48 protein-coding genes and 1 pseudogene (1 of these 49 only partly in view) are annotated in these 56,283 nt (G+C 61.2%); 26 read left to right on the top strand and 23 right to left on the bottom strand.

What is annotated here, in order from left to right; translation table 11 throughout:
* Nucleotides 1-343: 4'-phosphopantetheinyl transferase superfamily protein (locus tag BHE81_RS28815; protein WP_228268721.1), on the top strand; the 343-nt coding region annotated here is incomplete at its 5' end.
* A 34-nt stretch (nucleotides 344-377) separates the two neighbouring features.
* On the opposite strand, the gene BHE81_RS18935 is transcribed toward BHE81_RS28815, so the two are convergent.
* Both BHE81_RS18935 and BHE81_RS18930 read right to left on the bottom strand, forming a co-directional pair.
* Complete coding sequence (locus BHE81_RS18935) at nucleotides 378-1,313, bottom strand: transketolase family protein (protein ID WP_023302193.1); 936 nt, start codon at nucleotides 1,311-1,313, stop codon at nucleotides 378-380.
* Nucleotides 1,306-2,136: a transketolase gene (locus tag BHE81_RS18930; protein WP_023302194.1), complete on the bottom strand. Its 831-nt coding sequence runs from the start codon at nucleotides 2,134-2,136 to the stop codon at nucleotides 1,306-1,308. Before BHE81_RS18930 ends, BHE81_RS18935 begins: the two co-directional genes overlap by 8 nt.
* A gap of 375 nt (nucleotides 2,137-2,511) precedes the next feature.
* Between BHE81_RS18930 and BHE81_RS18925 the strand changes: the two genes are divergently transcribed.
* The 8 genes from BHE81_RS18925 (at nucleotide 2,512) to BHE81_RS18890 (ending at nucleotide 11,566) form a co-directional block, all read left to right on the top strand.
* Nucleotides 2,512-3,462 (top strand): sugar-binding transcriptional regulator, encoded by a 951-nt coding sequence (locus BHE81_RS18925; protein WP_002893602.1) that lies wholly within the window; start codon nucleotides 2,512-2,514, stop codon nucleotides 3,460-3,462.
* Between the two features lie 349 nt (nucleotides 3,463-3,811).
* Nucleotides 3,812-5,332 carry an FGGY family carbohydrate kinase gene (locus tag BHE81_RS18920; RefSeq protein ID WP_023302195.1) on the top strand — a complete coding sequence of 507 codons (1,521 nt, stop codon included), beginning with the start codon at nucleotides 3,812-3,814 and terminating at the stop codon, nucleotides 5,330-5,332.
* Between the two features lie 159 nt (nucleotides 5,333-5,491).
* Entirely contained in the window at nucleotides 5,492-6,427 is a 936-nt protein-coding gene (locus BHE81_RS18915; RefSeq protein WP_002893597.1) for a D-ribose ABC transporter substrate-binding protein, read from the top strand.
* A 43-nt stretch (nucleotides 6,428-6,470) separates the two neighbouring features.
* On the top strand, nucleotides 6,471-7,091 hold the full coding sequence (locus BHE81_RS18910) for a DUF2291 family protein (protein WP_004223554.1): 621 nt from the start codon (nucleotides 6,471-6,473) through the stop codon (nucleotides 7,089-7,091).
* Nucleotide 7,092: 1 nt separating this feature from the next.
* Entirely contained in the window at nucleotides 7,093-8,637 is a 1,545-nt protein-coding gene (locus tag BHE81_RS18905) for a sugar ABC transporter ATP-binding protein (RefSeq protein ID WP_004176928.1), read from the top strand.
* Between the two features lie 17 nt (nucleotides 8,638-8,654).
* Nucleotides 8,655-9,722 carry an ABC transporter permease gene (locus tag BHE81_RS18900; protein WP_002893591.1) on the top strand — a complete coding sequence of 356 codons (1,068 nt, stop codon included), beginning with the start codon at nucleotides 8,655-8,657 and terminating at the stop codon, nucleotides 9,720-9,722.
* Nucleotides 9,723-9,782: 60 nt separating this feature from the next.
* On the top strand, nucleotides 9,783-10,580 hold the full coding sequence (locus tag BHE81_RS18895; RefSeq protein WP_002893589.1) for an SDR family oxidoreductase: 798 nt from the start codon (nucleotides 9,783-9,785) through the stop codon (nucleotides 10,578-10,580).
* A gap of 200 nt (nucleotides 10,581-10,780) precedes the next feature.
* A complete protein-coding gene (locus BHE81_RS18890) occupies nucleotides 10,781-11,566 on the top strand; it encodes an SDR family oxidoreductase (RefSeq protein WP_023342937.1) in 786 nt (261 codons plus the stop codon).
* 52 nt (nucleotides 11,567-11,618) lie between these two features.
* Here the strand turns inward: BHE81_RS18890 and BHE81_RS18885 are convergent, their stop codons facing one another.
* Nucleotides 11,619-12,224 carry a glutathione S-transferase gene (locus BHE81_RS18885; RefSeq protein WP_012068413.1) on the bottom strand — a complete coding sequence of 202 codons (606 nt, stop codon included), beginning with the start codon at nucleotides 12,222-12,224 and terminating at the stop codon, nucleotides 11,619-11,621.
* 254 nt (nucleotides 12,225-12,478) lie between these two features.
* Between BHE81_RS18885 and BHE81_RS18880 the strand changes: the two genes are divergently transcribed.
* Nucleotides 12,479-13,372: a LysR substrate-binding domain-containing protein gene (locus tag BHE81_RS18880; RefSeq protein WP_004142467.1), complete on the top strand. Its 894-nt coding sequence runs from the start codon at nucleotides 12,479-12,481 to the stop codon at nucleotides 13,370-13,372.
* Here BHE81_RS18880 and BHE81_RS29140 read toward each other — a convergent pair.
* The gene (locus BHE81_RS29140; RefSeq protein ID WP_002893489.1) at nucleotides 13,369-14,625 is read right to left on the bottom strand and encodes a mechanosensitive ion channel family protein; all 1,257 of its coding nucleotides are present in this window, start codon (nucleotides 14,623-14,625) and stop codon (nucleotides 13,369-13,371) included. The two genes, BHE81_RS18880 and BHE81_RS29140, sit on opposite strands and share 4 nt — an antisense overlap.
* Before the next feature lie 224 nt (nucleotides 14,626-14,849).
* Here BHE81_RS29140 and ivy point away from each other — a divergent pair, with 224 nt between their 5' ends.
* Nucleotides 14,850-15,296 (top strand): Ivy family C-type lysozyme inhibitor, encoded by a 447-nt coding sequence (gene ivy, locus BHE81_RS18870; RefSeq protein WP_023342938.1) that lies wholly within the window; start codon nucleotides 14,850-14,852, stop codon nucleotides 15,294-15,296.
* A 45-nt stretch (nucleotides 15,297-15,341) separates the two neighbouring features.
* On the opposite strand, the gene betT is transcribed toward ivy, so the two are convergent.
* Nucleotides 15,342-17,375, bottom strand: a complete 2,034-nt coding sequence (gene betT / locus BHE81_RS18865) for a choline BCCT transporter BetT (RefSeq protein ID WP_004142478.1) — start codon at nucleotides 17,373-17,375, stop codon at nucleotides 15,342-15,344.
* Between the two features lie 128 nt (nucleotides 17,376-17,503).
* On the opposite strand from betT, the gene betI reads away from it, so the two are divergent.
* Genes betI through betA form a run of 3 tightly spaced genes read left to right on the top strand, consistent with a single transcriptional unit; the run spans nucleotide 17,504 to nucleotide 21,255 of the window.
* The gene (gene betI / locus BHE81_RS18860) at nucleotides 17,504-18,091 is read left to right on the top strand and encodes a transcriptional regulator BetI (RefSeq protein ID WP_004151671.1); all 588 of its coding nucleotides are present in this window, start codon (nucleotides 17,504-17,506) and stop codon (nucleotides 18,089-18,091) included.
* 13 nt (nucleotides 18,092-18,104) lie between these two features.
* Entirely contained in the window at nucleotides 18,105-19,577 is a 1,473-nt protein-coding gene (betB, locus tag BHE81_RS18855; RefSeq protein ID WP_023279733.1) for a betaine-aldehyde dehydrogenase, read from the top strand.
* A 13-nt stretch (nucleotides 19,578-19,590) separates the two neighbouring features.
* Entirely contained in the window at nucleotides 19,591-21,255 is a 1,665-nt protein-coding gene (betA, locus tag BHE81_RS18850) for a choline dehydrogenase (RefSeq protein ID WP_004142489.1), read from the top strand.
* Nucleotides 21,256-21,375: 120 nt separating this feature from the next.
* On the opposite strand, the gene BHE81_RS18845 is transcribed toward betA, so the two are convergent.
* Complete coding sequence (locus BHE81_RS18845) at nucleotides 21,376-22,071, bottom strand: GNAT family N-acetyltransferase (protein ID WP_002893466.1); 696 nt, start codon at nucleotides 22,069-22,071, stop codon at nucleotides 21,376-21,378.
* Nucleotides 22,072-22,276: 205 nt separating this feature from the next.
* On the opposite strand from BHE81_RS18845, the gene BHE81_RS18840 reads away from it, so the two are divergent.
* The 5 genes from BHE81_RS18840 (at nucleotide 22,277) to BHE81_RS18820 (ending at nucleotide 27,340) form a co-directional block, all read left to right on the top strand.
* Nucleotides 22,277-23,845 (top strand): ABC transporter substrate-binding protein, encoded by a 1,569-nt coding sequence (locus BHE81_RS18840; protein ID WP_110246408.1) that lies wholly within the window; start codon nucleotides 22,277-22,279, stop codon nucleotides 23,843-23,845.
* A gap of 119 nt (nucleotides 23,846-23,964) precedes the next feature.
* Complete coding sequence (locus tag BHE81_RS18835; protein ID WP_004176937.1) at nucleotides 23,965-24,987, top strand: ABC transporter permease; 1,023 nt, start codon at nucleotides 23,965-23,967, stop codon at nucleotides 24,985-24,987.
* The gene (locus tag BHE81_RS18830; RefSeq protein ID WP_004142505.1) at nucleotides 24,987-25,820 is read left to right on the top strand and encodes an ABC transporter permease; all 834 of its coding nucleotides are present in this window, start codon (nucleotides 24,987-24,989) and stop codon (nucleotides 25,818-25,820) included. The genes BHE81_RS18835 and BHE81_RS18830 overlap by 1 nt, the downstream gene beginning before the upstream one ends.
* Nucleotides 25,813-26,649: an ABC transporter ATP-binding protein gene (locus BHE81_RS18825; protein ID WP_023302199.1), complete on the top strand. Its 837-nt coding sequence runs from the start codon at nucleotides 25,813-25,815 to the stop codon at nucleotides 26,647-26,649. The genes BHE81_RS18830 and BHE81_RS18825 overlap by 8 nt, the downstream gene beginning before the upstream one ends.
* Nucleotides 26,636-27,340 carry an ABC transporter ATP-binding protein gene (locus BHE81_RS18820; protein ID WP_004178936.1) on the top strand — a complete coding sequence of 235 codons (705 nt, stop codon included), beginning with the start codon at nucleotides 26,636-26,638 and terminating at the stop codon, nucleotides 27,338-27,340. The genes BHE81_RS18825 and BHE81_RS18820 overlap by 14 nt, the downstream gene beginning before the upstream one ends.
* Nucleotides 27,341-27,587: 247 nt before the next feature.
* On the opposite strand, the gene BHE81_RS18815 is transcribed toward BHE81_RS18820, so the two are convergent.
* Nucleotides 27,588-28,925, bottom strand: coding sequence for an aspartate aminotransferase family protein (locus BHE81_RS18815; protein ID WP_004214933.1), 1,338 nt, complete (start codon nucleotides 28,923-28,925; stop codon nucleotides 27,588-27,590).
* A 180-nt stretch (nucleotides 28,926-29,105) separates the two neighbouring features.
* Here BHE81_RS18815 and BHE81_RS18810 point away from each other — a divergent pair, with 180 nt between their 5' ends.
* Entirely contained in the window at nucleotides 29,106-29,870 is a 765-nt protein-coding gene (locus tag BHE81_RS18810) for an SDR family NAD(P)-dependent oxidoreductase (RefSeq protein ID WP_004176941.1), read from the top strand.
* Nucleotides 29,871-29,923: 53 nt separating this feature from the next.
* Here the strand turns inward: BHE81_RS18810 and BHE81_RS18805 are convergent, their stop codons facing one another.
* Genes BHE81_RS18805 through BHE81_RS18790 form a run of 4 tightly spaced genes read right to left on the bottom strand, consistent with a single transcriptional unit; the run spans nucleotide 29,924 to nucleotide 32,898 of the window.
* Nucleotides 29,924-30,685: an amino acid ABC transporter ATP-binding protein gene (locus BHE81_RS18805; protein WP_004151676.1), complete on the bottom strand. Its 762-nt coding sequence runs from the start codon at nucleotides 30,683-30,685 to the stop codon at nucleotides 29,924-29,926.
* Nucleotides 30,678-31,343, bottom strand: a complete 666-nt coding sequence (locus BHE81_RS18800; RefSeq protein ID WP_002893189.1) for an amino acid ABC transporter permease — start codon at nucleotides 31,341-31,343, stop codon at nucleotides 30,678-30,680. Before BHE81_RS18800 ends, BHE81_RS18805 begins: the two co-directional genes overlap by 8 nt.
* 14 nt (nucleotides 31,344-31,357) lie before the next feature.
* On the bottom strand, nucleotides 31,358-31,999 hold the full coding sequence (locus tag BHE81_RS18795; RefSeq protein WP_002893187.1) for an amino acid ABC transporter permease: 642 nt from the start codon (nucleotides 31,997-31,999) through the stop codon (nucleotides 31,358-31,360).
* 47 nt (nucleotides 32,000-32,046) lie between these two features.
* On the bottom strand, nucleotides 32,047-32,898 hold the full coding sequence (locus tag BHE81_RS18790) for a transporter substrate-binding domain-containing protein (protein ID WP_004176946.1): 852 nt from the start codon (nucleotides 32,896-32,898) through the stop codon (nucleotides 32,047-32,049).
* 241 nt (nucleotides 32,899-33,139) lie between these two features.
* On the opposite strand from BHE81_RS18790, the gene BHE81_RS18785 reads away from it, so the two are divergent.
* Nucleotides 33,140-34,603 (top strand): PLP-dependent aminotransferase family protein, encoded by a 1,464-nt coding sequence (locus tag BHE81_RS18785; RefSeq protein ID WP_004176948.1) that lies wholly within the window; start codon nucleotides 33,140-33,142, stop codon nucleotides 34,601-34,603.
* On the opposite strand, the gene BHE81_RS18780 is transcribed toward BHE81_RS18785, so the two are convergent.
* On the bottom strand, nucleotides 34,600-35,934 hold the full coding sequence (locus BHE81_RS18780; RefSeq protein WP_023302200.1) for a PLP-dependent aminotransferase family protein: 1,335 nt from the start codon (nucleotides 35,932-35,934) through the stop codon (nucleotides 34,600-34,602). The genes BHE81_RS18785 and BHE81_RS18780 overlap by 4 nt on opposite strands.
* Nucleotides 35,935-36,058: 124 nt before the next feature.
* Here BHE81_RS18780 and BHE81_RS18775 point away from each other — a divergent pair, with 124 nt between their 5' ends.
* Nucleotides 36,059-36,967 (top strand): DMT family transporter, encoded by a 909-nt coding sequence (locus BHE81_RS18775; protein WP_024622883.1) that lies wholly within the window; start codon nucleotides 36,059-36,061, stop codon nucleotides 36,965-36,967.
* A gap of 103 nt (nucleotides 36,968-37,070) precedes the next feature.
* Here BHE81_RS18775 and BHE81_RS18770 read toward each other — a convergent pair whose 3' ends face one another.
* The 6 genes from BHE81_RS18770 to BHE81_RS18745 form a co-directional block, all read right to left on the bottom strand.
* Nucleotides 37,071-38,339 (bottom strand): Zn-dependent hydrolase, encoded by a 1,269-nt coding sequence (locus BHE81_RS18770; RefSeq protein WP_016532222.1) that lies wholly within the window; start codon nucleotides 38,337-38,339, stop codon nucleotides 37,071-37,073.
* A 97-nt stretch (nucleotides 38,340-38,436) separates the two neighbouring features.
* The gene (locus BHE81_RS18765) at nucleotides 38,437-39,447 is read right to left on the bottom strand and encodes an ABC transporter ATP-binding protein (protein ID WP_021314482.1); all 1,011 of its coding nucleotides are present in this window, start codon (nucleotides 39,445-39,447) and stop codon (nucleotides 38,437-38,439) included.
* Nucleotides 39,437-40,474, bottom strand: coding sequence for an ABC transporter ATP-binding protein (locus BHE81_RS18760; protein ID WP_004223507.1), 1,038 nt, complete (start codon nucleotides 40,472-40,474; stop codon nucleotides 39,437-39,439). Before BHE81_RS18760 ends, BHE81_RS18765 begins: the two co-directional genes overlap by 11 nt.
* A gap of 3 nt (nucleotides 40,475-40,477) precedes the next feature.
* Entirely contained in the window at nucleotides 40,478-41,371 is an 894-nt protein-coding gene (locus BHE81_RS18755; RefSeq protein ID WP_004178912.1) for an ABC transporter permease, read from the bottom strand.
* 2 nt (nucleotides 41,372-41,373) lie between these two features.
* Complete coding sequence (locus BHE81_RS18750; RefSeq protein WP_004178910.1) at nucleotides 41,374-42,327, bottom strand: ABC transporter permease; 954 nt, start codon at nucleotides 42,325-42,327, stop codon at nucleotides 41,374-41,376.
* A gap of 18 nt (nucleotides 42,328-42,345) precedes the next feature.
* Nucleotides 42,346-44,013 carry an ABC transporter substrate-binding protein gene (locus BHE81_RS18745; protein WP_023287344.1) on the bottom strand — a complete coding sequence of 556 codons (1,668 nt, stop codon included), beginning with the start codon at nucleotides 44,011-44,013 and terminating at the stop codon, nucleotides 42,346-42,348.
* Between the two features lie 326 nt (nucleotides 44,014-44,339).
* On the opposite strand from BHE81_RS18745, the gene BHE81_RS18740 reads away from it, so the two are divergent.
* Nucleotides 44,340-45,455 carry a YbdK family carboxylate-amine ligase gene (locus BHE81_RS18740; RefSeq protein WP_004176954.1) on the top strand — a complete coding sequence of 372 codons (1,116 nt, stop codon included), beginning with the start codon at nucleotides 44,340-44,342 and terminating at the stop codon, nucleotides 45,453-45,455.
* A gap of 47 nt (nucleotides 45,456-45,502) precedes the next feature.
* A complete protein-coding gene (locus tag BHE81_RS18735; protein WP_004151678.1) occupies nucleotides 45,503-46,222 on the top strand; it encodes a phosphodiester glycosidase family protein in 720 nt (239 codons plus the stop codon).
* A 348-nt stretch (nucleotides 46,223-46,570) separates the two neighbouring features.
* Here BHE81_RS18735 and BHE81_RS18730 read toward each other — a convergent pair.
* From BHE81_RS18730 to BHE81_RS18715, 3 genes and pseudogenes are all read right to left on the bottom strand, one after another.
* Nucleotides 46,571-49,663 (bottom strand): annotated as a pseudogene (locus BHE81_RS18730) (efflux RND transporter permease subunit).
* Between the two features lie 13 nt (nucleotides 49,664-49,676).
* Nucleotides 49,677-50,756, bottom strand: a complete 1,080-nt coding sequence (locus tag BHE81_RS18720; RefSeq protein ID WP_023302203.1) for an efflux RND transporter periplasmic adaptor subunit — start codon at nucleotides 50,754-50,756, stop codon at nucleotides 49,677-49,679.
* A 52-nt stretch (nucleotides 50,757-50,808) separates the two neighbouring features.
* The gene (locus tag BHE81_RS18715; RefSeq protein ID WP_023302204.1) at nucleotides 50,809-53,532 is read right to left on the bottom strand and encodes a cation-transporting P-type ATPase; all 2,724 of its coding nucleotides are present in this window, start codon (nucleotides 53,530-53,532) and stop codon (nucleotides 50,809-50,811) included.
* 502 nt (nucleotides 53,533-54,034) lie between these two features.
* Between BHE81_RS18715 and BHE81_RS18705 the strand changes: the two genes are divergently transcribed.
* A complete protein-coding gene (locus BHE81_RS18705) occupies nucleotides 54,035-54,283 on the top strand; it encodes a DUF1158 domain-containing protein (RefSeq protein WP_002893037.1) in 249 nt (82 codons plus the stop codon).
* A 17-nt stretch (nucleotides 54,284-54,300) separates the two neighbouring features.
* Here BHE81_RS18705 and BHE81_RS18700 read toward each other — a convergent pair whose 3' ends face one another.
* Both BHE81_RS18700 and BHE81_RS18695 read right to left on the bottom strand, forming a co-directional pair.
* Nucleotides 54,301-54,642 (bottom strand): RamA family antibiotic efflux transcriptional regulator, encoded by a 342-nt coding sequence (locus BHE81_RS18700; protein ID WP_002893035.1) that lies wholly within the window; start codon nucleotides 54,640-54,642, stop codon nucleotides 54,301-54,303.
* Nucleotides 54,643-54,672: 30 nt separating this feature from the next.
* Nucleotides 54,673-55,788, bottom strand: coding sequence for an MBL fold metallo-hydrolase (locus tag BHE81_RS18695; RefSeq protein WP_020316605.1), 1,116 nt, complete (start codon nucleotides 55,786-55,788; stop codon nucleotides 54,673-54,675).
* A gap of 179 nt (nucleotides 55,789-55,967) precedes the next feature.
* Between BHE81_RS18695 and BHE81_RS18690 the strand changes: the two genes are divergently transcribed.
* Nucleotides 55,968-56,283 carry the 5' portion of a TetR/AcrR family transcriptional regulator gene (locus BHE81_RS18690; RefSeq protein WP_004176968.1) on the top strand. The gene runs 266 nt beyond the window's last position, so 316 of the gene's 582 nt are visible here — the first part of the coding sequence; it begins with the start codon at nucleotides 55,968-55,970; its stop codon lies beyond the right edge, outside the window.

The following is a 56,283-nucleotide window of genomic DNA, read 5'->3' as shown; positions in this document are numbered from 1 at the left end:
GGCGGTGATCGCCGATCGGCCGGTGGGCGTCGATATCGAGCGCCGGTTTACCCCACAGCTGGCCGCGGAGCTGGAGAGCAGCATTATCAGCCCGGCGGAAAAAACGGCGCTGCTGCACAGCGGCCTGCCCTTCCCGCTGGCGCTGACGCTGGCGTTTTCGGCGAAAGAGAGTGGGTTTAAGGCGACGCCTGCGGCAAATCAGCGCGCGCTGGGGTTCGCCGATTTTCAGATCGTGGAAATAACGGCAAGCACCTTAGCGCTTATGTTTGCGGAGCAGCGCTATCTCTTGCACTGGATAGCGTCGGAGGAGCAGGTCATTACACTTTGCGTATTGCAGCAGTAAACGCCCGCGCTTCACGCAACGGGCGTTCAGGCCATCAGTCTCTTTTTTGCACCAGGGCAACGATGGCGGCGGCATCAAACCCATGGTACTGACGCATCCAGCCGCGATCGGCGGCGGCGGCGTACTCCCCGTCCGGGATCCCCAACCGCTGCAGGGCAATGCCCACGCCCGCTTCCGCCAGCACTTCCGCCACCAGGCTACCCAACCCGCCGTTGACGTTATGCTCTTCGACGGTGATCACCGAACCACATGGCTGGAGCACCGCCAGCAGCGCCGCGGTATCGCAGGGGCGAATCGACGGCACGCTGACCACTTTCGCCTGGATACCGAGGTCGGCAAGCTGCTGCGCCGCCTCCACCACCTCATGCACCGTCGAACCGGTGGCCACCAGCGCGACGTCCTCGCCTTCACGCAGGGTCAGCACAGCGCCAGGAACAAAGCGATACGACTCGTCAAGCAGCTCCGGCAGCGCCTTGCCATCGAGACGAATATAGACCGGGCCCTGATAAGCAAGGGCATAGTCTATGATCTGCCGACATTCGCGCGGCGTGGAGGGGGCGAAGATCTGGATATTGCCGAAGCCGCGCATCACCGCCAGGTCATCAATTGAATGGTGGGTGCTGGCCAGCGGGCCGTAGCTGGCCCCGGCGTTTAGGCCAAACAGCTTGACGTTGGTGTTGTTGTAACAGACATCCACTTTGATTTGCTCATTGGCCCGCGAGATAAGAAACGGCGCGGCGTTACAGGTCACCGCCACTTTTCCGCCCAGCGCCAGACCGGCGGCGGTGCCGACCATGCTCTGCTCGGCGATGCCGACGTTCACCAGCCGGCCGGGGAACTGTTTAATAAACGGCGCGATTTTGGCCGTTGACGTGGAGTCGGCTACCACCGGCACCAGATCGACGCCGCGCTCCACGGCGGCGATAAAGGCTTCGACCATGACGTTAGCCAGGTGTTCTGCATTACTCATCTTTCAGTTCCTCCAGTGCCAGTGCAATTTCTTCGCCTTTCGGCACCCGGTGGTGCCACTCCGGGCGCCCCTGGATAAAGGAAATACCGGCACCTTTCGTGGTGTTGGCAATAATAACGTTGGGTTTACCTTCCTGCTTCAACCCCTCGATGACCGAGACCACCGAGGCCATGTCGTTACCCTGGCATTCGCTGACTTCCATACCGAAGGCGCGCCATTTATCGGCCAGCGGATCGGTATTCATGATTTCGCGCGTCGGCCCGGCCAGCTGGAGGTTGTTCTTATCATTAATAATGACCAGATTATCCAGGCCGTAATGTGCAGCCGCCAGGGCGGCTTCCCAGTTACTGCCTTCCGCCAGTTCGCCGTCGCCGGTGATCAAAAAAATGCGGCGGGTGCTGTTGCTTTTCTTCGCGGCCAGCGCCAGCCCCACCGCAACAGGCAAACCGTGGCCCAGCGCGCCGGTGTTGAGCTCGATGCCCGGCGTTTTTTGCCGCACCGGGTGGCCGGGGAGATGGGAATTGGCATGCTGGTAGGTCTCCAGCCACTCGACCGGGAAGAAGCCGACTTCCGCCAGGACGCAGTAGTAGCAGCCCACGGCGTGGCCTTTCGACTGGATGTAGATATCGCGCTGCGGGTCGTCGAGCCGGTCCGGCGCGACGTTAAGGACGCGGAAATAGAGCGCGGTTAACAGTTCGACCTGCGAAAGGTCAGCCCCGGTGTGGCCGCCGGCCGGACTATTGGCGTTTAAGCGCACAATATGGCGCCGCACCGCGCGGGCTTTACGCTCCAGCGTCTGAATATCATATCTGTAGGGATTCATTTCACACCTCTGAATTTATTTTCAGCATGGAATATTTATTCCAGCAAGGACTAAAAAAAACCAGATATCCCTATGCCGGGTGGTAAGCCTTCTGCCACAGCGCCCTACTCAGGAACATTCTGCCTCCCGCTCCAGGCGAAGCCCGGATAAACACATTGACTCGAAATTGCCTTGAATATATATTCAATAATGATTCTTTATTCGATTATGGCCTGGCTGTTTTGTTTTTGTCCATAGTCGATTTTGAGGATTGGCAAAAGTTAGACGCCTGTCACACTTAAGTCTGATTTTTTTTCGCGTATGATAAAAGTCACTACGATAATGGCTGCAGCTAACCGCCTGAAGAAAGGCGATAAATGATTTTCGAGGATTAATATGGCTAAGCAGGATGAACAACGGTTATTGGTTAAGATTGCCACGCTTTACTATCTGGAAGGACGAAAGCAGTCTGATATCGCCCAACTTCTCTCGCTGTCTCAGTCATTTGTCTCCCGCGCCATTACCCGCTGCCAGAAAGAAGGCGTCGTCAAGATCAGCGTCGTTCAGCCGTCCAACATCTTTCTGAAGCTCGAAAAAGGGCTTGAGGATCGCTACGGCCTTAAGCAGGCGGTGGTGGTGGATACCGAGGAAGAGGCCAGCGATCATACCATCAAGCGGGCGATTGGCTCCGCCGCCGCCCACTATCTGGAAACCCGGCTGCGGCCAAAAGATCTGATTGGCGTCTCCTCGTGGAGCTCAACCATTCGCGCGATGGTCGATGAAGTTCATGCGCAAAACCTGAAAGCCAGCGGCGTGATCCAACTGCTCGGCGGCGTCGGGCCAAACGGTAACGTGCAGGCGACGATTCTTACCCAGACCCTCGCCCAGCGCCTGAATTGCGACGCCTGGCTGCTGCCGTCACAGAGCATCGAAGGATCCATGGAGGAGCGCAACCGGCTGCTGGCCAGCAAAGACGTCGCTGACGTGGTGTCGCGCTTTGATGAAGTGGATATCGCCATCGTCGGCATCGGCATTCTCGAACCCTCTCAACTGCTGAAAACCTCCGGTAACTACTATCACGAAGATATGCTGCAGGTGCTGGCGGCGCGCGGCGCGGTGGGTGATATCTGCCTGCACTACTACGACAAAAACGGCCATCCGGTGTTACGCGATGATGAAGATCCAGTGATCGGTATGGCGCTGGAGAAGGTCAAAAAATGCCCGAACGTGGTCGCGCTGGCCGGCGGTACCGACAAAGTCGCGGCCATCAAAGGCGCCCTCACCGGCGGCTACATTGATGTTTTAATCACCGATTACCCTACCGCTCGCATGCTGGTTAGCGACTAACCTGCCGCGCTGCTTTTCCTCTCTGCCGCCCTGACGTGCTTTTTTAGCTTCAGGGCTGGCTCTGTTAATACATTTAAATTCAATCAGTTAATCAACCACTCCAGCCGCCTATCGCCGCTTTCGCCGATCGGCGAAATGTGATTGCCAGCACAATTGATGATTTTTCCGGTAGCCCGTCACCGGGTTTGTGGCTTAAGGTATCAAATAAATAATCACTATCGAATATATATTCAGTGATTAAAAAGATGATAATGAAATGTCACAACATGGCCTGCACAGACGCAGGAGACGGTGGGAGATATTCCTCGTCTTCGCGGTTCCAGGACACCGAGTGACCGAGGAGAGCACGATGCAGGCGACAGCAAAAGAGTTCATCATTGCCCTGGATGAAGGCACCACCAACGCCAAAGCGGTGGTGCTGGATAGCCGGGGCAAAGTTATCGTCAAATTCTCGCAGCCGCTGGCGATCCAAACGCCGCGCGACGGCTGGGTGGAGCAATCGGGCGAAGCGCTGGTTACCGCCTCGCTGGCGGTGATCGCCAGCGCGGTGGCCCACGTTGGCGCGGAAAACGTCGCCGCGCTGGCCATCAGCAACCAGCGGGAAACCGCCATCGGCTGGTATCGCGACAGCGGCGAACCGATTAACGCGGCCATTACCTGGCAATGCACCCGCAGCGCCGCGTTCTGCGACACGCTGCGTCACGATCGTCAGGAACAGCACATTAAGCGTGCCACCGGCCTGCCAATCGCCCCGCTGTTCTCGGCCTCCAAAATGCGCTGGCTGCTGGATGCGACTGTCGATGGCCACCTGCGCGCCGAACGCGGTGAGATTTGCCTCGGCACCATCGACAGCTGGCTGCTGTGGAATCTGACTGCTGGAGAAGCCTTCTGCTGCGACTACTCCAATGCCTCCCGCACCCAGCTGCTGAACCTGCACCGCGGCGAGTGGGACGACGAGATGCTGGCGCTGTTCGGCATTCCGCGCGCGGCGTTGCCGGAAATTAAACCGTCGAGCGGCCTCTTCGGCCATACCAAAGGACTGGCCGCCATTCCGGACGGTATTCCGATCATGTCGATGATCGGCGACTCCCACGCCGCGCTGTTCGGCCACGCGCTCGGCGAGGCAGGCTGCGTCAAAGCCACCTACGGCACCGGCTCTTCGGTCATGGCCCCGGTCAAATCGGCGCAGTGCGATATCGACGCGCTGGCGACCACCGTCGCCTGGCACGATGGCGACCAGCTGGTGTGGGGCCTGGAAGGGAATATTCCCCACACCGGCGATGCTGTCGCCTGGATGGCGGACAGCACCGGACTGAGCGAACTCTCTGCCGCCGAGCTGGCCCATGAGCTGAATACCCTCCCCGCCTCCGTCGACTCAACCCTCGGGGTCTACTTCGTGCCGGCGCTGACCGGTCTTGGCGCGCCCTGGTGGGATGACAGCGCCCGCGGCGTGATTTGCGGCCTGAGTCGCGGGGTGAAACGCGCGCATCTGATCCGTGCGGCGCTGGAGTCCATCACCTATCAGATAGCCGACGTGGTGGTGGCGATGCGTCAGCATGAGGAGTTCACCCTGACGGCGTTGATGGTGGACGGCGGGCCGACCAACAATGACTGGCTGATGCAATACCAGGCCGATCTGCTCGGCTGCCCGGTGATGCGCAGCGACGTGCCGGAGCTGTCCGCCATCGGCGCGGCGTTGCTGGCACGCAAAGCGCTCCATCCGGGATCGACCGCCGATCTGCAGGCCTTCTTAACCGAACATAGCACCTTTCAGCCCGACATGGCCCGCCACCAGCGCTTACAAACGCGCTGGCAGGAGTGGCGCCATGCGGTCGACCGAACATTATGGAAACCGGACTCGCCAGCCTGACCGCCAGACTGCGCGACGACACGCATTCACTTATCACAGGAGAAACCCGGCCCATAACGATATCGCTATCCCCGAATACATCAGGGGAAATTTCAGACCGTAAAAGCCTGCCCGCTCAGGGGCTCATTTGTTCGAATATAAAAATACAGGAACAGAGTCATGAAATTACGTATAACCCTTTTAACCGCTGCTACCCTGACCGCCTTCTCCTTTGCCGCGCACGCCGCGGAGAAAGGCACCATTATGATCATGGTCAACTCGCTGGATAACCCGTATTACGCCTCGGAAGCCAAAGGCGCCAGCGAAAAAGCGCAAGCTCTCGGCTACAAAACCACCGTGCTGTCCCATGGCGAAGATGTCAAAAAGCAGAATGAGCTTATCGACACCGCGATTGGTAAAAAAGTGCAGGGCATTATTCTCGATAACGCTGACTCCACCGCCAGCGTCGCCGCCGTTGAAAAAGCCAAAAAAGCGGGCATTCCGGTGGTCTTAATTAACCGCGAAATTCCGGTTGATGATGTGGCACTGGAACAAATTACCCACAATAACTTCCAGGCCGGCTCTGAGGTCGCCAACGTCTTCGTCGAGAAAATGGCGGAGAAAGGCAAATACGCCGAGCTGACCTGCAACCTCGCCGATAATAACTGCGTCACCCGTTCTAAATCTTTCCATCAGGTCATTGACCAATATCCGGATATGGTCAGCGTGGCGAAACAGGATGCCAAAGGCACCCTGATCGACGGCAAACGCATCATGGACAGCATCCTGCAGGCGCACCCCGACGTGAAAGGCGTCATCTGTGGCAACGGGCCGGTAGCCCTTGGCGCGATTGCGGCGCTGAAAGCGGCCAACCGTAGCGATGTGATTGTCGTCGGCATCGACGGCAGCAACGATGAGCGCGACGCCGTGAAAGCCGGCACCCTGCAGGCAACCGTGATGCTGCAGGCGCAGGCCATCGCCGCTCAGGGCGTCACCGATCTGGATAACTACCTGCAAAAAGGCGAGAAGCCGGCGAAGCAGCGCGTGATGTTCCGCGGCATTCTGATTACTCAGGATAACGCCGATAAAGTCCAGGATTTCAACATTAAGTCCTGAGTTCGGGTGGTTGCGCCCCTGCGGGGGCGCAGAGGAGAGCATTATGTTTAAGAAAACCTGTCTGACGCTGGCCGTACTGGCGCTAGGGGGCTGTCGCATCGTCTCGCAGCAGGAGCTGGCAGACCTGAAATCCCCGCCCAACCCGCATATGGCGAATATGGATAAAACCTGGCAGCAGAGCATCGTACCGCAGGTGGTGACGAAAGCGCGTCCGGCGGCGGAACTGATGAGCGCGCTCAAGGCGGCAAAAGACATTGATAGCGCCTGTAAAACCCTCGGCTACCGTGCGCAGGATGAAAACCCCTGCATCTTCTACGTCAAGGTTTCAGGTACCGTCAGCAAACTCGATACCGCCTCGCGCAGCGGCAAAATGACCTTGACCGACGCCAGCGTCGGGAAGGTGACGGTGCAGATTGGCCCTACCCTGCGCGGCACCCAGCTGCGCGACGGCTACAGCGGCGCCAGCTATCAGGACTTTAATGACCAGGTGCTGTTCGGCGAGTACAGCAAGAATATCAACAGTCAGGCGGTCAAAATGATTCAGACAGCCAACGTCAAAACCGGCGACAGCGTGGAGGTGTACGGCGTCTTCTCGGCCTGGGATATTCCACAAACTCTCCCGGAAATTACCCCGGCGAAAATCATTCATACAGGGGGACAATAATATGGCGCCGCACGATCTCGTCGCTCCCCAGCCCGTTGAGTCCGAAGTGATTATCGAAACCCGCGGCCTGTCGCGCGTCTATCCCGGCGTAACCGCCCTGGATAATGTCAATTACCGGGTCTATCGAAATAAGGTCAACGTGCTGATCGGAGAAAATGGTGCGGGTAAATCCACCATGATGAAAATGCTTGCCGGCGTTGAAACGCCCTCCTCCGGGCAAATTATCCTCGATGGTGAAGCAGTTTCATTACAGTCGACGCATCAGGCAGAAAAACTGGGCATCAGTATTATTTTTCAGGAACTGAATTTATTTCCCAATATGAATGTGATGGACAACATCTTCATGGCGAATGAATTCTTTCAGAAAGGACGCATTAACGAAAAATACCAGTACGCGCTGGCCAAATCGCTGCTGGAACGGCTGGAGCTGGATGTCGATCCTTACGCTCCGCTGGGTGAACTCGGTATCGGCCACCAGCAGTTAGTCGAGATTGCCCGCGCCCTGTCGAAAGACACCCGCGTGCTGATCATGGACGAGCCCACCTCGGCGCTGAGCCAGTCTGAGGTCAAAGTGCTGTTCAAGGTGATCGCGCAGCTTAAGCGCCGCGGCGTGACCATCATCTATATCTCGCATCGCCTCGAAGAGCTGATGGAGATTGGCGACAACATCACCATTTTCCGCGACGGTCGCTTTATCAGCGAGCGTCACGTCAGCGACGCCAGCGTACCGTGGATCATCGAGCAGATGGTCGGTGATAAGAAAAAACACTTTGATTATCAACCGGCGCCAAAAGGCGACGCAGTGCTTGACGTCAAAGGGCTGACCGCGCTGCATCCCAGCGGCGGTTACAAGCTCAATGACGTCACCTTCACCCTCAGCAAAGGCGAAGTGATCGGTATTTACGGCCTGCTGGGCGCCGGGCGCACCGAGCTGTTTAAAGGCCTGGTCGGCTTGATGCCCTGCCAGCGCGGCGAGGTGCATCTTAACGGCGAAAGCATCGGCAAATCTCGCTTTCAACAGCGCCTGAAAAAGGGGCTGGCGCTGGTGCCGGAGGACCGTCAGGGCGAAGGCGTGGTGCAGATGATGTCGATTCAGGCCAACATGACGCTCTCTGATTTCAGCCTGCAGGGGTTCCGCCGCGCCTGGCGCTGGTTGAACCCGCAAAAAGAAGAGACCTGCGTGAAAGAGATGATCCAGCAGCTGGCGATCAAGGTCAGCGACGCCACATTGCCCATCACCTCGCTGAGCGGCGGCAATCAACAAAAAGTGGTGCTGGGTAAAGCGCTGATGACCCAGCCGCAGGTGGTGTTCCTCGACGAACCGACGCGCGGCATCGACGTCGGCGCGAAAACCGACGTCTATCACCTGATCGGCAAAATGGCTCAGCAGGGGCTGGCGGTGATGTTCTCATCTTCGGAACTGGATGAGGTGATGGCCCTGGCCGACCGCATCCTGGTGATGGCCGATGGCCGCATTACCGCCGATTTACCGCGCCATGCGGTGACCCGCGAACAGTTAATCGCGGCTTCAACACCTCAAGATTAATCAGGCTGGAATCCATCATGAACCAGAAATATATGATTTATATGTACCTGCTGAAGGCCCGCACCTTTATCGCCCTCCTGCTGGTGATCGCGTTCTTCAGCGTGATGGTACCCAACTTCCTGACCGCCTCTAACCTGCTGATCATGACCCAGCACGTGGCGATCACCGGCCTGCTGGCCATCGGCATGACGCTGGTCATTCTCACCGGCGGCATTGATTTGTCCGTCGGCGCGGTGGCGGGGATCTGCGGCATGGTCGCGGGCGCGCTGCTGACCAACGGCCTGCCGCTGTGGAACGGCGATATCCTCTTCTTTAATGTCCCGGAGGTGATCCTCTGCGTGGCGATCTTCGGTGTGCTGGTCGGTCTGGTCAACGGCGCGGTGATCACCCGCTTCGGCGTGGCGCCGTTTATCTGCACCTTAGGCATGATGTACGTCGCCCGCGGCTCCGCGCTGCTGTTTAACGACGGGAGCACCTACCCGAATCTCAACGGCATGGAAGCGCTGGGCAACACCGGTTTCGCCACCCTCGGATCCGGCACCCTGCTCGGCGTCTATCTGCCGATCTGGCTGATGATCGGCTTCCTCGTGCTGGGCTACTGGCTGACCACTAAAACGCCGCTTGGCCGCTACATCTACGCCATCGGCGGCAATGAGTCTGCCGCCCGCCTCGCCGGCGTGCCGATCGTGAAAGCGAAAATATTCGTCTATGCCTTCTCCGGCCTGTGCGCGGCGTTTGTCGGCCTGATCGTCGCATCACAGCTGCAAACCGCGCACCCGATGACCGGCAACATGTTTGAGATGGACGCCATCGGCGCCACCGTGCTCGGCGGTACCGCGCTGGCCGGCGGCCGCGGCCGGGTGACCGGGTCAATTATCGGCGCCTTCGTCATCGTCTTCCTTGCCGACGGCATGGTGATGATGGGCGTCAGCGACTTCTGGCAGATGGTGATTAAAGGCGTGGTGATTGTCACCGCTGTGGTCGTCGACCAGTTCCAGCAGAAGCTGCAGAGCAAGGTCATCCTGATGCGCCGCCACGAGGAAAAACTGGCCGCCATCCCCCCCAACGGCGCCACCTCCAGCTAACCGGCAACGATTCACATCTTCCGCCGGGCCTGGTGCCCGGCTCAGCGAAAGGGAAAAAATATGCAACGAGATTTCCAGAACAAAACGGTGGTGATCACCGGCGCCTGCCGCGGCATCGGCGCAGGCATTGCCGAGCGCTTTGCCCGCGACGGCGCGAATCTGGTGATGGTCTCCAACGCCGAGCGCGTTCACGAGACCGCCGAAACCCTGCGTCAGCGCTATCAGGCGGATATTTTATCGCTGCAGGTCGATGTCACCGATGAAGCCCAGGTTCAGGGGCTATATGAGCAGGCCGCCGCGCGCTTCGGCACCATCGACGTCTCCATTCAGAACGCCGGGGTGATCACCATCGATTACTACGACCGGATGCCAAAAGCCGATTTCGAAAAAGTGCTGGCGGTCAACACCACCGGCGTATGGCTGTGCTGCCGCGAGGCGGCCAAATATATGGTGAAACAGAATCACGGCAGCCTGATCAACACCTCTTCCGGCCAGGGGCGACAGGGTTTTATCTACACGCCGCACTACGCCGCCAGCAAAATGGGCGTGATCGGCATTACCCAAAGCCTGGCGCACGAGCTGGCGCCGTGGAACATCACCGTCAACGCCTTCTGCCCCGGCATCATTGAGAGCGAGATGTGGGATTACAACGACCGCGTGTGGGGCGAAATTCTCAGCACCGAGCAGAAGCGCTACGGCAAGGGCGAACTGATGGCGGAATGGGTCGAAGGGATCCCAATGAAACGCGCCGGTAAGCCGGAAGACGTGGCCGGGCTGGTGGCCTTCCTCGCCTCCGACGACGCGCGCTATCTCACCGGGCAGACCATCAATATCGATGGCGGTTTGATTATGTCGTAATCCCCGCGGGTTAGCGGGCCCCATCGCCCGAATAAGGCGTCCCGAATTGGCGCTACCACTCCGGGACGGCCCCCCGGTGGCGCTACGCTTACCGGGGCTACGTAACACCGCCGAAAGGTAGCCCGGATAAGGCGCGGCGCGCCGCCATTCGGGAAACAGGGCTCCCGACGTTCGACACTATATTGAAGAGAGTAAACATTATGATCGGTAAAGATTTTGCACAGCAGCTGTTTAACCTGCGGGATCGCGTCGCTTTCGTCACCGGCGCCGGCAGCGGCATCGGCCAGACCATCGCCTGCAGCCTCGCCAGCGCGGGTGCGCGGGTAGTCTGTTTTGATCTTCGCGACGACGGCGGGCTGGCGGAAACGGTCAGCCATATTGAATCCATCGGCGGTCAGGCTTGTTCTTTTACCGGCGATGTCCGCCAGATTGCCGACCTGCGCGCCGCCGTTGCGCTGGCCAAAAACCGCTTTGGCCGCCTCGACATCGCCGTCAACGCCGCCGGGATCGCCAACGCCAATCCGGCGCTGGAGATGGAGAGCGAGCAATGGCAGCGGGTGATCGATATCAATCTCACTGGCGTATGGAACTCCTGCAAAGCGGAAGCGGAACTGATGCTGGAGTCCGGCGGCGGGTCGATTATCAATATCGCCTCGATGTCGGGGATTATTGTTAACCGCGGCCTCGACCAGGCGCATTACAACTGCTCCAAAGCCGGCGTGATCCATCTGTCGAAAAGCCTGGCGATGGAGTGGGTGGGCAAAGGGATCCGCGTCAATTCCATTAGCCCGGGATATACCGCCACGCCGATGAATACCCGTCCGGAGATGGTGCACCAGACCCGCGAGTTTGAAAGCCAGACGCCGATGCAGCGGATGGCGAAGGTGGAAGAGATGGCCGGCCCGGCGCTGTTCCTCGCCAGCGACGCCGCCTCGTTCTGCACCGGCGTAGACCTGGTGGTCGACGGCGGGTTTGTCTGCTGGTGATCCTCTCCTGCTTCAGGGCGCCACGCTGCGGCGCCCCTCTCCCCCCCTGCCGTTAACCCAGCGGATACTGTTGAAACGCCGGCAGCGCCTCCCCCTTCTCCGCCAGCGCGCGAATATGCGGAAACGCCGCGGCCGACACCACCGCCGGGATCATCAACTGGATAAAGGACCAGACCACCGTGCTGGTGACCAGCACCTGATCCGGCTGCGCGGCGGCGGCGCGGTCTGCCAGCCGGGCGTCCCACTCCCGACAGGCGGCCAGCAGTTGGCCGGTCACCCGGGCTATCCACGGCTGATGCTGCTTCTCTTCCGGCCGCAGACGGTGCTCATAAACATGCTGGACCGCTTTTTCACAGGCGGCGAGGATCACCCCCAGCAGGTGCAGATCGCGGGCCAGCGCCTCGGGATGCGCGGGAAGCAGCCGGCGCCCGGCCGGATTGGTCGTTTCGAAATAGTGGAGGATCAGCGTGGAGTCCATCAGCTGCGTCCCGTTATCGAGCACCACCGTCGGCGCCTTGACCACCGGATTAATGCGGGAAAATTCGTCAAAGCCGCTAAAGACCGATAGCGGCAGGCTCTCGAATTCCACGCCATAGAGCGCCAGAGAAACCGCCACGCGTCTTACATAAGGTGAATCCATCATACCAATGAGTTTCATCGTCACTCCTGCCTGCGATAAAGAGGTTGCGGCTTTACCTTACTGGAAAACCGATGCCGCGAATATCACCAGATACTTACCGCAACGGTTAGTAAAACTAACAGATTGGCGACTCGCTGTAGCCCTCCAGTCCCCCTTGTGCTATACCGACTGAGGCGGCATTTAGCCCCTTTTTCAGCCTGTTCGCGGCGGCTATAAAACCCGCTAATCCGGTAGTAACGTTAACGTATCGACTCACTGACTGAGAGATCACCATGGCAGATTTTCCCCCTGTCGCCAGCCTGCGCAGCTTTGAGGCGGTGGCGCGCCTCGGCAGCGTAACGCAGGCCGCTCACGAGATGAGCGTGACCCATTCGGCGGTCAGCCAGCACATCAAACAGCTGGAAGCCCTGGTCGGCGTCACGCTCTTTATCCGCCACGGCCGCGGAGTGCGCATCACGGAAGAAGGACGGCTCTATGCCCTGCAAATCCGCGAGGCGTTACAGCACATCGCCGACGCCACGCGCATGGTGCAGATCAAACCCCGCACCCTGGAAGTGACCCTGGCGACGCTCCCCTCCTTTGGCTGTCACTGGCTGCTGCCGCGGCTGGCGCGCTTTCAGGCGCGGCATCCGCAGATCGCGGTGCGCCTGCTGACCAGCCTGGCGGTGGTTAACCTGCAACAGGAGGGTATCGATCTGGCCATTCGCATGGGGCAAGGCGATTGGGAGGGAATGGAAAGCCGGCATCTGTTTGCCGATGAACAGCTGGTGGTCGCCGCCCCCGGCTATCGCGGCGGTAACCTGCCGACCACCCCGCAGGCGATCGCCGCCAGCGATATTATTTTTTCCATGGAGTCCTGGAACGCCTGGTGCAGCCAGGCGGGGCTGGAAAAGCCGATCGTCCCCGCGGGCCTGCGCCTGAACGACTCCAATCTGGTGCTGGAGGCGGTCCGCCTGGGGGCCGGCGTGGCGCTGGAGCGGCGCTCCCTGGTGGCGGGGGCGATAGCCCGCGGCGAGCTGGTGCAGCTCACCGCCGTCACAGTCCCCTACCCCTGGCACTACTGGCTAACCGTCTCCCCGCAGGCGGAGAACCGGCCGGAGGTCGCCCGGTTCATCGCCTGGCTGGAGGAGGAGATCGCCCTCTGGCGCCAGCAGATCAGCGCTTAGCCTTCGGCCGACGGCGGCAGGCCCGTCCGGGCGGCGTGCTCCTGTGAGAGACGCCAGAAATCGTGCCCGGCGGGATACTGATAGAGGCGCAGGGAAAACTGTCCAGCCACCGCGGTAATGTACTCAAATATCGCCGACTGGGTGTTTTCGTAGTCTTTCCACAGCGTTGAGGTGGTGAAGCAGTAAATCTCCAGCGGGATGCCCGACGGCGACGGTTTCAGCGTTCTCGCCACAATGTACATCTCCTTAATAATATCCGGCCGCTCGGCGAGATAGTGCATCAGATAGTGGCGAAACAGGGTCAGGTTGGTCAGCCCGTTATCGATAAACCAGCGGTCGGCCACGCCGCCGGGATCCCGGCCGTCAAGCAGCGTCGCCAGAGGCTCACTCACCCCGCGGATGGTCAGCATCGAGGAGAGCATCTCCTGGTCGAGAAAACGCACCGAGTGCTGATCGATGGCGATACTGCGCATGATCCGCCGCGCCCCGGAGGAGAACATCGCCTGCCAGTTGGTATAGGTCTCGGTGAGGAAATTCTTGGTCGGGATACGGGAGATGGTATTGTCCCAGTTGCGGATGGTAATGGTGTGCAGCGCGATATCCGTCACCTCACCGCTGAGGTTCTTGTCAGGCATTTCAATCCAGTCCCCCAGCTGGAGCACGTCGTTGGACGACAGCTGAACGTTCGCCACCAGCGACAGCAGAGTATGCTGGAACACGATCATCAGTACCGCCGCCACGGCCCCCAGACTGGAGATAATAATGATCGGCGATTTGTTCGACATCACAGCGAGGATCATGATCGCCGCCAGGATGTGGACTAAGATTTTGCCTATCTGGATATAGCCCTTAATGGAATGATTTTTACGTTTGGTCTTTCGCAGATAGGAGCTGTTGACAATATCCAGCATCTCGTTAAAAAACACCGACATAAAAATAAAAAACAAGATCCCGCAGATAGTATTAATCGCCGTCACCAGCGATGCCGGCATCGCCGGCATAAACTGCAGAACGTAATAGACGATAATAACCGGAATGAAATTGGACAGCTTTTCGGCGATGCGTCGATCCTTCTCCAGCGGCACATCCTGTTTGTGGCTACTAAAGAAGACCTTACGCACCACTTTAATCAGCAAGAACTTGCATAAAAGATGGGCAAATATGCCGGAGAGCAGCAGCAGAATAAGATTAAACCCCACCGCCAGCGCCGGATTACTCTCAATAAACGTCAGTAGATGATTCACATACGCCATGCTTTATCGCCTGAATAACTATGCCACTTCGCTAACTGCTTTATCCCAAGGGCATATATTTGGAAAATAAATCAATCCGCATCATGGCATATCGCTTAGCGTAACGTCCATGCGCGCACCGCCTCTAATCATTCACAGAAAATATGTCAGAGTTTGCATTAATCATTCTCTACGCTCACTATAAAGAGGCTTGTTATGAGGACGGAATAAGTCCAGGAGGAAACATGTTTAAAGCTCTTACCGCTATCGTCGCCTTAGCCGCCTCCGCCAGCGTTATGGCGCAAAGCGATGTCACGCTGAACAGTCTGGCTCACGATGCCACCACCCGGGCGTCGTTTAACCAGATGGTCAAAGGCCATCAGCTGCCCGCCTGGGTGACCACCGGCGGCACCGGTTCGCCCGCGCAGACGGTGAAACTGGGTAGCGAATCCTGGCAGGTGTTAAGCGCCTGCAAACCCCACGACTGCGGCCATGAACGTATCGCGGTGATCTGGTCGGAAAAAAGCAAACAGATGTCCGGCGTTTACTCGGTGGTCGATGAAAAAACCGACCAGGAGAAGCTGACCTGGCTTAACGTCAGCGATGCCCTGTCCATCGATGGCAAAACCGTGCTGTTTGCCGCCCTCAGCGGCAGCCTCGACAACCATCCGGACGCCTTTAACTACCAGTAACGACCATCGCCCCCGTCAGCCTTTCCCCGACGGGGGCTTCCCTGATTAGCCATCCGGGAACATCACGCTGTTCCCCGGCGCTTCCCGATGCAGATGGATAAAGTTCAGGTGCCGCTCGTACTGGTCGAGAATATCGGTGATCACCTGCTCTTTGCTGTAGTCCATCAGGTCGTTACCCTGACTGCCCTCCAGCAGGAAGGTCTCCAGCCGGTAATAGGTGGATTTCCCGCTGCGCGCCCGATAGGTAAAGCCCGGCACCGAGTACTGCTGCGGCCAGATCTTGTAGATAAAGTTCTGCTCGTCGCCCATGTGCACCAGCAGATCGAGGTGGCCAAGGTTCTCACCCTCTTCCGGCGGCAGGCTCTTCAGTTCCACCGCCGCGCCGCGCAGCCGCAGCTCCTGGGCCACCTCCTCCATCGCCGGGTAGCACACCGTCTCCATCATCAGTTTGGTATAGCGCGTGCCGGGGTAATTCATCAGCCGCGACAGGCGCTTCTTCCAGCTCAGACGATCCTGGAGGCCCATCGGGCGCGGGGCGGTGTCGCGGCTGGCGCTGACCCGGCGGTAATCTTCCACTTTCAGAGATTTATACAGTCCGGCCATCACGAAGAAAATCACAAAGCTGAACGGCAGCCCCATGATCACCGTGGTGTTCTGCAGCGCCGAGATGCCGTTGGTCATCAGCATCCCGAGGGTCAGCAGACCGATGGCCACCGACCAGAAGATGCGCAGCCAGTTCGGGGCGTCGCTGTTGATGTCCTTCAGCTTCGAGGTGAAGTTCCCCAGCACCAGCGCGCCGGAGTCGGCGGAGGTAACGTAAAACAGCAGACCGGTGATGGTCGCCACCGACGCGCTAAAGGTAAACGCCGGATACTGCGCCAGCAGGCTGTAGAAGCCGCGCTCCGGGTGGGCCATCGCCTCCTGGGCAAAGGCCGCGTCGCCGTGGATGATCTCATACAGCGCGCTGTTGCCGAACACCGACAGCCACAGCAGGGTAAAGGTGAAGGGAATAATCAGGGTGCCCATCACAAACTGGCGGATGGTGCGCCCGCGCGAAATGCGCGCCAGGAACAGGCCCACAAACGGCGACCAGGCCACCCACCACGCCCAGAAAAAGAGCGTCCAGTTGTTCATCCATTCCACCGGCCGGTCGAAGGCGAAGCTGTTCAGCGTCATGCCCATAAAGCGATTGACGTAGTCGCCGACGTTGAGCACTAACGCATTGAGCAGGAAGGAGGTATCGCCCATGAACAGCACGAACAGGATCAGCCCCAGCGCGAGAGCGACGTTCAGTTCGGAGAGCACGCGGATGCCCTTGTCCACCCCGGAGGTGACCGAGATGGTGGCGATGATCACCGACAGCGCAATCAGGGCCGCTTTCGCCGCCAGCGAGTCCGGAATATCGAACAGCACGCTCAGACCGTAGTTGAGCTGCACGACGCCGATACCGAGGGTGGTGGCGATGCCGAAGATGGTGCCGATCACCGCCGCAATATCGACGCTGTGGCCGATGGGCCCATTGATCCGTTTGCCAAAAATCGGGTACAGCGCCGAGCGGATGGTGAGCGGCAAATTATAACGATAGCTAAAGTATCCCAGCGCCATGCCCATCAGGGCATACATTGACCAACCGGTTAAGCCATAGTGAAACAGGGTCCAGACCATCGCCTGGCGCGCCGCCTCGATGGTCTGCCCCGCCCCTTCCGGCGGCTGCATATATTGCGTCACCGGCTCGGCGACTGAGAAGAACATCAGGTCGATGCCGATGCCGGCGGCGAACAGCATCGCCGCCCAGCTCAGCAGGCTGAACTCGGGCTTTGACTGCTCCGGCCCGAGCTTCACCGAGCCGAAGCGCGAGCAGGCAATGCAGACGACGAAGACGATATACAGCGTCGCCGCCAGCAGATAGTACCAGCCGAAGGTTTTCGACACCCAGTCCAGGGTGCGCCCAATCCACTCGGCAGAAAAATCGCGAAAAAAGATCGTCATCAGGGAAAACAACAAAATCAGTCCGGCCGAGGTATAAAAAACCACCGGATTGATTTTGTCCTTTTCTCTGCTTTGCGAAAGATCTGTCATCCAGTATCCCCACTGTTTTTGTAACTATTAAAATCCAAATCCGCAACAATTAAGACACATTTTATATTGAACGTCCAATCAAAAACCGCTTTAATAGTTAACCAACGCTGATGAATGGAGTGGCAAAAATGCCCAAACTGGGGATGCAGCCGATCCGGCGCAGGCAGCTGATCGACGCCACGCTGGACGCAATAAATGAAGTCGGAATGCACGACGCGACCATCGCGCAAATTGCCCGGCGGGCGGGCGTATCGACGGGGATCATCAGTCACTATTTCAAAGACAAAAATGGTCTGCTGGAGGCGACCATGCGCGACATCACCAGCCAGCTGCGCGACGCGGTGCTCAACCGTCTGCACGCTCTGCCGGACGGCAGCGCCAGCCAGCGTCTGCAGGCGATTGTCGGCGGCAACTTTGATGAGACGCAGATCAGCAGCGCGGCGATGAAGGCCTGGCTGGCCTTTTGGGCCAGCAGCATGCACCAGCCGATGCTTTATCGGTTACAGCAGGTCAGCAGCCGTCGCCTGCTGTCGAACCTGGTGTACGAATTCCGCCGCGAGCTGCCGCGCGAGCAGGCGCAGGAGGCCGGCTACGGGCTGGCGGCGCTGATAGACGGCCTGTGGCTGCGGGCGGCGCTCAGCGGCAAACCGCTGGATAAAACGCTGGCGCAGTCGCTGACCAGCCACTTTATTCGTCAGCATTTACCGAACCCATAACCGAGGAGGCGTTATGTCCCGAATGGCAGAACAGCAGCTTTATATTAATGGTGGTTATACATCGGCCACCAGCGGTCGCACCTTCGAGACCATCAACCCTGCCACTGGCGAGGTGCTGGCGACCGTTCAGGCTGCCGGACGCGAGGATGTCGACCGCGCCGTCGAGAGCGCGCAGCGTGGGCAAAAAATCTGGGCGGCGATGACCGCCATGGAACGCTCGCGTATCCTGCGTCGCGCCGTCGACCTTCTGCGCCAGCGCAACGACGAGCTGGCGCGACTGGAGACGCTGGATACCGGGAAACCTCTCAGCGAAACCGCCGCCGTCGATATCGTCACCGGCGCCGACGTGCTGGAGTATTACGCTGGCTTGATCCCGGCGCTGGAAGGCAGCCAGATCCCGCTGCGCGACAGTTCCTTCGTCTACACCCGTCGCGAACCGCTGGGGGTGGTAGCCGGGATCGGCGCGTGGAACTACCCGATCCAGATCGCCCTGTGGAAATCGGCGCCAGCGCTGGCCGCTGGCAATGCGATGATTTTCAAACCGAGCGAAGTCACCCCGCTGACCTCCCTCAAGCTGGCGGAAATTTACAGCGAAGCGGGCCTGCCGGACGGGGTGTTTAACGTCCTGCCAGGGATCGGCGCGGAAACCGGCCAGTATCTGACCGAGCATCCGGACATCGCCAAAATCTCCTTCACCGGCGGCGTCGCCAGCGGCAAAAAAGTGATGGCCAACTCGGCCGCTTCATCACTGAAAGAGGTCACCATGGAGCTGGGCGGCAAATCGCCGCTGATTATCGCCGATGATGCCGACCTCGACCTCGCCGCCGATATTGCCATGATGGCCAACTTCTACAGCTCCGGTCAGGTCTGCACCAACGGCACCCGGGTGTTTGTCCCGGCGAAACAGAAGGCGGAATTCGAGCACAAGATCCTCGAGCGGGTGGCCCGCATCCGCGCCGGCGATCTGTTTGCCGACGACACCAACTTCGGCCCGCTGGTCAGCTTCCCCCATCGCGACAACGTTCTGCGCTATATCGAGAGCGGCAAACGCGAAGGCGCGCGCCTGCTGTGCGGCGGCGAGGCGCTGAAAGGCGACGGTTTCGATAACGGCGCGTGGGTCGCCCCGACGGTGTTTACCGATTGCAGCGACGAGATGACCATCGTGCGCGAAGAGATCTTCGGCCCGGTGATGTCGATCCTCAGCTATGCCGACGAAGCGGAGGTCATTCGCCGCGCCAACGCCACCGAATACGGCCTCGCCGCCGGCGTGGTGACGCCCAACCTCAACCGCGCTCACCGAATTATCCACCAGCTGGAAGCCGGCATCTGCTGGATCAACAGCTGGGGGGAATCCCCGGCGGAAATGCCGGTTGGCGGCTACAAACACTCCGGCATTGGCCGCGAGAACGGCGTGATGACGCTGCAGAGTTACACCCAGGTGAAGTCCATCCAGGTTGAGATGGGTAAATTCCAGTCCATATTTTAACCGGGAGGTTTTTTTGCAATTTGACTACATCATTATTGGTGCCGGCTCCGCCGGCAACGTTCTGGCAACACGACTGACTGAAGATCCAAACACCACCGTCCTGCTGCTGGAAGCCGGCGGCCCTGACTACCGGTTCGATTTCCGCACCCAGATGCCCGCCGCGCTGGCTTATCCGCTGCAGGGCAAGCGCTACAACTGGGCCTACGAGACCGAACCTGAGCCGTACATGAACAATCGCCGCATGGAGTGCGGACGCGGCAAAGGGCTCGGCGGATCCTCGCTGATCAACGGCATGTGCTACATTCGCGGTAACGCGATGGATCTGGATAACTGGGCCAAAGAGCCGGGTCTGGAACACTGGAGCTATCTCGACTGCCTGCCCTACTACCGGAAAGCGGAAACCCGCGATATCGGGCCTAACGACTACCACGGCGGCGATGGCCCGGTGAGCGTGACGACGCCGAAGCCGGGCAATAATCCGCTCTTCGAGGCGATGGTTGAAGCCGGGGTGCAGGCGGGCTATCCGCGTACCGACGATCTCAACGGCTACCAGCAGGAAGGCTTTGGCCCGATGGACCGCACCGTGACGCCGCAGGGCCGTCGCGCCAGCACCGCCCGCGGCTATCTCGACCAGGCGCGCGGTCGCCCGAACCTGACCATCCGCACCCATGCGCTGACCGATCACATTATTTTTGCCGGCAAGCGCGCGGTGGGCGTCGAGTGGCTGGAGGGAGAGAGCACGATCCCGTCAAAAGCGACGGCCAACAAAGAGGTGCTGCTGTGCGCCGGGGCGATTGCCTCGCCGCAGATCCTGCAGCGCTCCGGCGTGGGTAACCCGGAGCTGCTCAGGCAGTTCGATATCCCGGTGGTGCACGATCTCCCCGGCGTGGGTGAGAACCTGCAGGACCATCTGGAGATGTATCTGCAGTACGAGTGCAAAGAGCCGGTATCGCTCTACCCGGCGCTACAGTGGTGGAACCAGCCTAAGATCGGCGCCGAGTGGCTGTTCGGCGGCACCGGCATCGGCGCCAGCAACCAGTTCGAAGCGGGCGGTTTTATCCGCAGCCGCGCAGAGTTCGCCTGGCCGAACATTCAGTACCACTTCCTGCCGGTGGCGATTAACTACAATGGCTCCAACGCGGTGAAAGAGCACGGCTTCCAGTGCCACGTCGGCTCGATGCGTTCGCCCAGCCGCGGCCACGTGCGCCTGAAGTCGCGCGACCCGCACGCCCATCCGGCGATCCTGTTTAACTATATGTCCCATGAGCAGGACTGGCAGGAGTTCCGCGACGCCATCCGCATTACCCGGGAGATCATGAACCAGCCGGCGCTGGATAAGTATCGCGGCCGCGAAATCAGTCCGGGAATAGAATGCCAGAGCGATGCCGAACTGGATGAGTTTGTGCGCAACCACGCCGAGACCGCGTTCCACCCGTGCGGGACCTGTAAGATGGGTTACGACGAGATGGCGGTGGTCGATGGCGAGGGCCGCGTCCACGGTCTGGAAGGATTGCGGGTGGTCGACGCCTCGATCATGCCGCAGATCATCACCGGCAATCTCAACGCCACCACCATTATGATCGGCGAGAAGATGGCCGACGCCATTCGCGGCCGCCAGCCGCTGCCGCGCAGCACCGCGACGTATTATGTCGCTGGCGACGCGCCGGTTCGCCGCTAACAGGTCAATGCCGGGCGGCGACTACGCCTTGCCCGGCCTACCCTGAGGCGATGTAACGTAGCCCCGGTAAGCGCAGCGCGACCGGGGTGCCGTTCCGGGTTTTGACCCCATAGGTTGATGTTAGCGAAACGCCTCCAGGCGCTTAATCTGCTGACCGTCGGCAGTAAAGTTCTCCGCCGCCAGCCACGCCCGCAGCGCCGCATCGCGCGCAGGCCACTCGCCGTCGATGATGGACAGCATATCGCTGTCGCGCGTCCGCCCTTTACGCACCAGCCTCTGCCGCAGACGTCCTTCCCAGCTAAAGCCCAGCCGCTCGGCGGCGCGGCGCGAGGCGACATTCATCGAATCGCATTTCCACTCCAGCCGACGATAGCCATGGTCAAAGCCGTTTTTGAGCAGCAGCCAGACCGCTTCGGTACCCAGCGGGGTGTTTTTCATCCGTCGCGACCAGGTGACATGGCCGATCTCAACCGTGCCCATTTCCCGCTCGATCGCCATATAGCTGACGATGCCCACCGCCTGCTCGCTACGCAGGTCAACCACCGCATACGGCACCAGAGCATCATCATTCACCTTGCCCGCGATCCAGTGGGCGGTCGCCGCCACGCTCTCCGGCCGCGTAGACGCCAGCCACGTCCAGTCGCTGTTGTCGCCGAGCGCATAGGCGGCAAACAGATCCGCCGCATGACGGTCAACGTCCAGCGGCTCCAGGCGGCAAAAACGGCCATTTAACGCCGTCCGCCGCAGGACTTGCGCCCCCTGCCAGCCAGGGACCAGGTCGTTCACCTGCTGGCCATACTCATTGATTTCCGGCACACCCACCTCCTCGCAATAGACAATGCGTTATAGCAAGAACCCCGCAGCGGAGAAAGGCGCTTCTGCGCGACCGGCAATAACCTGTCGTTCTTGAATATGCATTTTTAGCATAAGGATATCCTTATTTTGACTTTACGCCTTATGGCAAGCGGCCTAACGTAGCGAGGCATAAAACAATAAAATAACCATTCTTCAGGGATTGCACATGACCAAAAAACTGTTGCCTTTACTGCTACTGTCGGCGCTCTCCGCCGCCGCGCATGCCGCCACGCCGCCCAACACGCTGGTGGTCGCCCAGGGTCTCGACGATATCGTCAGCCTCGACCCGGCGGAAGCTAACGAACTCTCCAGCATTCAGACGGTCCCCAGCCTCTATCAGCGTCTGGTGCAGCCGGACCGCAACAACCCTGAAAAAATCGTACCGATCCTCGCCGAAAACTGGCAGGCGGATCCGGCGGCGAAAACCCTGACCATTAAACTGAAGCCGGATGCCAAATTCGCCTCCGGTAATCCGCTGCGCCCGGAAGATGTGATTTTCTCTTACACCCGCGCGGTGACGCTGAATAAATCGCCAGCGTTTATTCTCAACGTGCTCGGCTGGCAGCCGGACAACATCGCCAGCCAGCTGAAAAAGGTTGATGACCATACCCTGACGCTGCACTGGACCGCCGACGTCAGCCCGGCGGTGGCGCTGAATATTCTCTCCACCCCCATCGCCTCTATCGTTGATGAAAAACAGGTGGCGCCGAACGCGAAAAATAACGACTTCGGCAACGACTGGCTGAAGATGCACTCGGCGGGCAGCGGGGCCTATAAAATGCGCGTCTACCAGCCGCATCAGGCCATCGTGCTGGAAGCCAACGCCAGCTCCCCCACCGGCGCGCCGAAGATCAAGAGCATCATTGTTAAAAATGTCCCTGATCCGGCTTCCCGCCGCCTGCTGATCCAGCAGGGGGATGCCGACGTGGCGCGCGATCTCGGCGCTGACCAGATTGCCGCCCTGCAGGATAAACCCGGCGTGAAGGTGCTGAGCATCCCGTCCGCCGAGCAGAACTACCTGGTGTTTAATACCGCCAACAGCGCCAACCCGCTGCTCAATAATCCGGCCTTCTGGGAGGCGGCGCGCTGGCTGGTCGATTATGAGGGCATCACCAAAAATCTGCTGAAAGGCCAGTACTTTATTCACCAAAGCTTCCTGCCGGCCGGCCTGCCGGGGGCGCTGGAGACTAATCCGTTCACCTTTGATCCGCAAAAAGCTAAGGCTATCCTCGATAAAGCGGGCATTAAGGATGCCCACTTCACCCTCGATGTGGAGAACAAACCGCCGTTTATCACCATCGCCCAATCGCTGCAGGCCAGCTTTGCCCAGGGCGGGGTGAAGGTGGATCTGCTACCCGCCGCCGGCAGCCAGGTCTATGCCCGGGTGCGCGCGAAGCAGCATCAGGCGGCGATCCGCCTGTGGATCCCGGACTACTTTGATGCCCACTCCAATGCCAGCGCCTTTGCCTGGAACGATGGTAAATCCAGCACCGTGGCCGGGCTCAACGGTTGGCAGATCCCTGAGCTGAATAAAGCCACCCTCGCCGCGGTGGCGGAGCCGGACCCGGCGAAACGCCTCGGCCTGTACAAAACGATGCAGGAAACCCTGCTCCAGCATTCGCCGTACGTCTTTATTGACCAGGGAAAAACCCAGATCGTGGTGCGTGACAACGTGAAGGGCTATCAGCAGGGACTGAACGCCGACATGGTCTGGTACGATAACGTGACCAAGTAAGCGGGTTTTGTCACCGGGTACGGCGGCCTTGTCTGCCCGGATGACCGACTCCTCACCCGGGCCCGGTCGGCATCGCGCCGCCGGGTACAATGCTGATATACCAGGAATTTCCATTTTCCATGCCATCGTTTTCCACTCACCTTACCCGCCTGCTGCAGGGGCTGTTTACGCTGCTGCTCACGCTGTTCGGGCTGTTGCTGGTCACCTTCTCGCTCTCCGCGCTGTCGCCCGTCGACCGCGTACTACAGATCGTCGGCGACCATGCCAGCCAGTCGACCTATGACCAGGTTCGCCATCAGCTGGGTCTCGACCAGCCGCTGCCGGTGCAGTTCTGGCACTACCTGGTCAACCTGGCCCATGGCGATCTTGGCATCGCCAGCGCTACCGGCCAGCCGGTGCTCCACGATCTGCTGGCGGTCTTCCCGGCGACCCTTGAGCTGGCGACCCTGGCGCTGATCGTCGGCGCGGTACTGGGCATCGTCGCCGGGGTGCTGTGCGCTCGTTACGCCGGTTCGCCGTGGGATCTGGCGGTTCGCACCTTTACCCTGTTGGGCAACTCGGTGCCCATTTTCTGGCTCGGCCTGCTGATGCTGGCCCTGTTCTACGCCCGGCTGCAGTGGGCGCCAGGCCCGGGTCGCCTCGACGATATTTATCAGTACACCGTCGAGCCACGCAGCGGTTTTGCGCTGATCGACACCTGGCTCTCCGGCGATACCGCGGCGTTTAAAAATGCGATCGGCCATCTGGCGCTGCCGGTGCTGGTGCTGGCCTATTACTCGCTGGCGAGCATCACCCGCCTGACCCGCTCCGCCTGTCTGAGCGAGATGAACAAAGAGTACATTCTGCTGGCGCGGGCCAAAGGGGCCGGAGAGATGACGATTCTGCTGCGCCACGTCCTGCCCAATATCCGCGGCACTCTGCTGACGGTGACCGCTCTCGCCTGGACCTCCATGCTCGAAGGGGCGGTGCTCACCGAAACCGTCTTCTCGTGGCCGGGGATCGGCCGCTACCTCACCACGGCGCTGTTCGCTGGGGATACCACGGCGATCATGGGCGGCACGCTGCTGATCGGCGTGAGTTTTGTGCTGATCAATAACCTGACCGACCTGCTGGTACGGTTAACCGATCCGAGGGTGCGCTGATGCCGACTTATCTGTTTTTACGCCGTCTGCGCCGCTCACCCGCCGCCTTCAGCGGCCTGACCCTGGTGATCCTGCTGGTGCTGACCGCGCTGTTCGCCCCGTGGCTGGCGCCGCACGATCCCAACTGGCAGGATGCCGCCGCTCGTCTGCAGGGGCCCGGGGCGGGACACTGGCTCGGCACCGACAGCTACGGCCGCGACCTGCTGTCGCGCTTGCTCTACGGCGCCCGCCCGGCGCTGGGTCTGGTGGCGCTGGTGACCGCCATTACCCTGCCCGTCGGGCTGCTGGTAGGTATCCTCTCCGGTTACTATGGCGGGTGGCTGGAGCGGATACTGATGCGCTTTACCGACGTGGTGATGTCGATGCCGCGCCTGATCCTCGCCTTCGCGTTCGTGGCGATGCTTGGCCCGGGGCTGGTCAACGGCGCGCTGGCGTTAGCCCTGACCACCTGGCCGGCCTACGCCCGTCAGGCGCGCAGCGAAATTCAGCGCCTGCGCCATAGCGACTACCTCGCCGCGGCGGAGATGCTGGGCATTCGCGGCGGGCGGCTGCTGGTCGGCCATATTCTGCCGCTGTGTCTGCCGTCGGCGATTGTCCGGCTGGCGCTCGATCTGGCGGGCATTATCCTCGCCGCCGCCGGGCTCGGCTTTCTCGGCCTGGGCGCCCGCCCGCCGATGGCGGAGTGGGGAGCGATGATTGCCGACGGGATGCAGGTGATTTTCGACCAGTGGTGGATCGCCGCCATCCCCGGCGCGGCGATCCTGCTCGCCAGCCTGGCGTTTAACCTGCTGGGCGATGGCCTGCGCGATATTCTGGAGCCGCAACATGACTGACATCCGACTGACCGTCCAGGGACTCGCCGTCGACTATCCCACCGCCCGGGTGGTGGACAACGTCAGCTTCACCCTCGGCAACGAGCGGCTGGCGCTGGTGGGCGAATCCGGCTCCGGCAAATCGATGACCGCCCGGGCGCTGATGGGCCTGGTGCGCAAGCCCGGGGTGGTGAGCGCTGAACGGCTGGAGGTGCTGGGGCGCGATGTGCTGACCCTCAGCGCCCGCGGCTGGCGCGCGCTGCGCGGCAACGATATCGCCATGGTGCTGCAGGACCCGCGCTATGCGCTGAATCCGGTGCAGTCCATTCAGACGCAGCTGGAGGAGGCGTTAACCCTGCATCAGCGTCTGAGCCGCCGCGCGCGCGCTGAGGCGGTCAAAGACGCCATCGCCGCCGTCGGTCTGGATCTGCCGGTCCTCAGCCGCTATCCCGGCGAACTCTCCGGCGGGATGGGACAGCGGGTGATGATCGCCCTCGCGCTGCTCAATAACCCGAAGGTGCTGATAGCCGACGAGCCGACCTCGGCCCTCGACGCCCGCCTGCGCAACCAGATCCTCGAGCTGCTGGTGGAGCAGAGCGCGCAGCGGCAGATGGCCATGTTACTGATCAGCCACGATCTACTGCTGGTAGCCGCGCATTGCGATCGCGTGCTGGTGATGTACCAGGGGAGACAGGTCGACGAGATGCCGGCGCGGGCGCTGCCGAGCGCGACGCACTCTTACACCCACACCCTGTGGACCTGCCGGCCAAATGCCCACACCTACGGCCAGATGCTGCCGACCCTCGACAGAACCCAGGACTTTACGGAGACAACCCATGGCGATCGTTAATCTTCAGGATTTACAGGTTACATTCGGCGCGAAGACGGCGGTCTCCGCCGCCAGTTTCCGTGTCGACGCCGGGGAAACCTTCAGCCTGATCGGCGCCTCGGGCTGCGGCAAATCGACGATTTTGCGCGTGCTGGCCGGATTGCAGCGTGAATGGCGCGGCAGCGTGGATCTGCTCGGCCAGGCCATTATGCCGGGCGCCCGCTTTCAGGGCGATCTGCGGCGCAACGTGCAGATGGTGTTTCAGGATCCGTACGCCTCGCTGCATCCCAACCATACCCTGTGGCGCACCCTGGCGGAGCCGCTGCAGATCCACGGCATCCGCGACGTTGCCCCGCGAGTGACCACCGCCCTTGAGCAGGTGGGGCTGGCCGCCGACGCCGTCCGCCGCTATCCACACCAGCTCTCCGGCGGGCAACGGCAGCGCGTGGCCATTGCCCGCGCCCTGCTGCTGCGCCCGCAGATCCTGCTGCTGGATGAGCCGACCTCGGCGCTGGATATGTCGGTGCAGGCGGAAATTCTCAATTTGCTTAATCGCCTGAAACAGGAGCACGGCATGACCTATCTGCTGGTCAGCCATGATGCCGACGTCATCGCCCATATGTCCGATCGGGCGGCGTTTATGGCGGAGGGCGTGATCCAGCGCTTTTTCGATCGCGAAGCGTTGGTCAATGGAGAGCACCGGATGAGGTGAGGCCAGCGTATGCGCGGTTGTTTTGTCGGGTGGCGCTTCGCTTACCCGACCTACAGGATCCACTCACAGGCTCACACCCCGTAGGCCCGTGCAAGCGCAGCGCCGCCGGGCAAGATATCAGGCACGGTATCCTTGATTTCGCCGGGTGGCGGCTGCGCCTTACCCGGCCTACAGGATCCATTCACAGGCTCACACCCCGTAGGCCCGTGCAAGCGCGCCGCCGGGCAACAGTATCCGGCCCCCTCCCCTACTTCGCCAGACTGGCAAAGCGAGCAAAGACCGCATCAAAAATCGCCAGCCCCTGCGCCACCTGCTCAGCAGTAATGGTGCACGGCGGCACCACGTGAATGCGGTTCTCCACCACAAAGGCCAGCAGCCCGGCTTCGGTCAGGGCCCCTTTGATCGCGGCCATGTCGGCGGCGGTCAGCGGCGTTTTTTGTTCACGGCTGCTCACCAGCTCCAGCGCCTGGAACAGGCCGCGACCGCGCACCTCGCCGATAATGGCGTGCTTCTCCGCCAGCGCCTCGAGACCGGGGCGCAGCACCTCGTTGCCGATAGAGGCCGCGTTCTCAACCACCTTCTCCTCTTTCATCGCGTCGATGGTGGCGACAATCGCCGCCATCGCCAGCGGATGGCCGGAGTAGGTCAGCCCCCCGGCAAAGAAGTGGTCGTCAAAGTAGCGGGCAATCGGCTCGCTAATCAGCACCCCGCCCGCCGGCACGTAGCCGGCGTTAACCCCCTTGGCAAAGGTCACCAGATCCGGCACCACGCCATCCTGCTCGAACGCGAACCAGCTGCCGGTGCGGCCAAAGCCGGCCATCACCTCATCGAGGATCAGCACGATGCCAAACTCGTCGGCCAGGGCGCGCACGCCCTGCATATAGCCTGCCGGCGGCACGAGGATCCCGGCGGTGCCGGGGATGGACTCCAGCAGGATCGCCGCGATGGCCGTCGGCCCCTCGCATTCAATGATCCGCCGCAGATGCGCCAGCGCGCGCTGGCACTCCTCTTCCTCAGTCGCGGCGTTGAACTCGCTGCGGTAAAGGTAGGGGTTGAAGAAGTGAACGTGGCCACGGGAGAACTCATTCGGCACCCGGCGCCAGTCGCCGGTAGCGGCGATCGCGCTGCCGGTGTTGCCATGATAGGAACGATAGGCCGACAGCACCTTGTCGCGCCCGGTATAGAGCCGCGCCATGCGAATCGCGTTCTCATTGGCATCCGCCCCGGCGTTAGTGAAGAACACCTTACTGAAGCCCGCCGGCGCCAGGTCGACGATGCGCTTCGCCGCTTCGCCGCGGGCAAGGTTGGCGGTGGCGGGCGCGATGGTGACCAGGGTCTCCAGCTGCGACTTCATGGCCGCCAATACCCGGGGGTGCTGATAGCCAATGTTGACGTTCACCAGCTGGCTGCTGAAATCGAGCCAGGTGTTCCCCTCATAATCCCATAGCTCGCAGCCTTGCGCCCCGGCGATGACCAGCGGGTTGAGATTGCCCTGCATCGACCATGAATGAAACACATAGGCGCGATCTAATTGCCGAACTTCGTCATTGCTTACCGCGACCTCGTTGTGAATTGCCAGCTTCATACCCTGCCCTCTCTCATGTCGTAGTGGTTGGCTTCATCATTGGCCTTGGCCGCGCAAATCGGATAGAGCCAGTGCGCGCATAACGATGTGACACGGTGTCACATCCCCGCCCGTCGTCTGGCCCTGTGCCTTGTCGTCCGGCGTTTTTATAGTGAAGGGACAACCGCACAGGAGAATGAGATGGCAACGAGCAACGTAGTGTTTATCACCGGGGCGACCTCGGGTTTTGGCGAAGCGGCAGCGCAGGTGTTTGCCGACGCGGGCTGGTCGCTGGTGCTGAGCGGGCGCCGCTATCCGCGACTGAAGGCCTTGCAGGACAGACTCGCCGCCAGGGTGCCGGTGCATATTATTGAGCTTGACGTTCGTGACAGCGAGGCGGTGGCTGCCGCCGTGGCGTCGCTGCCCGCCGATTTCGCCGATATCACCACCCTGATCAACAACGCCGGGCTGGCGCTGTCGCCGCTGCCGGCGCAGGAGGTGGCGCTGGAGGACTGGAAAACGATGATCGACACCAACGTCACCGGTCTGGTGACAGTCACTCACGCCCTGCTGCCGACGCTGATCCGCCATGGCGCCGGGGCGAGTATTATCAATATCGGCTCGATCGCCGGGCAGTGGCCCTATCCCGGCAGCCATGTGTATGGCGCCAGCAAGGCGTTTGTGAAGCAGTTCAGCTATAACCTGCGCTGCGATCTGCTTGGCACCGGCGTGCGGGTCACCGATCTGGCGCCGGGGATTGCCGAGACCGAATTTACCCTGGTGCGAACCAAAGGCGACCAGGCGGCATCGGATAAGCTCTATCGCGGCACCACGCCGCTGAGCGCGCGCGATATCGCCGAGCAGATGTTTTATATCGCCACGCTGCCGGCGCATATGAACATTAACCGGGTGGAGGTGATGCCGGTGCGTCAGGCGTGGCAGCCGTTCGCTATCGACCGGGATTAAGCGAAACCCGACGCATCCCCTGTCGGCGCTGCCGGCAGGGAATGCAGGCCGGACTAACGGCTGCTTTGCAGAAACTGCCTGACGCGTTCGGAGTCAGGCTGAGTGAAGAACTTCTCCGGCGGCGCCTTCTCAATCAGCAGTCCCTTCTCCAGAAACACCACCTCATTGGACACCTGGCGGGCAAAATCCATCTCGTGGGTCACCACCACCATGGTGTAGCCCTCGGCGGCAAGGGCTTTCATTACCCCCAACACCTCATTAACCAGCTCCGGATCCAGCGCCGACGTCGGTTCATCGAAGAGAATAACTTCCGGCGACATCGCCAGCGAACGAGCGATCGCCACCCGCTGCTTCTGCCCGCCGGAGAGAGTGATCGGGTAAACATCGGCTTTGTGCGCCATGCCCACTTTCTCCAGCTGCTGCATGGCCATGGCCTTCGCCTCGTCTCGTTTCATGCCCTTAACGCGCAGCAGCGCCTCGCTGACGTTCTGCTGCACGGTCAGATGCGGCCACAGGTTAAAACTCTGAAAGACCATCCCCACCCGCTCGCGGATTTTGGCCAGCTGGCGGTGCGACATCGCCCGGCCGCGCTGTTCATCAATCCCCAGCCGCTGACCGCCGATATGAATTTCACCGCGGTCCGGCTGTTCCAGCCAGTTCATACAGCGCAGCAGGGTGGATTTTCCCGACCCGGACGAGCCGAGAATACTCACCACGGTCCCCTTCTCCACCGTCAGGTTAATATCCCGCAGGACTTCCACATTATCGAACTGTTTGGAGACGTTTTTGACGCTTACGGCAATAGACTCAGGCATGGCTCATTCCTCTTTTGGCTCCCCAGGCGGTCAGGCGCTTAATCAGCAGCTCCAGTAGAATGCTGATCGCCCAGTAAAGCCCAATGGCGACGATAAAGGCGTTAAACGGAATAAAATAGGTCGCCTGGACGCTGTTGGCGGCGGCGGTGATCTCCTGAACGGTAATAATGCTCAGGAAAGCGGTGTCCTTCAGGCAAATAATCAGCTGATTGCCGATCAGCGGTAAGGCGGAAGAGACGATATTGGGTAAAATAATCCGCCGAAAAATGGCATAGCGAGAAAAGCCCTGAGCAATTGCCGCTTCAATATATCCGCCGGAAAATACCCGCCGCTGGCTGCGCAATATTTCAAAGAAATAGGCGCCATGATAAATAATCAGGGCCAGTAAACCGGCGGTCCACGGCTCCATGCTAATACCGAGCTGCGGCAGTCCGTAATACAGAAGATAAGCGAGGATCAAAAAAGGGATCGCGCGCATCAGGCTGACGAAACCAATAATAATCCGGTTAATCACTTTCTTTTGATATTCGCTAAAATAACACAGCGCAATACCGATAATCAGCGCCGCCAGGGCGGCGGTAATAAACAGTTCGAGGGTCGCGAATAACCCGGCAATAAAGCTATCGCGAACCGACCAGATAACGCCCCACTGATTCATAATGCCTCCCGTTCCTAGCGCGCCAGACGCCTGGCTTTACGTTCCGCGATACCCTGCAGCTTCAACAAACAGCCGATGATCGCCACATACAGCAGGCCGGCGGCGAGGATCGGCGACAGCGGCTCGTAGGTGACCGAGGAGATACGGTTGGTGACCCGGGTGAGATCCACCACGCCAATCACGGCGATCGCCGGGCTACCTTTGATCAAAAAGGACATCTCATTGACCAGCGCCGGCAGGCTCTCGATCCACATCTGCGGCAGCATGATGTAGCGGAAGTAGGTCCAGCGGCGCATCCCTACCGACTCCGCCGCCTCCCGCTGTTCGCGCGGAAAGGTGCGGAAGGCATTGCGCCAGATCTCAGCGTTAAACGCCGACGTGTTAAGCGTCAGCGCCACGATGGCGGCCACGTTCTTGTCGAGGTTAATGCCCATCGTGGGCAGGGAAAGGAACAGAAATAGCACCAGCGTCACCAGCGGCGTCGCGCGGGCCAGACTGATATAGACCACCAGCAGCTGGTCGATCACCGGCAGGCGCAGCATCCGTACCAGGGCGATCAGCAGGCCAGCCACCACCCCGAAGGCGATAGCGATGGCCGAAATCCAGAGGGTCGTCCATGCGCCTTCGATTAATAACTGCCAGGAAATTGCATCCATGAGGCCCTCCTTCTCAGCAACAGGCGGCGGTCGCCCGCCGCGGAATATTACAGTCCGGCGAGTTTGTGAAACTGTTCCGGGCTGGTGATCGCCTCGGTCGGCAGGTTGTCATAGGTTTCGCCGAACCATTTTTTCTGCAGTTCGGCGAGCTTGCCGGTCTCCTTCATGTGGTTCATAAACCTGGTCATATAGGCCAGCAGCTGCGGCGAGTTTTTCGGGATCGGCCACGCCATATACCCCGGTCCGGAGACGGCCAGCCCTTTGGCGAAGACCTTCGGTTTGGCTTTCGCCAGGTCGTTTACCGAGATCACCACGTTAATCACGTAATCCAGTCGCTTGTTCGCCAGGTCGGCGTAGGCTTCCGGATAGGAGGGATACTCCACCACCGGCCCCAGCTTGCCGCCGGTCTTCTCCAGCATCGCCTTCAGCTCCGGCAAACGCGCCAGCAGCGCGCTCCCGGCCTGTACCCCCACTTTTTTGCCGCTGAGATCGGCAATGGTATTTAGCGAGGTATCGCCAGCGCGTTTGACGAAATAGTGCTGCGCGGAGGCCCACGGTGGGGTGAAATCAAAGACCTTCAGCCGCTCATCGGTAATAACCGCCCCGGTTAAGGCCATATCGTATTGCCCGGTGGAGACAGCCGCTAATAATCCGGTCCACGGTAATATGCTCTGGTCGACATGGAATTTTGCGTACTTACGTAATTCCTCAAGCATATCTTTGTTAAAGCCATCAGCCTGGCCATTATTCATAAAGTTAAACGGCGCATAATCATCTTCCGTCGCCACTTTCAAGGTGCCGGATTTTTCTATTTCCGGAAGATCGGCCGCGACGGCGTGATAAGAAAAAGCGACCGTTAATACAGCGCTCAGACACATTGATGCCAATGATTTTTTCATTATTTCACCCCTGATGGATTGGCCAGACGGGTTCATTCCAGAACGCGAAAAGGTTTCTGCAAAATAGTGGCCGGGGACGTTCCGGTCCACGGCGGCTGAATACGTTTTTAATGTGGGAGCGTTTTTCAATTCCGTATAGAGCCAGATGGGCCGCATCGCTGTGTCAGATGGCGGCAGGGTGGTATGGAATTTGCTGAGTGTAACGGGTGGTCGCAATGCGTTATTGCCAGAGGAGCCCCGTATGATCCGTCACCTGTTACACGTTGATTTTCAGCCTGGCCGCGGTTTGCAGGAACAGGTGCGAGAGACGCTGGTGAATGCCATTCTCAGCGGGATCTTCGCCGCCGACACCCCGCTGCCCTCCTGTCGCCAGCTGGCCAGCCAGCTTCGCGTCTCGCGTAACACCACCGCGCTGGTGTTTGAAAGTCTGGTCAACGAGGGCTACCTGATTAGCCGCCCACGCAGCGGTTACTACCTGCATCCCGACTATCATGAAGCTTCGCCTGCCGCCGTCGAGAGTGCACCGCAGCGCGAAGCCGCTGCACCACGCTGGGGCGACCGGCTGCAGATGACCCCCAGCCAGCAGGAGTCGATCCTCAAACCGGCGGGCTGGATGCACTACCGCTACCCGTTTATCTACGGCCAGCCCGATACCCGGCAGTTCCCGCTGGCCACCTGGCGCTCGGCGGCGAACTGGCTGCACGGCGGGGTGCGCGACCCGGCGTGGGTCATCGACCATATTGACCAGGATGTGCCGATGCTGATCGAGCAGATCCGCACCCGGGTGCTGCCCAAGCGCGGCATTGTCGCCGCGCCGGATGAAATTCTCATCACCCTTGGCTCGCAAAATGCCCTCTACCTGCTGACCCGACTGCTGCTCTCTTCCACCACCCGCATTGGCGTCGAAAACCCCTGCTTCCGCGAAGCCATCAACACCTTTCTGCTCGCCGACGCCGAGGTGGTGCCGCACCCGGTGGATGAAGAGGGGATCGTGCTTAATGAGCGTCCCTGCGATTACTACTATGTCACTCCAGGTCATCAGGTGCCCACCGGGGTGACCATGAGCAGTGCGCGGCGTCGCCAGCTGCTGGAGCATGCCGCCCGTCATGACGCGGTCATTATTGAAGATGATTATGACTCGGAGAGTAACTTTACCCTCAACCCGCTGCCGGCGCTGAAGGCCAGCGATCGCAGCGGCCGGGTGGTGTATGTCAGCAGCCTGTCAAAAGCGCTGTCACCGGGGTTGCGGTTGGGGTTTATGGTCGCCGACCCGGACCTGATCGACGAGGCGCGCGCCCTGCGCCGGCTGGTCTATCGCCATCCGCCGACCAACATTCAGTACCAGATGGCCCACTTCCTTGCCCAGGGCCATTATGAAACCCATCTGCGGCGCTACCACTATGACTCCGCCCAGCGCTGGGAGCGTCTGCATGCCGCCCTGCAGCGCTATCTGCCGTCGTGTCGCGCGCTGGCGGGAAGCGAACATGCTAACGCCTTCTGGCTGCAGACCCCGGCGCAGATCAACACCCAGCAGCTCACCTGGCGCGCCGCCCACGCCGGCGTGCTGATTGAGCCCGGGGCGCGCCATTTTCTCAGCGCCGCGCCGCCGGATAACTATTTTCGCATGGGATTCCACGCCATTAACCCCGACGCCATCGCCCAGGGGGTGGAGGTCCTGCGCGGCCAGCTGGAGCAGATGGGTTAGCGGTATTGTTCATACTCAACGGCGTCGCGCACGCTGAGCAGCGCCGGGCGCAGGCTGTCGAAAGGCACCGATCCGAGCGCAATGCGCAACGCCTGCGGGATCGTGGCGGAGACGCAGAACGGCTCGGCGGTCGATACCGAAATGCGGCGTTCCATCAGCGCATTCGCCAGCCGATCGGCCCGGCTCTCTTCACCCAGCGGCAGCCAGACGAAGTACGAATCGGGATGACTGACGACGGGAAGCCCACAAAGCACCTCGCGGGCCACCTGCTGTCGCTGTCGCGCATCCTGGCGTTTCTGCGTTTCAAAGCGCGCCACCGTGCCATCTTCAATCCAGGCGCAGATCAGCGAACTTATCAGCGTCGGCGTATTCCACGTCGTGGCCCGGATGGCGCGCTCAATCTCCGGCCGATAGCGCGGCGGAGATATCACCACCCCCACGCGCAGTCCGGTGGCGATATTTTTTGAAAATCCGGTGACATACACCGTTCTTTCCGGCGCATAGCTGACTACCGGCGGCGGCGGATGGCTCACCAGCCGGGCGTAGGCGGCATCTTCAATAATCAGCAGATCGTGCTGGCGCGCGAGATCGGCCAGCGCCTGTCGCTGCCCGGTGTTGAGCACCCAGCCCAGCGGATTGTGCAGCGTCGGCATGGTATACACCGCCCGCACCCGCCGCTGCTGGCACAGGGTATGAAGCGCCTGCAGGTCCGGTCCCTCCGGCCGACAGGGGATCGCCGCCAGCTCCAGATGATACAGCGCCGCCAGAACCTTGAAGCCCGAATAGGTCAGCGCATCCACCGCCACCACATCCCCCGGACGTAACAGCCCCATGACGGTCACCGCCAGCCCGTGCTGTGCGCCGTTGACGATCAGGACATTTTCCGCGTCCGGCGCAAAGTGCTGGCAGGTCAAATGGCGGGCGATAATGTCCCGCTCGGCGAGCCGCCCTGCATGAGGCTGATAGCGCAGATGCGAGTCAATATCGCCCGCCATCGCCAGCTGCCTGAGCGCCTCGCGCAGCGCATCGCCCTGCTCCGGCAGCGAAGGGTAGTTGAAATTGAGATCCACGACATCGGCGGCGACCACCTGCTGATCGACCCCGTGCCCCGGCGGCAGCGAGAGGTCGCGCACGAAGGTGCCGCGGCCGGTTTCGCCGCTGACCAGCCCCATCTCTTCCAGTTCACGGTATACGCGCGTGGCGGTGGCCAGCGAGATGCGCTCCCCGGCGGCAAGGGTACGGTGCGTCGGCAGACGGCTGCCTGCGGGCAGCTGCCCGCTGCGGATCGCCTGCGCATATCGATCGACAACGGCTTTATATCGGGCTTTCATCGTGAAATGTATCTATGACAATAATTTGATTGTATTAGATTAGCCACATTACCATCGCCGCTGACGATGCTCAAGCGGGCGCAGCTCAATAAGATAACGCGAGGTTAACGTGGTAGATTCAACACTGGATAAATCGGCGCCCGGTCCCTGGTCCGGATGGCTTCATGGTCTACTGGGGGTGTTCATTTTCAGCGGTTCGCTGCCCGCGACGCGGCTGGCGGTGCAGGATATGGATCCGTTGTTATTGACCTTTCTGCGCGCCTCTATCGCCGGGCTGCTTGCCATCGCGCTGCTGGTGGGCTTTCGCCAGAAACGCCCGCGCCTGGCGCAGCTTGTGTCCCTGATCATCGTCTCATCCGGGGTGGTGCTCGGCTTTCCGCTACTCACGGCGCTGGCCCTGCAGCGCATTACCTCGGCGCATTCGATTGTGTTTATTGGTCTGCTGCCGCTGATGACCGCCCTCTTCGGCGTACTGCGCGGCGGCGAACGCCCGCGGCGGGCTTTCTGGATCTTTTCGCTGCTGGGCAGCCTGCTGGTGGTGGGATTCGCCCTGACGCAAAATGCGGCGGCCTCACTCAGCGGCGATCTGCTGATGCTGGCGGCGGTTATCGTCTGCGGCCTCGGCTATGCGGAAGGGGCGAAGCTGACGCGGGAGCTCGGCGGCTGGCAGGTGATCTGCTGGGCGCTGGTGATTGCCCTGCCGTTGATGCTCCCCGCCTCGCTGCTGGTTCAGCCCGCGTCCTGGCATGCCATCTCGGCCTCCTCCTGGGTCGCGCTCGGCTATGTGTCGCTGTTCAGCATGCTGATCGGTTTCATCTTTTGGTACAAAGGGCTGGCCGCAGGCGGGATCGCCGCCGTCGGCCAGCTCCAGCTATTACAGCCGTTCTTCGGACTAGGCCTGTCGGCAGCGCTGTTGCACGAAACCGTCAGCCCCTTGATGCTGGCGGTCACGCTGGGCGTGGTGCTGTGCGTGGTGGGCTCGCGCAAATTTGGCCGCCAGCGGGTTGGCGCAGGGAGCCCGAGCCGTGATTGACCGCCCCGTCATCCGCCGTCCCGGGTCGCGGCGGCGTAACCGCCTTACCCGGGCTATAGCATGATAAACGGCTGGAGGTCGCGTCACCGGGGAGGACGACCGTCTACACCGGCCGCGCGTACTGAAGCATCACCTGCAGCAGCACGTTGGCGCCGGCGGCGACGTGCTCCGGCGAGGCATACTCAATTTCGTTATGGCTGATCCCGTCCTTGCAGGGGATAAAAATCATCCCGGTGGGCGCCAGGTAGCTCATATACACTGCGTCATGCCCGGCGCCGGAGACGATCGGCCGCGCCGGATAGCCCAGCCGCTGCGCGGCATCGGCAATGGCCTGCTGGCATTCGGCATCGAACGGCGCCGCCGGATAGTGGCTTACCTGCTTCAGGGCCACCTGCAGACCGCTCTCCCGCTCAACCTCCGCGATAAACGCCCGCAGCTGGCGATCCATCTCGTCCACCAGCGCATCGCTGAGATTGCGCATATCAATGGAGAAGGTGACCTCCCCGGGCACCACGTTGCGGCTGTTGGGCCACACCTGCACGCTACCGACCGTGCCGCGTCCCTCTTCGCTGCGCCCGGCAATGGCCACCACTTCCTGCATAATGCGGGTCGCCACCTGCAGGGCATCCTGACGCAGGCGCATCGGCGTGGGTCCGGCGTGCGAGGCCTGGCCGGTGACCACGCAGTCGTACCAGCGGATCCCCAGCACGCCCTGCACGATACCGATGGTTTTCGCTTCATCTTCGAGAATCGGCCCCTGCTCAATGTGCGCCTCAAAATAGGCGCCGATGGGATGGTCCCCCGGGGTCTGCTCGCCGATATAGCCGATCTGCTCCAGCGCCTCGCCGACGCTGACACCCTCTTTATCCGTGACGGCCCAGGTCTCTTCCAGCGGGAAGACGCCGGCAAAGACCCCGGAGCCCATCATCACCGGTACAAAGCGCGACCCCTCTTCGTTGGTCCAGAACACCACCTCAATCGGCGCGTCGGTGGCAATCTGCAGATCGTTGAGCGTGCGCACCACCTCCAGCGCCGCCAGCACGCCGTAGTTGCCGTCAAATTTGCCGCCGGTGGGCTGGGTGTCAATATGGCTGCCGGAGACGATGGGCGGCAGGCCGGGGTTGCGGCCTTCCCGGCGCATAAACACATTGCCGATTTTATCGATGGTGACGCTCATCCCGGCCTCCCGCGCCCAGCCTATTACCTTGTCCCGCCCCTGGCGGTCGAGGTCGGTGAGGGTCAGACGGCGGCAGCCGCCCTTCGGCGTGGCGCCGATCTGCGCGAGATCCATTAACGACGCCCACAGGCGGTCGCCATTGATGCGCCAGCCGGTGGTGTCGGTCGCGGGGGTAAAAAGTACATCACTGCTCATGGTAGTCTCCTGACATCAAGGTCGCCGCCAGCGTAACCGGCGGTGGGAATGCGCTATCAACGCCTGGTCTTCATCCTGTATGGTTTTTTGCCGCCGATCAGACGGCCAGGGCCTGGGCGTTAGCGTCAATCGCCAGCTCGCGCCAGCGGTGGCAACTCACCGCGTGGCGCTCCGCGACGGATTCCGTCGGCGGCAGACTCTGCTCACAGACCGGGCGACGGTGCGGGCAGCGCTCGGCAAAGGCGCAGCCGGGCGGCAAGCGCGCCAGATCCGGCGGCGCGCCGGGAATGCAGTGCAGGGCATCACCTTTCTTAAGCCCCTCTTTCGGCCGACTGCCCAGCAGCACCTGGGTATAAGGATGGCGCGGGTGGCGCAGGATCTCGCTCATCGACGCTTCCTCGACGATCCGCCCGGCGTACATCACCGCCACCCGGTCGGCGATCTCCACCGCGGCGCCGATATCGTGGGTCACAAACACGATCGACAGCCCGCGCTGCTTTTGCTGCTCGCGCAGCAGGATCAGGATCTGGATTTGCACCGTGGCGTCGAGGGCGGTGGTCGGCTCATCCGCCAGCAGCAGCTTCGGGTTACAGGAGAGCGCAAGGGCGATCATCGCCCGCTGGCGCATTCCGCCGGACATCTCGTGCGGGTAAGCATCCAGCCGCCGCTCGGGGCTGGGAATGCGCACCTGGCGCAGGGCCTCCAGCGCCCTGTCCCGGGCCGCCTGGCGCGACAGCCCTTCGTGGCGGCGCAACCCTTCAATAATCTGCTGCCCGACGGTGTAGACCGGATCGAAGGCCAGCAGCGGCTCCTGAAAAATCATCGCGCAGCGTCCGCCGCGATAGCGCCGCAGCTGGCTGGCGCTCATCGTCAGCACCTCGTCATCCCCCACCTGCAGGGTGCCGGAGAGCTCACTGCTCCCTGGCGGGTGCAGGCGCATCAGCGCCCGCAGGGTCACGCTCTTGCCGGAACCCGACTCGCCAATCAGCGCCATCACCTCCCCCTTTTGTACCTCAAAGGAGACTCCATTGACCGCGTTGATGGTCTGCCCGTCGCGGCGAAAGACGACCCGCAGGTCGCGCACATGGACAAAGGCGTTATCCGACATGGCTGACCTCCTTAAGGGGGATGCTTTGATGCCAGGGCGAGGCCGGCTGCGCCATCAGGCAGGCGCTCTGGTGCCCCTCCCCGACCGCCTCCAGCCGCGGTTTCACCTCGGCGCAGACCGCCTTCGCATGCGGGCAGCGGGTGTGAAAGCGGCAGCCGCTCGGCGGCGCGATGGGGCTGGGGGGATCGCCGCTTAGCGGCGAGGTCAGGGTGCGGTTTTCCGGGTCCATGGAGGGCATCGAGCTTAACAGCGCCCGGGTATAGGGGTGGGCGGAGGCGGTAAACAGCTGCTCCGCCGGGCCAATCTCCACCACTTCGCCAAGGTACATGACGAGGATCCGATCCGACAGCCAGCGAACCACGTGTAGATCGTGGCTGATGAACACGTAGGTCAGCTCGAGAGTCCGTTTAAGCTCCTGCAGCAGCTGCAGCACCTGGGCTTCCACCGATTTATCCAGCGCCGACACAGCCTCATCGAGGATCACCAGCCGCGGCTTCATCGCCAGCGCGCGGGCGATATTCACCCGCTGCCGCTGGCCGCCGGAGAGCGCATGCGGGTAGCGGTCGGCAAAGCGCGCCGGCTCAAGGCCAACGTGCGCCAGCAGATAGCGGGCATATTCGCTGGCCTCTCTGGCGCTGACGCCGTGGACGCGCTGGCCGAAGGCGATGCTCTCCTCCATGGTCAGGCGCGGATTGAGCGAAGCATAGCTATCCTGGAAAACCATCTGCACCTGGCGACGGTAGGCTTTCAGCGGCAGACGTGACGAGCCGACCCCCTGTCCGTCGAAGATCAGTTCGCCGCTGTCCTGGGTGAGCAACTGCATCAGCAGCCGGGCGGTGGTCGATTTGCCGCAGCCCGACTCGCCGACCACCCCCAGGGTTTCGCCTTTCATCACCGTGAAGCTGATATCGTCCACCGCCTGCACCACCTCCCGGCCTTTGCCGCCGCGAAAGTACTTCAGCAGGTGATTGACCTTCAGCAGCGGCTGCGCCGGCCCGCCAAGGTCGATATTGATAAAGGGTTGCATCGCTTACTCCTTAATCGCCATTGCCGCACGCAGGCGGTCCGCGAGGATATTGAACGAAATGGAGGTGATAAAAATCATCAGGCCCGGCAGGGCGGCCACCCACGGCTGGGTATAGATTGCCGTGCGCAGCGTATTGAGCATCAGCCCCCACTCGGGCTCCGGCGGCCGCACGCCGAGGCCGAGAAACGACAGGCCGGAGGCGAGGATCATGCACACCGAAATCAGCCCGGTGGAGAAGACGAAGATCGGCCCGAGCACGTTGCCCAACACCTGGACGCGGATAATGGTCAACGCGCTGGCGCCAGTGGCCCGGGCGGCGTCGATATAGTCCATATGCCGCACCTGGGCGGTCACGCTCTCGGCAATCCGCGCCACCTGCGGGACAAACACGAGGGTCAGCGACAACAGCGCATTGCCGATGCCCGCCCCCAACGCTCCCGACAGCGCAATCGCCAGCAGGACGGAGGGAAAGGCATAGAACACATCCACGGTGCGCATAATCACGGTATTGGTTTTGCCGCCCGTATAGCCGGCGATAATCCCGATGGCCCCGCCGATAAAAAAGGCGAACACCACCGGGACAATTCCCATAAACAGCGACAGTCGGGTGCCAAGGATCAGCCGCGACAGCATGTCGCGTCCCAGCTCATCCGAGCCCAGCGGGAAGCCATCGCTGCCGATGGGTTTCAGGCGCAGGAACATCGACGTTTGATAGGGATCTTTGACGATAAGCCACGGACCGAACAGCGCCAGGGCCAGCAGCAGGAGGATCACCACGCCCACCACCACCCCGCCGGGGTCGCGCAGTAGGCGGCGCAGCACGCCGCGCCAGTAACCTTGCCGGGTAGCGTGGGCCGCTGCGGCCGGGACCGCTTTCGTCGTTGCCGTATCCACCATGGTCAGCTCCTCTTAATACGCGGGTCGAGGGTGGTCTGCAGAATATCCACCAGCAGGTTGAGCAGCACGAAAAACAGCGCCAGCACCCAGATGGTGCCCTGCAGCAGGGGCAGGTCGCGCTGAAAAATGGCGGTATTGAGCAGCAATCCGGTTCCCGGCCAGGAGAAAACGGTCTCCACAAGGATCGAGCCGCCCATCAGATAGCCCACCTGCAGCCCCATCACCGCCAGCGCGGTGGGCGCGGCATTTTTCATGACATGGACAAAGATGCGCGACTCGTTGAGCCCGCGGGCGCGCAGGCCAACGATAAACTCCTGGCTGAGGATATCGGCCACCTGCGAGCGCACGGTGCGGGCGATAATCCCGGTCGGGATCACCGACAGGGTGAGGGCCGGCAGCAGCATGAACTGCAGGTGCGCCCAGTCCCATTGCCAGCCCACCTCGCCTATCGGCCCGCCGCCGGTGGCCGGCAGCAGCGCGAACTTGACGCTGCAGAGGATCACCAGCAGCATCCCCAGCCAGTAGTGCGGCACGCTGACGCCAAACACCGACAATACCGAGGCCAGACGGTCAATGACGCTGTTGCGAAAATAGCCAGCGACAAAGCCGAACAGGCTGCCGAGGACAAAACCGATCGCCGTCGCCAGCAGCGCCAGGCGCAGAGAGTAAGCCACCGCGGTCATCACTTCGTCTATCACCGGGCGGCCGGTGGCGACCGACATACCAAGGTCGCCGTGCAGCGCCCGCCACAGCCAGTGGATAAACTGCAGGGGCAGCGGCTTATCAAAGCCGTAAGCCTGCATTAATGTCTGACGCAGCGCCTCCGAGGCGTCCGGCGGCATCACCGACACCAGCGGGTCGCCCGGGGCGATCTGCACCAGCATGAAACAGATCACCGCCACCCCCAGCATGGTGGGGATAGCCAGCAGAATGCGGTATAGCAGCGTATTGATCATCGGTCGCCCCTTTCGCGATTACTCTTTTTTGCTCACCAGGCTGAGGTCGATAAACCAGCTCTGCGGTTGCACCACCCCGGTCACCGCAGGGGAAATCGCACGCGGCCCGACGTCGTGGGCGACAAACAGGAATGGCACCTGATCCACCAGCGCGGCGTGCAACTCACCGGCCGCTTTGTTCATCTCCGCCGGGGTAAAGGCGTGCTTGACGGCGGCGGCCAGCTTCTCCGTCTCCGGCGTGGAAAAGTAACCCCAGTTGGTCGCCACCGGCGGAAACGCTTTGGCCGTCGAGAAGCGGATCAGGCCAAAGTAAGGATCGTTAACCGCGGCGCTGACGTTGATCGCATCGATCCCTTTCGCCGAGGGGTCCCGGGCGCCCAGGCGCCAGTTGGTAAACAGGGTGTTCCATTCCACCACTTTGATATCCACATTGAAGAAGCAGCTCTTCAGGCTCTGCTGGATATACTCGTTCATCGGTAAGGGCTGCATCTGCCCGGAGCCGGAGGCCGAGGTAGCCACCGTGACGTGCAGCGGTTTGCTGGCACTGTATCCGGCCTCGGTCATTAGCTGGCGGGCGGCGTCCGGGTCATATTTGATCTGGAAGGTGGGTTTGCCATGCCACGGGCTGTCAGCCTCGTAGACCCCAGTGGCCTCGGTCATGTAGCCGCCGAGGTAGCTCTTCAGCTCAGCACGGTTCAGACACAAGTTGGCCGCTTTGCGCACGCGGATGTCCTGCCACGGCGATCCTTTTTCAAAGGAGAACTGCCAGGGCCACAGATGCGGCTGGGTGTTGGCGTAGAGGTGAAAACCCTGAGACTTGATCTGATCGATAGCGTCCGGCGCCGGGGCTTCAATCCAGTCCACCTGCTTCGACAACAGCGCCGCGGAACGGGCGTTGGCCTCCGGCAAGGGGATCAGCACCACTTTATCCACCCGGGGAATGCGATCTTTGTTCCAGTAGTCGGGGTTTTTATCGAGGATCAGCTGCTGACGCGGCACCAGCTTCTCCAGTTTGAACGGGCCGCTACCCACCGCGTGGGCGGCGAAGGCGGTCCACGCCTGTTTGCTGCGCGCGGCGCTATCTCTCACGCTGGCCGGCACCGCGTCATACTGCTTCTGCCACGCCGTCGGCGAGACGATAAACAGGTTGGTGATGTTGTACGGCAGCAGCGCATCCGGTTCCGAGGTGGTCAGCGCCACGGTGTGGTCGTCAATTTTCTCTGCGCCGGTGAGGGTCGGCATGCGCGACAGGGTGTTGCCGATCTGACCCGGGGCGTACTGCGGCGCCGCTTTATTGAGCACCTTATCCACGTTCCAGACGATGGCGTCGGCGTTCACCTCCGTCCCATCATGAAACTTCACCCCCGGACGCAGGGTGAAAATCCAGCGGCTGGTGTTCTGCGGATCGATGTGCCACTCGGTCGCCAGCCCCGGCACCAGACCGCTGGGCTTTTCACCTTGCGACAGATCCCACTCCACCAGCGCGTCGTACAGCGGGATGCCGGTAAAGCGGTTGCCCTCATAGCCTTGATCCGGCTGGCCAAGGGTTAATGGAATATCCGCGGCGGTCATGGCGATCCGCAGCGTGGAGGCGTTGGCAGGTAAGGCGGCGCCCGCCAGGGCCAGTGCGCCGCTCACCGCCACGGCGAGACGACCGGCACGCGAAAATAACGTCTTTTTGTGCATCACATGATCCCTGTTAAATAAAGTGTCACGGATTAACAGGCAAAATGCGTACCAGCTCTTACGCGGACGAAAATAGGCCAAAACCGACCGGTAAAATAAGAATGACTTATATTATCACCATGATAATTATGGGAAAATAATTGCATCTTATTCCGCCGCACCGCCAGCGGGAAATATGTTGCAGAATTGCACCAGCCGCTATATGGCAAATTTCAAATAATCACTCTGCGTCACTTTTTATTCATCCCCCGTCCACCGCCGCCGCGTATTCTCCGTCGGGATCAATCCCTTCTATACTTCAGGGAACACATCGACCGGGAGAGACTATGCCTTTAGCCGATTTTCACCGCTCCGATCCTTTTACCCTCGGTATCGAACTGGAGCTGCAGGTGGTGAACCCGCCGGGTTACGATCTCAGCCAGGATGCCTCGACGCTGATTGCCGACGTCCAGCATGAGCTGACCGTGGGAGAAGCCAAACACGACATCACCGAGAGCATGCTGGAGATCGCCACCGGGGTGTGCCGCGACATCAGCCATGCGCAAATCCAGCTCAGCGCCATCCAGCAGGCGGTCCAGCGCGCGGCGCTGCGCCATCATCTGCAGATCTGCGGCGGCGGTTCCCACCCCTTTCATGCCTGGCAGCGCCAGCAAATCAGCGATAACCCGCGCTATGTCAAAACCGTCGAGCATTTTGGCTATCTGGCACAGCAGGCGACGGTCTTTGGCCAGCATGTGCACGTCGGCTGCCAGAGCGGCGACGACGCCATCTATCTGCTGCATGGCCTGTCGCGCTTTGTACCGCACTTCATCGCCCTTAACGCCGCCTCACCGTGGTTTGACAGCACCGACAGTCGCTTCGCCTGTTCGCGCCTGAACCGCTTCTCCTCCTATCCCGACAACGGTCCGATGCCGTGGGTGGCCGACTGGCAGGGGTTTCGTCGCCTGTTCCGCCAGCTGAGCTACACCAGCATGATCGATAGCATGAAGGATCTGCACTGGGATATTCGCCCCAGCCCGCAGTTTGGTACCGTCGAGGTGCGGGTGATGGACACCCCCCTGACCCTTGCCCAGGCGATCCACATCGCCGGCTTTATTCAGACCCTGGCCTGCTGGCTGTTGACGGAGCGTCCTTTTAAGCACCAGCCTGATGATTATCTGCTGTACCCCTTTAACCGCTATCAGGCCTGCCGCTACGGGCTGGACGGGACCCTCACCGACGTGCGCAGCGGGGAGCAGCGCAGCATCCGCCAGGAGATCCTGCAGCTCGCCGACCGGCTGGCCCCTTTCGCCCATCAGCTGAAGGCGACGGCAGCGCTGGAGGCGGTGGTTCGCCAGGCGAAATCGCCGCACAGCGAGGCGCAGCAGATGCGCGACTTTATCGCCAACGGCGGTTCGCTTTCCGGGCTGGTGCAAAAACACTGTGAGATTTGGGCGGCATAAGGCAGCGAGGCGGGTATACTCGGCGCAGACTATAGAAAGGACTGCCCATGTTATTACGTTGCCTGCTCCCTCTGGCGCTGCTGCCCCTGGCCGCCGTCGCCAGCGCCGCCTGTACCCTCACCGACCCGACGCTGACCCTGCAGAGCTATCGGGTGGATGCGCAGAAAGAGCGCATTGCGATGTACTGGCAGGATCGGCACGGCAAAGCCTGGGGTTCCCTGCGTTCGCTGCTGGCGGGTATCGATGGCGACGGCCGGGTGCAGATGGCGATGAACGGCGGCATTTACGATAAGGCCTACGCGCCGCTGGGGCTGTATATCGAAGACGGCAAACGGCTGACGCCGGTCAACCGCTCCGCCGGCGGCGGGAACTTCTTTATCCGCCCCGGCGGCGTATTCCTGGTGGAAAACGGCCGGGCGAAAATCGTGCCGCTGCCGGCGTACAAACCCTCTCCCGCCATCCGCTATGCGGTGCAGTCCGGCCCGATGCTGATTGAAAATGGCGCCATCAACTGGCGACTGAAGCCCTCCGCCAGTTCGCGCAAGCTGCGCAACGGGGTTGGTATCGATAAGCAGGGCCGGGTGGTGTTTATGCTCAGCGATCGCGAGACCAACTTTTACGATTTTGCCTGCTATGCGCAGTCAAAGCTTGGCGTGCGGCAGATGCTTTATCTCGACGGCACCCTGTCGAAGATGTACCGCAAAGGCGGCAGCGTGCCGTGGCAGTATCATCCGTTCGTGACCATGATAACGGTGGAGAGGAAATAGCGGGCGCGTTTGGGGGCGGCCATTCCAGCCACGAGAGTGAATAAATTAACGACAGGCCGGGCAAGGTATTGCCGCCGTGCCCGATGTCCTTGCCCGGTGGCGCTGCGCTTACCGGGCCTACAGAGTCTGTTCGCTATGGTGTGGCTCCTGAAATCTACGGGCGTGCAGCAGGGCTGATTCCCGCTGAAATCAGCGAACCGGAGGTCGGCAGATAAGGCGGGGTTCACGCCCAAACGCAACGTGAACGCAAAACCCACCCTCACCCTCCCCCTCTCCCAAAGGGAGAGGGGACCGCCCGGTAGTCGTTGCAGCCTGGAGTATCCCCGTTACCGACCGGTAGCGCCGCGCTTACCCCCGCCGATGCGCCCACTCGCGCATACGTTGAAACAGTACATACAGCGACGGGATAAACAGGATGCCAACCATCGTCGCCACCAGCATCCCGCTGAATACCGTGGTGCCGATGATCCGCCGGCTCTGCGCCCCGGCGCCGGTGGCGAGCATCATCGGCATGATACCGATAATAAACGACACCGCGGTCATCATTACCGCGCGGAAGCGGCGGGTAGCCCCCTCTCGCGCAGCGTCGACTATCGACAGCCCCTCCTCGCGCCGGCTGCGGGCGAACTCAACGATCAGAATCGCATTCTTCGCCGCCAGGGCGATCAGCAGCACCAGCCCTATCTGAACATACACATCGTTGGCATAGCCCGCGGTCCACAGCCAGAGCAGCGCTCCGCCGATGGCGAACAGCACCGAGAGCATGACGCTCGCCGGCAGCGTCCAGCTCTCATACTGCGCCACCAGGAACAGCCACGCCATCGCCACCGCCGCCAGCACGATCCACACCGCCTGATTGCCGGTCTGCTGCTCCTGCCAGGAGATCCCGCTCCAGGCATAGTCATATCCCGGCGGCAGATGGGCCTGCAAAATCTGCTCCATGACCGCCATCGCCGTGCGGCTGCTGACCCCCTCGGCCGCTGAACCGCTCACCGACACGGACGGGAATTGATTGTACTGCTGAATAAACGGCGCCCCCACCGTCGGCGTAATGGTGACCAGATTGCTCAGCCGCACCCGCTCGCCGTCGCGGCTGCGGACGTACAGCTCGCTAATCTGCTCAGCCCGCTCACGCCACTGCATCTCATTTTGCATCACCACATGATAGACACGATTGTTACGGCTGAAATCGCCGGCGCGCGTGCCGCCGAACGCCGTCTGCAGGCTGCTGAAGATCTGCGCCACCGGCACATCCAGCAGCGCCGCCCGGTCGCGGTCGACCGTCAGGGTCAGCTGCGGCACGTTGCTGCTCCAGGTGGTAAACACCCGGCTCAGCTGCGAATGCTGGTTCGCCAGCTGGAGGATCTCCCGCGTCACCTGCTCCAGCTCCGCCGACGACTGACCGGCCTGCGCCAGGATGCGCAGATCAAACCCCGAGGCATTGCCCAGGCCCGGCAGGGTCGGCGGTGCGAAGGTCATGATCGTCGCCTCGGGTAGCGACAGCAGCTGGCGCTGAATATCCGCCATCACCGCATCCAGCGGCGGCCGCTGATGCCAGTCCTTGAGCATTACCGAGATAAACCCGCCGTTAGAGGCGCTGGTGCCGTTGAGAATGTTGAACCCGGACACCTGAATCACATCCTCCACCGCCGGGTTAGCCATCAGCAGCTTGCGCGCCTGGGCCATCACCGCTTCGGTACGCTCCAGCGACGCCGCCTCCGGCAGCTGCACGCTGGCAAACAGGTAACCCTGATCTTCCTGCGGCAGGAAGCCTTTCGGCATCGAGGTGAAGCTGAACGCCACCAGCGCGCCTGCCGCCACCGTCGCCGCCAGCGCCAGCCAGGGGCGGCGGTTCATCCAGCCTACCAGCCGGCCATAGCCGTCGCGGGTGCCGTCGAGAAGACGGTTAAACGCCCGCCACATCGCCGCCGGCCGGGCAGGACGCGGGCGCAGCAGCAGCGCGCAGAGGGCCGGCGTCAGGGTTAGCGCCACCAGGCTCGACAGGGCCACCGCGGTGGAGAGCGTCACGGCAAACTGCCGGTACAGCTCGCCGACGATCCCCGGGAGCAGCGCCACCGGCACAAACACCGCCAGCAGCACCAGGGTCGTGGCGATCACCGGCCCGGCGATCTGCCGCAGCGCCTGGGCGGTGGCCTGCAGGCGATCCAGCCCTTCCGCCATTTTGGTTTCCACATTCTCCACCACCACAATGGCGTCATCCACCACCATCGTCAGGGCGAGAATGATCGCGAACAGGCTGAGGGTGTTGGCGCTGTAGCCCAGCAGATAGAGCACCGCAAAGGTGCCGATCAGTGACACCGGGATCGCCAGCACTACGATCAGCGTCGCCCGCCAGCTCTGCAAAAATAGCGACACCACCACGACCACCGCCAGCAGGGTCAGCGCCAGCGAGACGCCGATCTCTTTGATCGTCGCCGCCACAAAGCGGGTGGTATCGAACTTCACCTCCCAGGTGAGATCCGCCGGAAAGCGAGTGTGCAGGCGGTTAAGCTCCGCACGCACTGCGCTGGCGACCTGCAGGGCGTTGGCGGTGGGCGTCGGATAGATCCCCAGATAGGCCGACGCTTTACCGTTCAGCTGGGCGCCGGAGCTGTAGCTGCGGGCGCCCAGCTCAATGGTCGCCACGTCGGCGAGGCGCACCAGCTGCCCCTGCGCGCCGCGGCGGAGGATAATCTCGCCAAAGCTGGCCGCCTCGTTCAGACGCCCCAGCCCGTTGATGGTCAGCGTCTGCTGTTGGCCGTTAAATACCGGCGGGGTGCCCACCTGCCCCGCCGCGCCCTGCACATTCTGCTCGCGCAGCGCCTAGGCGACATCATCCGTGGTGATGTTGAGCGCGTTCATGCGGTCCGGGCGCAGCCAGATACGCATGCTGTAATCCCGGGCGCCAAACATCTGCACCTCGCCGACGCCGGGCAGGCGGGCCAGCGCCTCGCGCACCTGGGTGCTGGCGTAGTTGCTGACAAACAGCGGCGACAGCGTGCCCAGCGGCGAGTAGAGGCTTACCCCCATAAGCAGATTGCTGGCGCGCTTGCGCACCTGGACGCCATTCTGCTGCACCTCCGCCGGGAGCTGCGCCAGCGCCTGCGCCACCCGGTTTTGCACGTCGATCGCCGCCAGGTCGGCATCGGTGCCCGCCGCGAAGGTTATGCTCAGGCGGTACGTCCCCTCATCCGAGCTGGTGGACTCCATATACAGCATATGATCGACGCCGTTGAGCTGGGTCTCCAGCGGGGCGGCGATGGCTTCCGCCACGTCTGACGCGCTGGCGCCCGGCCAGCTGGCGCTGACGTTCACCACCGGGGGGGTGATCGCCGGGTACTGCTCCACCGGGATCAGCTTCAGCGACACCGCGCCGACAAAGGTCAGCAGCAGCGCGATCACCATGGCAAATCGCGGACGACGGATAAAAAAGGTCAGCATCCCTTCTCCTTAGCTAGTTCAGCACCTGCACCGCGGCGCCTTCGCGCAACCGCTGCGCGCCGTCGGTGATCACCTGCTCGCCCGCCTGCAGCCCTTTCTCGACCGCAAACTGCTGCCCCTGCTGCCCCGCGAGGGTCAGACGACGCTGCCCGGCGGTGTGGTCCGACTTCAGCACCCAGCTGAAAAAGCCCTGCGGATCCTGCTGCACGGCGGCGGCCGGGACCATCACCCGCGACGGCAGTTCCTGCGGACGGAACAGGATCGTCACGCTGCCGCCCGGCAGCAGACGGTGCTGCGGATTGGCGAACTCGGCCCGCACCGCTACGCTGCCGGTGCGGGCGTCGATCCGGTTATCGATAGAGGTCAACACCCCGTCGCGCCGTTTACCATCAACCTCAATCTGCGCCAGCCACGCCTGCTTCAGAGCGTGGATATCGGCGTGCTGGCCGGTTTTGCTGAAAAACGCGGCTTCGTCGAGGGCGAACGAGACCCGCACCGGATCCAACTGCACAATGTCCACCAGCACGCCGCTGGACGAATTGACCAGCGTCCCGACGTGAAAGGCGCTATGGCCCACGCGACCGGTCACCGGCGCCGCAATCTGAGTGTAGCTGAGCACAATCTGCTGGGCCTCGACGCGGGCTTTGGCCTGCTGTACGGCAGCGGCGGCGACGTCGCGCTGCATCCGGGCCGTATCGACGTCGTTGCGGCTGATGGAGTGGTTGTTGATAAGCCGCTCGTAGCGAGTGAGCAACTGCTGCGACTGACGTAATGAGGCTTCGGCGCTTTTCAGCTCGGCCTGCGCCAGAGCCAGCGCCGCGCGGGGCTGCGCGTCGTCGAGGGTAAACAGCAGGTCGCCTTCGGTAACATACTGGCCGTCCTGGAAGTGGCGCTGAACAATCACCCCTTCGGTGCGCGCGCGAATGTCGACGGCGCGGATCGCCTCGACCCGCCCGGGGATAGCGCGTTCTTCAGCATGAGGAGCCAGTTCAACCGTGGCGACGCGGACCGGCACCGCCGGCGCGGCGGTCGCCGTCAGGGCACCGCCGACCAGACCGCAGGCCAGCAGAGCAAAGCGGAAGGTTTTAATCATAGAGGATCCTTGCGACAGTAACGCGCGCCTGCAGCGAGGCGCGCGAGATTGTTCAGGCCGTTTTGCGGAACCGGCGCGTCAGACGCTTCTCGATTTCCACCACCAGGAACATGGCGACGCCGATGACCAGAGTGACAAACCAGTAGCGCAGCGGCAGCGCTTCCGTACCAAACATGCTCTGCATCAGCGGGACATAGATAATGACCAGCTGCATCAGCAGCAGGACGCCGGTCACCAGCCAGATGCCTTTGTTGCGCAGCAGACCCATGCTCAGGGAGAAGCTGTCGCTGCTGCGGCAGTTGATCATGTAGACCCACTGCGCCGTCACCAGCATCTGCAGCAGCACGGTGCGGATAAACTCCGGACTGTGGCCGCGCGGCGCCAGCCAGGCCTCAAGGATAAAGGCGGCAATCGCGATCATCGACCCGACGAAAGCCACTCGCCACACGGCGAAACCATCCATCACATGCTGGCCGGTTTTACGCGGCGGACGGTTCATCACGTTGCGCTCTGCGGCCTCAAAGGCCAGGCCGAAGGAGAGCGTCGCCGACGTCGCCATGTTCATCCACAGGATCAGCACCGGGGTCAGCGGAATAATGTTCCCCGCCAGCAGGGCGATGATGATCAGCAGCCCCTGCGCCAGGTTGGTCGGCATGATGAAGAGGATGGTCTTCTTCAGGTTGTCATAGACCCGACGGCCCTCTTTTACCGAGCTGGCGATGGTGGCGAAGTTATCATCGGTCAACACCATGTCGGCCGCCTCTTTGGTGACTTCGGTGCCTTTGATACCCATGGCGATACCCACGTCGGCCTGGCGCAGCGCCGGCGCGTCGTTAACGCCGTCGCCGGTCATGCCGACCACTTCGCCGTTATCCTGCAGGGCTTTAACCAGGCGCAGCTTATGCTCCGGGCTGGTACGGGCAAAGATGTCGTACTCCACCGCCGCCTTTGCCAGCGCCGCATCGTCCATGTGCTCCAGCTGGTAGCCGGTCATGGCCTGGCTGCTGTTGGTGATCCCCAGCATCTGGCCGATGCTCATCGCCGTCTGCGGGTGGTCGCCGGTGATCATTTTCACGCGGATGCCCGCGGTCTGGCAGGCGTGGATGGCGTCAATGGCTTCCGGACGCGGGGGATCCATCATCCCGGCGATGCCGAGGAAAATCAGTCCCTCCTGCAGGTCCTCATGGTTGAGGGTGGTGGCATCAAGGCTGGCCGGCTTACAGGCCGCCGCCACCATCCGCAGTCCCTGACGGGCGAAGCGCGCCATCTCCTCTTCCCAGTACTGCGCCTCGAACGGCACCGCGCCGTGGCGGCTCATCTGCTCGCGGCACATGGCGAAGATAACGTCCGGCGCACCGGTGATCAGCACCCGGGCATTGCCATCGATGTGCTGCAGGGTCGACATATATTTGTACTGCGAGTCAAAGGGGATCTTGGCCACCAGACGGGCCTCCACCGCCGGGAGCTGCGCTTTCGCCGCCAGCACTTTAAGCGCCCCTTCGGTCGGCCCGCCGGTGATCCCCCACAGACCGCGCTCATCCTGGGTAAGCTGGCTGTCGTTACACAGGTCGATGGTGCGCAGCCAGGTCTCCAGCACGGTGCCGGGCTGAACCTGCACGGGCTCATCGCTCCCCTCGAGGAAGATCCGCCCCTGCGGCTCGTAGCTGTCGCCTTCCACCCGATAGCAGCAGTCGGCGGTGATGATCGCTTTGACGGTCATTTCGTTCATCGTCAGGGTGCCGGTTTTATCCGAGCAGACCACGGTCATGGCGCCGAGGGTTTCCACGGTCGGCAGCTTACGAATAATCGCCCGCTTGCGCGCCATCGTCTGCACGCCGAGCGACAGAATAATCGAGATGATCGCCGGCAGTCCTTCCGGTACCGCGGCTACCGCCAGGCTAATCAGCGACAGCAGCAGCTCGCCCATCGGGATATCCCGCAGCGCGAGGCTGAAGATAAACAGCGCCACCATCATGGCGAGAATAATGGCGAAAATCGCTTTGCCGAGCTTATCCATCTGCACCAGCAGCGGGGTACGGTGCTTCTCAATACCCGCCATCATCTGGTTGATATGGCCGAGTTCGGTCTGCGCGCCGGTGGCGGTCACCACGCCGACGCCGCCGCCGGCGCTGACGGTGGTCCCGGAGAAGACCATGTTCACCCGGTCGCCCAGCGGCAGATCGCCCTCCAGCGCGTCGGTGATTTTATCCACCACCGTCGACTCGCCGGTGAGGATCGCCTCTTCCACCCGCAGGTTGTGGGTTTCAATCAGGCGCATATCCGCCGGCACGCGGTCGCCGGCGCGCAGGATAACGATATCCCCCGGAACCAGGTCGCGCGTCGGGATAGTCTCATGCTTGCCGTTACGCTGGACGCGGGCATCGCTGGAGAGCATGTTGCGGATCCCCTGCAGCGATTTTTCGGCGTTGCTCTCCTGGATATGGCCGATCAGGGCGTTAATCACCGTCACGCCGAGGATCACCAGGGTATCGACCCAGTGCCCCATGATGGCGGTCAGCGCCGCGGCGGCCAGCAGCACGTAAATCAGTACGTCGTTAAAGTGGGCGAGAAAGCGCAGCCAGCCCGGTTTGCCTTTCTTTTCCGGCAGCGCATTCGGCCCACAGGTATTCAGGCGCTCGGCGGCGTCTGCGGAACTTAACCCAGCGGCCTGGCTTTTGGTCTGCGCCAGCACTGCGTCAACGGTCTGCTGCCAGACCTGCCGTGGCGCGGTGTCGCCCGAGGGCGTCGTAAACTTTGGGTTATTTATCTTGGTCAATTTACATTTTCCTTATAAATTCCGTGAGTCGGAAAGCCTGAAATCATTCCTGGCCAATGAAGTAAAAGAGGGCAAAAATGCCGATAAAAATGTGAACCAATACAAGTCTAAATTTTTCGCAAAATAAAAATTTTGTGATAAGTTAATTCCACAAACCAACTATTACAGAATATTAATAAACCAAAACTAAACGAGGTAAAATATGTTTGGAATCTACCGCGGGCGCCGTCTGGCGCTGTACATCGCGTTAGCTATCATCATTGCTACGCTGGTGGGATATAGCACTTACAGTTTTGTAAAAGCGCTGGCATAATAATGACGTTAATTTACACCTAGCTGCAATTAACTTAATTACAAATTATTTCAGATTAATTAACATGAGAGCTAAAGGCAGGCGATAATATTTAAAATAGTCGTGTTATAGCGAGTAAAAAAACGAAGCATATTGCGTTAAGCATTATTTTACCGGACAATATGTTTTTTAACTGATGATTAACATGACATGAAACATCCACTGGAAACGCTGCTCTCCGCCGCCGGGATCTTACTGCTGGCCCTGCTCTCCTGTCTGCTGTTGCCCGCGCCTTCGCTGGGCCTGACGCTGGCGCAAAAGCTGGTTGAGACATTCCATATGATGGATCTCAACCAGCTCTATACGGTGCTGTTTTGTCTGTGGTTCTTAGCGCTGGGCGCCATTGAGTATCTGGTGCTGCGCTGGGTGTGGCGTCGCTGGTTTTCCCTCGAGCGTTAAACCAGGAGAGGCGCGCCTCAGTGGGCGCGACTGTGGTTCTCTTTGCGGTAGGCGCCCGGCGGCTGATTGAAGGTCCGGGTAAAGACGCGGGTAAAGGTCTGTTGCGAATCAAAGCCATACTTGAGGCAGATATCGTAGACCCGCTGATCGGTGTCGCGCAGATCGCGGGCGGCCAGCAGCAGCTTCCTTTCGCGAATATAGCGCCCCAGGCTCTCCCCTTTGTACTGTAAAAACAGCCGTTGCAGATGCCATTTCGAATACCCGGCATGGCGAGCGATATCATCAATACGCAGCGGTTGATGCAGGTTATCATCAATCCACTCGACGATAGTATCAATCACCTGAGCGGAAATCGTCATATGCTCTCTCCTCTGATACTGCACTGGCGCTTAGCGCCACCAGGCGTTAAATGATTGCGTCTTATCGGCGACCCACACCGGCTCGCCCTGCACAGGCGTCAGCAGACGCCAGGCCCTTCCTTCGCTGGCAGCCGCCAGCCGTTGATACGGTTCATCCCAGCTGTGTTTCGCCAAAACGAATCGTCCTGCATGCCCAGGCAGCACCGCGCGAGCGCGCAGATCGTCGGCAGCCTGAGCCGTTTCATCCGGCATCATGTGGATATATTTCCAGTCCTGGTCATACTGCCCGTTCTCCATGATCGCCAGATCGACCGGACCGAACTCATCGCCTATCGCTTTAAAGTGCGGCCCATACCCGCTGTCGCCGCTGTAATAAATCTTTTGCTGCGGGGTAACGAACAGAAAACTGGCCCACAGCGTCTGGTTACGCTTCAGCCCACGGCCGGAAAAGTGCCGCGCCGGCAGCACGTGGACGGTGAGCTCGTCGCTGGCCGGTACCGCCTGCTGCCAGTCCGCTTCGGTAATCAGCGCCCCGTCCATTCCCCAGTAGCGCAGATGCGATCCGACCCCCAGCGGCGTAATGACCCGCTTAATTTTCGGCAGTAAGGCGCGAATGGTGGCGTAATCCAGATGGTCGTAGTGATCGTGGGAGATGATCAGCAGATCGATCTCCGGCATCCCTTCCGCCCGCCACGGATAGTCGCCGGGGAAGGCTTTATTGATAAAAGAGAACGGCGCCGCGTAATCGCTGAACACTGGGTCGATCAGGATGCGTTTTCCCGCCAGCTGCAGGTACCAGGAGGAGTGGCCGAGCCAGACCATCACGTCCTGCCCGAGGGGCAGCGTCGCCAGATCGGTCTTCACCAGCGGCAGCGGTTGCGCGGGACGTGCGTTTTCCCGTTTGGTCATCAGGAAATCCCACCACGCCGCCAGCATATTTTTCTGCCCGGTGAACCCTGGCGTGGGCAACTGGTTATGGAACTGGCCGTCCCGGTAGTGGGGAGACGCTTCCACCTGGCTAAGCTGTGCCCCCTGCGGCGCCTTACCAAAACCGGCATTAAGAACAAACGGCAATGTCGTTGCTGCTGCGAGTAACATGATGGCGACCACGCTGAAAGTGACACGGTTCATATCCTGACCAGACAAAAGCCCCCATCCCGGAGGCTTTATGATATAACTTGATTATGAGTGAGTACGCACTCATTATTAGGAAAGCGATGAAAGTCGTCAAGACGATTTTCAATTTTTGCGTTCCGCCGTTGCAGCGACCTGGTCAGACGTGCCAAGATCGGCGGTTTGTTTAAACCTGCGTGAGGAAAAAAGTAGTGGCTCGTCCAAAGAGTGAAGATAAAAAGCAAGCGTTACTGGAAGCTGCCACCGCGGCTTTCGCCCAGTCCGGCATAGCCGCCTCGACGTCGGCCATCGCCCGCAGCGCCGGTGTGGCCGAGGGAACGCTGTTTCGCTATTTCGCCACCAAGGATGAGTTGCTCAACGAGCTGTACCTCGCGATTAAGCTGCGCCTGGTGCGCACAATGATCGCCGGGCTGGATCCGGACGAGAAGCGCCCGAAAGAGAACGCGCGCAATATCTGGAACAGCTATATCGACTGGGGCGTGCGCAACCCGATGGAGCACAAAGCGA

The sequence above is a fragment of the Klebsiella sp. AqSCr genome, assembly GCF_008452795.1.
Classification (GTDB): Bacteria; Pseudomonadota; Gammaproteobacteria; order Enterobacterales; family Enterobacteriaceae; genus Klebsiella; species Klebsiella pneumoniae.
This window is presented reverse-complemented; position numbering and strand designations above follow the sequence as displayed.

Coding starts and splice junctions, on each gene's coding strand:
- BHE81_RS18935 (WP_023302193.1), bottom strand. CDS start 1,313: ATGAGTAATGCAGAACACCTGGCTAACGTCATGGTCGAAGCCTTTATC.
- BHE81_RS18930 (WP_023302194.1), bottom strand. CDS start 2,136: ATGAATCCCTACAGATATGATATTCAGACGCTGGAGCGTAAAGCCCGC.
- BHE81_RS18925 (WP_002893602.1), top strand. CDS start 2,512: ATGGCTAAGCAGGATGAACAACGGTTATTGGTTAAGATTGCCACGCTT.
- BHE81_RS18920 (WP_023302195.1), top strand. CDS start 3,812: ATGCAGGCGACAGCAAAAGAGTTCATCATTGCCCTGGATGAAGGCACC.
- BHE81_RS18915 (WP_002893597.1), top strand. CDS start 5,492: ATGAAATTACGTATAACCCTTTTAACCGCTGCTACCCTGACCGCCTTC.
- BHE81_RS18910 (WP_004223554.1), top strand. CDS start 6,471: ATGTTTAAGAAAACCTGTCTGACGCTGGCCGTACTGGCGCTAGGGGGC.
- BHE81_RS18905 (WP_004176928.1), top strand. CDS start 7,093: ATGGCGCCGCACGATCTCGTCGCTCCCCAGCCCGTTGAGTCCGAAGTG.
- BHE81_RS18900 (WP_002893591.1), top strand. CDS start 8,655: ATGAACCAGAAATATATGATTTATATGTACCTGCTGAAGGCCCGCACC.
- BHE81_RS18895 (WP_002893589.1), top strand. CDS start 9,783: ATGCAACGAGATTTCCAGAACAAAACGGTGGTGATCACCGGCGCCTGC.
- BHE81_RS18890 (WP_023342937.1), top strand. CDS start 10,781: ATGATCGGTAAAGATTTTGCACAGCAGCTGTTTAACCTGCGGGATCGC.
- BHE81_RS18885 (WP_012068413.1), bottom strand. CDS start 12,224: ATGAAACTCATTGGTATGATGGATTCACCTTATGTAAGACGCGTGGCG.
- BHE81_RS18880 (WP_004142467.1), top strand. CDS start 12,479: ATGGCAGATTTTCCCCCTGTCGCCAGCCTGCGCAGCTTTGAGGCGGTG.
- BHE81_RS29140 (WP_002893489.1), bottom strand. CDS start 14,625: ATGGCGTATGTGAATCATCTACTGACGTTTATTGAGAGTAATCCGGCG.
- ivy (WP_023342938.1), top strand. CDS start 14,850: ATGTTTAAAGCTCTTACCGCTATCGTCGCCTTAGCCGCCTCCGCCAGC.
- betT (WP_004142478.1), bottom strand. CDS start 17,375: ATGACAGATCTTTCGCAAAGCAGAGAAAAGGACAAAATCAATCCGGTG.
- betI (WP_004151671.1), top strand. CDS start 17,504: ATGCCCAAACTGGGGATGCAGCCGATCCGGCGCAGGCAGCTGATCGAC.
- betB (WP_023279733.1), top strand. CDS start 18,105: ATGTCCCGAATGGCAGAACAGCAGCTTTATATTAATGGTGGTTATACA.
- BHE81_RS18840 (WP_110246408.1), top strand. CDS start 22,277: ATGACCAAAAAACTGTTGCCTTTACTGCTACTGTCGGCGCTCTCCGCC.
- BHE81_RS18835 (WP_004176937.1), top strand. CDS start 23,965: ATGCCATCGTTTTCCACTCACCTTACCCGCCTGCTGCAGGGGCTGTTT.
- BHE81_RS18830 (WP_004142505.1), top strand. CDS start 24,987: ATGCCGACTTATCTGTTTTTACGCCGTCTGCGCCGCTCACCCGCCGCC.
- BHE81_RS18825 (WP_023302199.1), top strand. CDS start 25,813: ATGACTGACATCCGACTGACCGTCCAGGGACTCGCCGTCGACTATCCC.
- BHE81_RS18820 (WP_004178936.1), top strand. CDS start 26,636: ATGGCGATCGTTAATCTTCAGGATTTACAGGTTACATTCGGCGCGAAG.
- BHE81_RS18815 (WP_004214933.1), bottom strand. CDS start 28,925: ATGAAGCTGGCAATTCACAACGAGGTCGCGGTAAGCAATGACGAAGTT.
- BHE81_RS18810 (WP_004176941.1), top strand. CDS start 29,106: ATGGCAACGAGCAACGTAGTGTTTATCACCGGGGCGACCTCGGGTTTT.
- BHE81_RS18805 (WP_004151676.1), bottom strand. CDS start 30,685: ATGCCTGAGTCTATTGCCGTAAGCGTCAAAAACGTCTCCAAACAGTTC.
- BHE81_RS18800 (WP_002893189.1), bottom strand. CDS start 31,343: ATGAATCAGTGGGGCGTTATCTGGTCGGTTCGCGATAGCTTTATTGCC.
- BHE81_RS18795 (WP_002893187.1), bottom strand. CDS start 31,999: ATGGATGCAATTTCCTGGCAGTTATTAATCGAAGGCGCATGGACGACC.
- BHE81_RS18790 (WP_004176946.1), bottom strand. CDS start 32,898: ATGAAAAAATCATTGGCATCAATGTGTCTGAGCGCTGTATTAACGGTC.
- BHE81_RS18785 (WP_004176948.1), top strand. CDS start 33,140: ATGATCCGTCACCTGTTACACGTTGATTTTCAGCCTGGCCGCGGTTTG.
- BHE81_RS18780 (WP_023302200.1), bottom strand. CDS start 35,934: ATGAAAGCCCGATATAAAGCCGTTGTCGATCGATATGCGCAGGCGATC.
- BHE81_RS18770 (WP_016532222.1), bottom strand. CDS start 38,339: ATGAGCAGTGATGTACTTTTTACCCCCGCGACCGACACCACCGGCTGG.
- BHE81_RS18765 (WP_021314482.1), bottom strand. CDS start 39,447: ATGTCGGATAACGCCTTTGTCCATGTGCGCGACCTGCGGGTCGTCTTT.
- BHE81_RS18760 (WP_004223507.1), bottom strand. CDS start 40,474: ATGCAACCCTTTATCAATATCGACCTTGGCGGGCCGGCGCAGCCGCTG.
- BHE81_RS18755 (WP_004178912.1), bottom strand. CDS start 41,371: ATGGTGGATACGGCAACGACGAAAGCGGTCCCGGCCGCAGCGGCCCAC.
- BHE81_RS18750 (WP_004178910.1), bottom strand. CDS start 42,327: ATGATCAATACGCTGCTATACCGCATTCTGCTGGCTATCCCCACCATG.
- BHE81_RS18745 (WP_023287344.1), bottom strand. CDS start 44,013: ATGCACAAAAAGACGTTATTTTCGCGTGCCGGTCGTCTCGCCGTGGCG.
- BHE81_RS18740 (WP_004176954.1), top strand. CDS start 44,340: ATGCCTTTAGCCGATTTTCACCGCTCCGATCCTTTTACCCTCGGTATC.
- BHE81_RS18735 (WP_004151678.1), top strand. CDS start 45,503: ATGTTATTACGTTGCCTGCTCCCTCTGGCGCTGCTGCCCCTGGCCGCC.
- BHE81_RS18720 (WP_023302203.1), bottom strand. CDS start 50,756: ATGATTAAAACCTTCCGCTTTGCTCTGCTGGCCTGCGGTCTGGTCGGC.
- BHE81_RS18705 (WP_002893037.1), top strand. CDS start 54,035: ATGAAACATCCACTGGAAACGCTGCTCTCCGCCGCCGGGATCTTACTG.
- BHE81_RS18700 (WP_002893035.1), bottom strand. CDS start 54,642: ATGACGATTTCCGCTCAGGTGATTGATACTATCGTCGAGTGGATTGAT.